This window comes from Streptomyces sp. NPDC039480, from assembly GCF_055597165.1.
In genome coordinates, this window is the sequence record NZ_JBVITX010000011.1 from 113615 (window position 1) to 169165 (window position 55551).

Genomic DNA, 55551 nt, shown 5'->3' on the forward strand with positions numbered 1-55551 from the left:
GGCCTGCACCCGAACGGCCCAGCAGAGTGAGCCGCGCCCGGCGCTGATTCCTAGCGTGAGGACGTGGACGAGACTCGCGCGGCCAAGCCATCCGGTTCCTCCGCGGCCGGCCCCTCCGGCCCCTCCGCCGCCCAGCCCTCCGACGCCCTCGGGGCCAAACCCTCCGGCGCCGCCTACCGCAATCTCGCCGTGGCGACCATCGGCTTCACGCTCACCTTCTGGGCCTGGGACCTGGTGGCGCCGCTCGGCAGCGACTTCAAGGACCGCCTTGGCCTGAGCTCCTTCGAGCAGTCCCTCCTGGTCGCCGTGCCGGTGATCGTCGGCTCGCTGGGCCGGGTGCCGGTCGGCGCCCTGACCGACCGGTACGGCGCCCGGCTGATGTTCCCGCTCGTCTCGGCGCTCACCATCGTCCCGGTGCTGCTGATCATTCCGGCGAGGAACAGCTTCGGCGCGATGCTCGCGGTCGGCTTCCTGCTCGGCCTCGGCGGTACGACGTTCGCCATCGGCATTCCGCTGGTCAACTCCTGGTTCCCGCCCGCCCGCAGGGGCTTCGCGCTCGGCGTCTTCGGCATGGGCATGGGCGGCGTGGCGCTCTCCGGCTACTTCACGCCGCGCATCGCCGAGCACGGCGACAACCTGCCGTACATCATCGTGGCGATCGCGCTCGCCGCCTTCGCGGTGCTCGCCGCGTTCCTCATCAGCGACCGCCCCGACCGGCCCGTGCCCACCAGCTCCCTCGGCACCCGCCTGGGGCGGGCGGGCCGGCTCCGGGTCACCTGGGAGCTGTCCGCGCTCTACGCGATCGGCTTCGGCGGGATCGTCGCCTTCGGCGTGTACCTGCCCACGTATCTGAAGACCTGGTACGACCTCTCGCCCACCGACGCCGGGACCAAGGCCGCCGGCTTCGCCCTCGTCACCGTCGTCTTCCGGCCCGTCGGCGGCTGGCTCTCGGACCGGCTCCACCCGGCCACGGTCACCACCGCCGCCCTCGCGGTGGTCGCCCTCTTCGCCGTCGTACAGGCCTTCGATCCGGCCCTGTATCCGATGGGAACGATCTGCTTCCTGGCCATGGCGGCGGGCCTCGGCACCGCGAGCGGCAGCGTCTTCGCGCTCGTCTCCCAGGTGACCCCGCAGCCGCAGGTCGGCTCCGTCACCGGCATCGTGGGCGCGGTGGGTGGCCTCGGCGGGTTCGTGCCGCCGCTGGTCATGGGCGCCATCTACAGCGCCAAGGACTCGTACTCGATCGGCTTCATGCTCCTCTCCGACCTGGCGCTCGCGGGCTGCGTGTACGCGTACGGGCGGATGCGAAACGCCCGTGCGGAGTGACGAGGGCAGCACCTAGGCTGCCCCGATGGGCCTCTATCCGGACATCGAACCCCACGACAGCGGCATGCTCGACGTCGGTGACGGCAACCGCGTGCACTGGGAGGTCTGCGGCAACCCGCACGGCAAGCCGGCCGTCGTCCTGCACGGCGGCCCCGGCTCCGGCTGCACGCCCTTCTTCCGCCGGTACTTCGACCCCGACGCGTACCGGATCGTCCTGCTCGACCAGCGCGGCGCGGGCCGGTCCACGCCGCCCGCGAGCGACCCGGCCACCGACATGGGCGTCAACACGATCAACCACCTGATCGGCGACCTGGAGCTGCTGCGGCGCCACCTGCGCGTCGAGCGGTGGCTCGTCTGGGGCGTCTCGTTCGGATGTGTGCTCGGCCTGCGGTACGCGCAGAGGCACCCGGACCGGGTCTCGGAACTGGTCCTCACCGGCATCGCCACGGGCAGCCGCGCCGAGGTGGAGCTCCTGACGCGGGGGCTCGGCCGGATCTTCCCCGAGGCGTGGCGGGCGTTCCGCGACGCGGTGCCGGAGAAGGACCGGGACGGCGATCTGGCCGCCGCCTACAACCGGCTCCTGGAATCACCCGACCCGGCCGTGCGGGCGACCGCCGCGCGGGCCTGGACGGACTGGGAGACGGCGTTCGTGCCCGCGCCGCCGAGGTCCGTCCCCCGCTACGAGGACCCGGACTTCCGGGCCCGCTTCGCGCGCACCGTCACGCACTACTTCGCCCACGACCACTGGCTGGGCGGCGACGAGGTCGTCCTGCGCGACGCGCCCTCCCTGGCGGGCATCCCGGGCGTACTGGTCCAGGGCAGCCTGGACTTCGGCAACCTCCTGGGCATCCCGTGGCGGCTCCACCAGGCGTGGCCCGGCAGCGAACTCGTCCTGGTGGACGACGCGGGGCACAACGCGGGGGCGCGCGGAATCGCGGAGGAGCTGACGACGGCGACGGACCGGTTCCGTTAACCCTGGCCCGGGTGGTCCCCGGCGAAGTGCTCACCGGTCCCGTCGACCCTGGCCCGGTGGCCCCCGCCGAAGCGCTCTTCCGGGTGAACTGCCCGGGACGGGGCCCGGCCGCGGCGCTCCGATCGCCCACACTCCGGGGAAAGCGCCGACCACCGCCGGCGCCGGATCAGCCCGAACGACTGGAGCCGCCCGGTGTCCCAGCAGCCCTTCCGCCGTTCCCGCCCGCGGCCCCGACGCACCCTGACCCGAGCGGTCCTCGCCGCCGCCCTGCTCCTCGGCGTGGCGGCGACCGGCGGCGTCGCGGCCCACGGAGCGGGGTCCGCGGGGCCGGCCGACCCTGTCCCGGCCGAGCCCGTTCCGGCCGACCCTGTCCCGGCCGACCCCGTCCCGGCCGACCCCGTCTTCTGGGTCGACCCGCACAGCGCCGCCGTTCGCCAAGTCGGGGAGTGGCAGGCGGCGGGCCGCACCGAGGACGCCCGTCTCATCGAACGCATCGCGGGGCGCCCCCAGGCCGTCTGGCTCAGCGACGAGGATCCCGGCGCGGTCGTCCGCACCCATGTCGAGGCGGCGGCGATGGCGGAGCGCACCGCGGTCCTCGTCGCCTACTTCGTCCCGCACCGCGACTGCGGCGCGCACTCCGCGGGCGGCGCCCGCGACGCCGCGCACTACCGCCGCTGGATCGACGACTTCGCCTCCGGACTCGGCACCCGGGGCGCGTACGTGATCCTGGAACCGGACGCCGTCGCCCAGCTGGTCGCGGGCTGCCCGCAGGCCGACGCCGACGAGCGGTACGAATTGCTCGCCCACGCGGTCCAGCGCCTCAAGCGCCAGCCGAACACCAAGGTGTACGTCGACGCGGGCAACGCCGCCTGGATCCCCGACGAGCAGCGCCTGGTCGCCCCGCTGCGCCGCGCCGGAATCGCCGAGGCCGACGGCTTCGCTCTGAACGTGTCCAACCACCAGACGGACCAGGTGAGTGCGGACTACGGCCACCGGCTCGCCGCGGCGCTCGGCGGCGACAAGCACTTCGTCATCGACAGCAGCCGCAACGGCAACGGCCCCTACGCGGGCAGCCAGCCGTGGTGCAACCCACCGGGCCGCGCCCTCGGCACGCCGCCCACCGCCCGCACCGGCGTGCCCCTGCTCGACGCCTACCTGTGGGTCAAGCGCCCCGGCGAGTCCGACGGCACGTGCCGGGGCGGGCCGCGGGCCGGCCAGTGGTGGCCGGAGTACGCGCTGGACCTGGCGCGCAGGTCGCGTGGCTAGCCCTGGTCACCGGGGCCGCCGGGGCCGTCGGGGACGACCGCGGTGGCGGTGATCTCGACGAGCTGGCCGCGGTAGCCGAGACAGGACGTGCCGAGCAGCGTCGAGGTGTGCGGGCCCGCGTGCAGGTCGCTGCCGCGGACGACGTCCCACGCTGTGCTGAGCGCCGCGGGTTCGTCGGCGACCACGTACACGGTGCTCGCCACCACCTGCGACAGGTCGCTGCCCACCGCGCGCAGGGCCTCGTCGAGGTTGGCGATGACCTGCTCGGTCTGGCGGGCGATGTCGCCCTCCCCGACGAGGTTCCCCTCGGGGTCCAGCGGGACGGAGCCCGCCATGAAGGCGAGCCGGGTGCCGGCTTCGACGACGGCGGCGTGGGCGTATCCGGGAGGCGGGAAGAGGGTGGGGACGACGGTGCGGGTGGGTGTGGTGGTGCGTTCCGGGGTGGTCATGCCGCGATCGTGCGGGACGTGGGTCGCGTACGCATCCGAATTTCCCCACCCCCGCCCCCCTGGCCTCAGCGCACCGCCGCCGGTGAACTCCCGCCCCGTACAAGGAGCGTGGGCTTGCCCGAGCCGTCCGCCGGGGTCGACCAGATGTCCTGCTTGCGGCCGTCCTCGCCCGGCAGGGCATACGCGAGGGTGCCGTCGTCCAGCCAGGCTGCCTGGTCGTCGACGTTGCGCCGCTCGGCGAGGGGGCGTTCGCGCATCGTCCGGAGGTCGAGGACGTACAGCCGCCAGGGGTCCCGGGTCCCCTTCCGCACCCGCTTCTTGAAGGCGACGCGGGTGTTGTCGGGGGAGAGCGAGGGGCATTCGACGTTCGAACGCAGGGCGGTCGCCGCCCACTTCTTCATGTCGCCGCGCACGAGGTACGTCCTGCCCTTGGTCGAGACGGTCGCGTAGAAGATGTTGTCGTCCCTGGTGAAGGTGACGCCCCAGTAGTTGACGTCGGGGGAGTGGTAGCGGCGGCCGTCGAGGGTGAGGGGGATCTCCTCCATGTTCTTGATCAGATAGCCGGTGCGGGTGTCCAGGATCGAGGTGCGGGTCGAGAAGGACGAGCCCGCGTAGGAGTCGCCGGTGGCGAACATCGTCCAGGACAGCATGCGGCCCGACGCCGAGACGCGGGCCCGGTTGGGTATCCCGGTGAGTGCGATACGGCGCTTCTCGCGGAGCTCGGCGTCGAGGACGACGGCGTACGACTTGGGCGGGATCCCGGCGCGGCGCTGGAGGCACAGGCCGGTGCCCGCTGCGGCGTAGAAGCGCTCGCAGGAGGGGCCGCCGGTGGTGCGGGCGGCGTCCGGAACGGCCTTGTCTGGCACGGGGATCCGGGCGACCCGGCCCGCGCCCGCCTCCGTACTGCGGAAGTAGAGGTTCCCCCGGTCGAGGCCGAACTCCGACGTGGCGTCGGCCGACTGGGCGTCCTGCGCCGCGTGCACGGTGTAGGAGACAGCGACACCCGCGAGCACGGCGGCGGCCGCGGTGACGGCCACGACGCGGGAGCGGAAGGAACGGAACGCACCGGTGGCGCCGGTGGCTCGGGCGGCTTGGGTGGCGTCGGTGTCAGGAGGCGAGGTCATGGGAGCCTTTCGGAGGGCGGAGCAGGGCGGCCGCCCCGGCGAGCGCCCCGGTCAGTGCGAGTGCCGCGCAGGTCAGCGCGGTCCCCACGCCCCACAGCGTCCACGCCGCGCCGAAGCCGGCCGCGGCGACGAGCCGGGCCAGCGCCTGCCCGGTCTGGAGGACGGCCATGCCGCTGGCCCGCCGCTCCTGGGCGACGACGGGTGCGACGAGGGCCATCAGGACGCCGTCGGTGGCCGCGTAGAAGACACCGATCAGCAGCAGTACGCCGATGAGCAGGGGCCGGCCGTCGGTGGGGGAGAGCAGCAGGACGTAGCCGCCGAGCAGCGCCACGTGCCCCGCGAGGAACGGCACGCGGCGCCCGGTGCGGTCGGCGAGCCGCCCGGCCGGCACGGCGAGCAGCAGGTACACGGCGGCGGAGCCCAGCGGCAGGAGCGGGAACCACGAGACCGCGAAGTCCAGCCGCCGCTGGAGGAGGAGGTAGAGGAACGCGTCGCCGATGGTGGCCGCGCCGAGCAGCGCGGCGGCGAGGAGGACGCGCCGGAAGGCGGGCACGCGGAGCAGGTCCAGCGCTTTGGCGCGCCGCACGCGGGAACCGGCCGCGGGCTTCCCCGGCACCGGCTTCACCGGCACCGGCCTCACCGGCACCGGCCTCACCGGTACTGGCTTCATCGCGGTCTGCGCTTGGTGGCCCGGCACGAACGCGATCAGCATCAGCACCCCGAGCAGCCCGAAGCAGAAGCTGACCACGAACACGGCGTCGTACGCGTCCGCGGTCGCCCACAGCAGCGCGAACGCGGCGAGCGGCCCGAGCAGCGCGCCCGTCGTGTCCATCGCCCGGTGCACGCCGAAGGCGCGGCCCAATGTGTCGGGCGGGCTGCTCAGCGAGATGAGCGCGTCGCGCGGCGCGGTGCGCACGCCCTTGCCGATGCGGTCGGCGGCGAGCGCCGCGCCGATCCCGGCGGTGGCGCCGCCCGCGAGCAGCAGCCCGAGCCGGGACAGCGCGGAGAGTGCGTAGCCGCCGCCCGCCACCAGCTTGTGGCGCCCGCCGCGGTCGGCGGCGTATCCGCCGGCCAGCCGCACGAGGGCCGTGACTCCGTTGTAGAGCCCGTCGAGGAAACCGAACTGGAGAGGCGAGAGGCCGAGTTGGAGGACGAAGTAGAGCGGCAGGACGGCGGTGACCATCTCCGAGGAGATGTCCGTGACCAGGCTGACCGCGCCGAGCGCGAGGACGGGGCCGGCGACGCGGCCGCGCCGGGCCCCGGACTTCTCCGAGGCCTTGGCGACCGCGTCGGTGGAGGCGAGGTACATGGCGCTCGTCTCAGCGGCAGGTGTAGGACGGGCTGGTGTCCTTCGTCGAGCCGTCCGTGGCGACGAGGTTCCAGGAGAACCCGTTGTCGGTGAAGTTCAGCTTGACGACGCCGAAGGTCTTGGTGATCCGCTTCTGGCTGTTGGGCTGGACCTCCTCGATGTCGTACGGGTTGGCGCCGCCCATGCCGCCGAGCAGTTCGACGATGCCGTTGGCGTCCGCCTTGCCGTCGGCGTTCTGCGGGGCGAACCGCTCGTAGTGGTGGTCGTGGCCGTTCATGACGAGCTCGGCCTTGTTCTCCTGGAGCAGCTTCCAGACCGGGCGGCTCACCGGGTCGTTGCCGTGCCCTCCGGAGGAGAAGAGGGGGTGGTGCCAGTACGCGGCCACACACTTCTTGGAGTTGGCGGCGAGGTCGTCCTTGAGCCAGTCGATCTGCTCGTCGTTGTCGAAACTGTTGGAGTCGAGGGCGATGAAGTGCCAGTTGCCCTGGTCGAAGCTGTAGTAGCTCTTGCCGTCGGGGTAGGCGACGGAACCGAAGTAGGACTTGTAGCCGGCGAGCGCGCCCGCCGGGTCGTAGGTCTCGTGGTTGCCGGGGACGGGGCGGGTCTTGCTCTTGAAGGCGCCCCAGGACTTGTCGTAGTAGTTCTTGAAGTCCTTCAGACGCGCGTCGTCGTACTGGTTGTCGCCCATGGTCATGACGAAGGCCGGGTTGATCTGCTTGACCAGGGCCGCGGTCTTGGGGTGCTTGCAGCTGCTGCTGCTCGCGGTGCACTGTTCGGCGATGTCACCCGCGGCGACCGCCGTGAAGGCGCCCGCCCTCGGTGCGGCGGCGGGGGAGGCGCCGGCCTCTTCGGCGGGCGACCAGAGCAGCACGCCGCCGACGAGGGCGAGCGAGGCGCCGGCGGCGATGGGAATGCCCCAACGGGCCGTCTGTGTCCGGGTGTTGGGCGTGCGGGGGTTCTTGACGCGGGGGGTGGGCGGCATGTCCGTCTCCTCGGTTGGCGTGGGGGTGCCGGGCCGTCCCGGGGAATCCTGGCGATGCGGCATGTGCGCGTCAATGACTCCGGTCGATAATTGTTAGGAAAGTTTCCTTCCAGCGGGGAGGGGTGCGTTGTCAGTGGCCTCGCCTAGGGTGGCGAGCACGGGTGACAGGTGGCGTGAGCAGGGGCTGAGTGAGGCGGCGGTGGCGATGACGGCGGAGGCGGTGTCGGCGGAGGGCCACGCCTTGCGGCGCGCCCTTCTCGCGCGCTCCTGCGCCGCCGTCTTCCTGCCGGCCGAGGTGCCCCGGGAGGGCCGGCTCGCCTTCTGGCGACCGGACGGGGGTGAGCTTCCGGGCGAGGTGGCGTCAGTCGCCGCCGGGGCCGGGGGAGGCCTGAGGGGTGAGGCCGCTGGGTCCGGGGGAGGACCGTCGGGCGTGGCGGCCAGGCTCGGGGCGGAGCTGCCCGCCGGCGAGGCCGCGGGGGCCGTGGGAGAGCTGACGGGCGGGGCCGCCGTGCCCGAAGACGTATGGGAGGACGGGCTGTGCGGCGTCACGCGGGGGGAGCTTGTCGTCGCGCGTAAGCACGGCAAGGGGGCCCGTGCCCGTACCGTCCCCGCCCTGTTCCTGCCCGTCGCCGACGCCGTCTCGCTGCTGCTGCGCGCCGAGCGCCCGCACCCCGCCGCGGCCTGCTGGGCCACCGCCGCACGGCACGCGCTGCACCTGGCCGCGCGGGGCAGGCTGCTGCCCGGCCTGACCGCCGGGGACATGGACGCGTGGCGGGCGGGCCCGATGGACGAGGCCGACGTCGCGCACCTGCGCGCCATCGCCGCGGCGCTGCCCGCCGAGGCGCACGCGGCGCCGCTCGCGGGACCCGGGCCGCTGCGGCTGCCGCAGCCGTTCGCCCTGGTCAGAGCCTTCGTGGACGCGGTGGTCGACGCCCTGCCGCGCACCCCCGCGGCTCCGCACGCGGTCGGTGCGCCCTTCGCTGCGCGCGAGCCGCAGCGCCTGTCGGGCGCGCGGGAGTGGGCCGCCGAGGTCGCCGCGGGCATGGACGCCGGGGTGCGGGTCTCGCTCCGCCTCGACCTGCGGGCGCACGAGGTGTTCGACGGGGGCGAGTACTCCAGGGACGGGACGGAAGACACCGAGGACGGGTCGGGCGGCTCCCCGGCCGCCGCCGTCGTCCAGGTCCACAGCCTCGCCGACCCGGCGCTCGTGACGGACGTCCCCGGTCTCTGGGCGGGCACCGACCACTTCGGCCCGCGCGCCCGCGTCGACACCCTGCTCGCGCTGCGCCGCGCGGCCCGCGTATGGCCGCCGCTCGGCAGACTCCTGGAGCGGCCGCGCCCCGACGTGCTCCCGCTGAGCGACGAGGAGTTGTACGACCTCCTGGGCGCGGCCGCCGGCCGGCTCGCCGCGGCCGGCGTGGCCGTCCACTGGCCGAGGGAGCTCACCCGCGGCCTCACCGCCACCGCCGTGGTCCGCCCGGCCCCCGGCACCGCCGCAGACAACTTCGACTTCTTCAAGACCGAGAAGCTCCTCGAATTCCGCTGGCAGGTGGCGTTCGGCGACCAGGAGGAGCCGCTGACCGACGCGGAGCTCGACGTACTGGCGGAGGCGCACCGCCCCGTCGTCCGCCTCCGCGACCAGTGGGTCCTCGTCGACCCCGACATGGTCCGCAAGGCGCGCAAGCGGGACCTCGGCCTGCTCGACCCGGTCGACGCCCTGTCCGTCGCGCTCACCGGCACGGCCGAAGTGGACGGCGAGCGCGTGCCCGCCGTGCCCCTCGGCGCGCTGGCCCGGCTGCGCGAGCGCGTGACGGGCGACCTCGACGCGCTCGCCCAGCCCCCGGGCCTGCACGCCACCCTCCGGGACTACCAACTCCGCGGTCTGGCCTGGCTCGACCGCATGACCTCCCTGGGCCTCGGCGGCTGCCTCGCCGACGACATGGGCCTCGGCAAGACGATCACGCTCATCGCCCTGCACCTGCACCGAAGGCACCCCGCGCCGACCCTCGTCGTCTGCCCCGCGTCGCTGCTCGGCAACTGGCAGCGGGAGATCGAGCGGTTCGCGCCCGGCGTGCCGGTGCGCCGCTTCCACGGGACGGGCCGCACCCTCGCCGGCCTGGACACCGACGGCGGCTTCGTCCTCACCACGTACGGGACGATGCGCACGAGCGCGCCCGAGCTGGCCGAGCAGGCCTGGGGCCTGGTCGTCGCGGACGAGGCGCAGCACGTCAAGAACCCGCACGCGGCGACGGCGAAGGCCCTGCGCACGATCCCCGCACAGGCCAGGGTCGCGCTCACCGGCACCCCCGTGGAGAACAACCTCTCCGAGCTCTGGGCGCTCCTCGACTGGACGACACCGGGGCTGCTCGGCCCCCTGAAGGCGTTCCGCGCCCGCCACGCGCGCCTCGTGGAGGGCGGCGACCCCTCCGGGACCGGTGCGAACGACGAGGCACTGGAGCGCCTGGCCCGGCTGGTCCGCCCCTTCCTCCTGCGCCGCAAGAAGTCCGACCCGGGCATCGCCCCGGAGCTGCCCCCGAAGACGGAGACCGACCACCCGGTCACCCTCACCCGTGAGCAGACCTCGCTGTACGAGGCGGTGGTTCGCGAGACCATGGCCCGCATCGAGGCGTCGGACGGCATGGCGCGCCGCGGCCTGGTCATGAAGCTGCTGATGGCGCTCAAGCAGATCTGCAACCACCCCGCGCAGTATCTGAAGGACGGCATGCTCACGACGCGCACCGGCCGCCCCCGCTCGGGCAAGCTGGAGTTGCTCGACGAGCTCCTCGACACGATCCTCGCCGAGTCGGAGAGCGCGGGCGCGGTCCTGATCTTCACGCAGTACGTCCAGATGGCCCGCCTCCTCGAAGCACACCTGACCGCCCGCGGCGTCCCCACCCAACTCCTGCACGGCGGCACCCCGGTCGCGCGCCGCGAGGAGATGGTGGACCGCTTCCAGTCCGGCGAGGTCCCCGTCTTCCTGCTCTCCCTGAAGGCGGCGGGCACGGGCCTCAACCTCACCCGGGCGGGCCACGTGATCCACTACGACCGCTGGTGGAACCCGGCGGTGGAGGAGCAGGCCACCGACCGCGCGTACCGCATCGGCCAGACCCAGCCGGTCCAGGTCCACCGCCTGGTCACCGAGGGCACGGTCGAGGACCGCATCGCCGAACTCCTCGCGGCGAAGCAGGCGTTGGCGGACGCGGTGCTCGGCGACGGCGGCGAGGCGGCCCTCACGGAACTGTCCGACGCGGACCTCGCGGACCTCGTGGCGCTGAGGAGGACGGCATGAAGCCGCGCAGCGGGCCGGCAGGACACGGCGGCGGTCTGGGCAGGGCCAGCGGAATGAGCGAGACGAGCCGCATGGGCAGCGGCCGCGTCTTCCCCGCCCTGCCCCCGAACCCCGACCCCGGCGCCCCCTTCGCCACCTCCTGGTGGGGCAACGCGTGGCTCGACGCATTGGAGGGCAGCGCCCTGGACCAGGCCCGCCTGACCCGCGGCCGGGCGTACGCACGGGAGGGCGCGGTCGACACCATCACCGTCGCCCCGGGCCGCATCGTCGCGTACGTCCACGGCAGCCGCCCCCGCCCGTACCGCGCGGAGATCCGCCTGCGGACGATGCTGCCCGAGCACTGGGACCGCTTCCTCGACGCCGTGGCGACCGACCCCGCGCGCATCGCGGCGCTGCTCGACAAGGAGATGCCGCACGCCCTGGCCGACGCGGCGGTCCGCTCGGACGTCCCCCTGCTCCCCGGCGCCCGCGAGCTGGCCCCCTCCTGCACCTGCCCGGACCGGGGCCACCCCTGCAAGCACGCGGCCGCCCTCGCCTACCAGACGGCCCGCCTCCTGGACGCGGACCCCTTCGTGCTCCTGCTCCTGCGCGGCGGCGAGGAACAGGACCTCCTGGACGAACTGTCGCGCAGGAACAAGCGGTTGTCAGCGTCGGAACAACACGAGCCGGCCCCCCACCAGCATCCCGAACCCCACACACCCGCGCCTACCCCGGGCCAGCCCTCCCCGAGCCAGCCCACCCCCGGCCAGCCCACCCCGGGCAAGACCACCCCCGACCCCACCCTCCCCACTCTCCCCACCGTCCCCAACCGCCCCGCCCTCCCCAGCCGCTCCACGCCCCCGAGCGTCCTGGCGCGAGAGGCCCTGGCCACGGAGTACCGCTCTCCGCTCCCGGCCCCGCTCGCACCACCGGTACACGCGGGCGACCCCCCGGTCCTCCCGTCCCTGCCCGGCGCGCCGGACCCGACGGCGCTGGAGTTCCTGGTGACGGACGCGGCGGCCCGCGCCCACGCGTTCCTCACGACGGGCAAGGACCCCTTCGCGGCCGTCTCCCCCTGGCACGACGCGGTCCGCCTGGCCGCCTCGCACCCCGGCCTCACCGGCCGCCGCACCTTCAGCCGCCAATTCGCCGAACTGGCCAGGTCGGTGGGGCGCACCCCCGCGGAGCTCTCCCGGGCGGCGGCGGCCTGGCGCCAGGGCGGCGAGGAGGGCCTGACGGTCCTCGAATCCCCCTGGGACCCCCCGGCGGGCCCCTTCGACCGCGCCCGCGGCGCGCTGACCGCGGCGGATCTCCCCCGCATGACGATCCACCACAACCACCTCACGAACCCCGAGGGCACCCTCCAGCTCCGCTACGGCCACGACGGCCGCTGGTACCCCTACCGAAGCGAGCCGGGCGCGGACGACTGGTGGCCGGAGGGGGAGGCGGACGTGGATCCGGTGGGCGCGGTGGCGGGAGTGGTGGGGGACTGACGGTCCCGCTCGGCCCTGAGGACCAGGACCAGGCCCCTACGCCGACTCAACGCGGGAGTTGCCTCACGGTGCCGGAGCCGACGGCACGACCGTGGTGACGGAGTGCGAAGGACTGGCCTTCCTCCAGCGCGACCGGTTCTTCGAGCACCACTGTCACCTCGGCTCCGTGAAGCGGCCGGACCACGTCGGCGCCTTCGGGCAGTGTGACGGTGCCCCATACGGCGGCAGTGCGGAGGTGGAAACGGAGACGATCACCCGAGACGACATCCGCAGCGCCCTGTTCCTCGGACAGCAGGTTGATGTCGGCGGTGAAGCCGGTATGGGCGCTGACCGTCCCTGGTGCCGCGAGCACCTGCCCCCGCTCGACGGCGTCCGCAGCAATGCCACGCAGCAGCACCCCCACGTTCATCTCTGCCCTCGCTTCCCCGATGGACATGTGGTGCTGCTCGATGTCGACGACATGAGCGGTCGCGCTACCACCCAGGCCGATAACTTCCACCGCGCAGCCCGTGCGCACCCGACCGCGTTCGACCCGGCCCGTCACCATGACCACCCGACCCTGTTGCCGGCAAAAGACGTCTTCCACGGACATCAGGAACGGCTTCTCCACGACCACGCCCGTCACTGACTCACCTGAAGATCCGCTCATGAGTACCCATACTCCCTTGTGACCGCGTGCGGTAGCCACGAACGGGCTTCCAGAGGCCGACAACGCGCTGGCCGGCCACAGGCTTTGACCGGAGCGGGGTCATGGGAAAGTCGTCTGTCGATCAAAGGAGGCCATATGGTGCGGGTTCTGATCTCTCCGTCGTACGGGAGCACTGAGACACGGCGCCACTGGGCGGACACCGTTGACCGGGAAGTGGACTTCACGGCAGCGCGATATGAGCAGTCGCTCGCCCCGGTGCAGCAGGAGCAGTTGCAGATTCTCCACTCCGACGGCAAGGCTCGATTCTGGGGCGCGACGCCCGCCCACGACCGGAAGATGGCCGATGTCGCCACAGGTGATGTGGTGCTGTTCACCGGGCAGAACAGAGTGCGTGCGATCGGAGAAGTGGGGGTGATCTTCCGCAATCGAGCGTTCGCCGATCTCTTGTGGCCGCCCCAGAACGGTGGAAAGAGCTGGCACACCGTCTACACGCTGATGGACCTGGTCCCCGCGGACATCCCGTACGTGCAGTTGAACGCGTCCATCGGTTACAAGGCGGCGCACAGTTTTCCAGGGCAGATGGTTCTGCGAGGCGACAAAGCGCAGGCGGTTCTCGAAGACTTCATGATCACTCCAGGAGCGGCATGGGAAGGCGGCTCTCCCCTCGCTCCCGCACCACCACCGCAGACGCCCCCGATACGGGACGGTGTGCGCATCGCGGCCATGGAGGAACTGCGTACACGTCGTGCGGGCTATGAGCGTGCCAGGCGGCTGGTCGTCGTCGATCGCCGCGAGGCCGAACTCGTCCGTGCATTCCGCCGGCACCTCGCCGCTGAGGGCCGGTCCGCCAAGCGCTTCTTCTGCCCTTCAGGGATCAGCGACATATACATCGAGGACGGTGCGGACACTGAAGTCATAGAGGCAAAGAGCGCATCGGGCCATCGCCATGTGCGCCAGGCGCTGGCACAACTCCTGGACTACGGGCCGCACAGCCCCATCCCTGCGCAGCGTCTGGCCGCGTTGTTTCCTGATGAGCCGGCAAGCCAGGATGTCGAGTTGCTGCACAGGTACGGCATCGACGTCATCCACCAGGTGGCTCATGAGGGCTTCCGGCGGTTGCCGGCGCCGAGTGAGCGGAGGTCTCTCATGCGGGAGATCTGGTCCGATGGGCGGACTTGAGGGTTCGGTGGCGCGACTTCGTGTTGAGCTCTGACGATCAGCCAGGACAGGGAGGTTCCTCCTCGACGTGGCCGGGTGCCGTCGGCCGCCGGCGTCGGTCGGCCGCGCCCTCAGGTGCGGAGATGTGACAGCAGGTCGTCCGCGGTCGGGTAGGGGCGTTCGGGTGGGAGGAGGGTCTCTGCCGTCGGCAGGTTTCCTTCGCGTACGTGGGTGTGGATTTCGTGGGCCAGGTCTGTGACGTCCGCGATTGAGACCGTCCACTCGTCCGCGTAGCGGCGGGATGCCTCGCCGGAGAGGCCCAGTTGGAGGGAGCGGTGGGGGAGGGGGTTGAGGTGGAGGTCGCGTTCCGGGTCCCATTGGACTCGGGCGGGGGCCTGGCGCAGGGCGCGTTTCCAGGTGGCCTGGTCGGGGTGGAGGCCACGGGCATAGTGGGACAGGCACGCGTTGCGCAACGCCCAGTCGAAGCCGTCGCGGGTGATCTCGATCGCCAGGACCGTCTCCTGGCCTTCCTTCGTGGCCCAGCCGCAGCGGTACATCATCCAGAGGAAGGACGGCTTGATCCACGTCATACGGTCCCGCTTCCAGGCGGCGGGAAAGCGTCCGGTGCGAGCCGCAGGGAGGCCGAGCTCCGGGGTGTACGCCTGGTAGACGGTGATGGTCGATTCGGTGTGCAGGGCGCGGATCTGGTGTTTCATGATCGACCAGCGTGCCCTCGGCGGCGGCGGACCGCCAGTGAATTGTCGGTGCCGCGCGCTACCGTAAAAGCTCGTGTAGCTCGTGTATCTCGTGTACGGAGGAGGGGGTCCGGTGGACGCTGAGTTGACGGCGCTGGCGGCGGCGGGGGCGACGGCGCTCGTGCAGCAGATGGTGACCGAGGGCTGGGCCCAGGCGCGGGGCCGGGTCGCCCGGTTCTTCGCGCGGGGCAGCGGTGACGAGGACGCCCTAGCGGGGGAGCTGGAAGAGGCGCGGATCGAAGTCGTCGCCGCGCGGGGCGCGGAGGACGAGGAGACCGCGGCCGACGTGCAGGCGGAGTGGCGTTCCCGGCTCCGCCGCAGGCTCGCGGCGGACCCCGAGGCCGCCGCCGAACTGCGTGCCCTGCTCGCGGAGTTGACCCCGGATGCCGACGCGCGGGCACAGCCCGTCAGTATCACGAACAACACCATCAGCGGCGGCGTGCTGTATGGCACGGCGATCCAGGCGGGGACCATCGGTACGCAGAACATCCACGGCGGCAATCAGTGATGCGGTGGCAACATCCGGGGCGGCCATTGGGGCTGATGCGGCGGCGATAGCGGTAGCGGTAGCGGTAGCGGTAGTGGTAGCGGTTCTCGTCCGACCGTCCGCCACCGCCGCCCGTGCTCCGGCTAGAAGTCGACCCGCGTCCGCTCGTCGAGCCGCGCCACCGAGTCCTGCGCGAACGCCTTCTCGTAGTCGCTGCGGATCTCTTCGATCTGGGTGTCCCGCTTGCGCGCCTCGGTCGTCGGGTACAGCAGGATCAGTTCGTACGAACGCTCCCGCTCGATCCTGCCGTTGGAGTCGCGCCACTGCCCGCGCCCGTCCTGGATGGTCAGTCCGTCGGGGAAGCCCGGCGTGACCTCCTTGTCGATGAAGGCCATGAACTGCTTGTCGGTCACCGCGGGTCCGCCGTCGGGCCGTTCCGTGCCGAAGAAGAGCCGCGTCTCGGTGAACGGCTTGCCGCGGGCGACGGTCGACGTGGCGGCCGGGCCTGCGGAGCCCGCCGGGCTGTCGTCCTCCAGCGAGGCGTACGCGGCGGGAGCGCCGACGGCCAGCACGGTGGTGGCAGCGGCGGCCACGGCGAGCCGGGTGCCGGAGACGCGGGGGAAGGTGAGGGCCACAGGGCGTTCCTTTTCAGAGGAGTTCCGCGGAGGGGCGGTCCGTAACGGCGGCAAACCGTAGCGGACCTCCGTGCCTCCGGTGCCCTTGGAGCCGGGGACATCCGGCGATATGGCCTGATTGGCTCCCACCGATTTCATGCTCGCGTGGCACGCCCGTCACAGAGCCCCGACTTCGCCCCCGCCCAGCCGGTACGTCGTGAGGTCCCGCCAGCCCTTGCCCGGCCCGTCCGTCACGATCAGGTGGACGGTGTCCACGCGGCTGACGATCGGCAGCGCCGGGGCGAGGGTCGTCTCCAGGGCGTCGTAGGCCGCCTCGTAAGTGGCCGGGCCCTCGTGGTTCGCGAGGGTGAGGTGGGGGGCCAGGGGTGGGGTGAAGATGCCGCGGTAGGGGACGGCTTCGGGCCAGCGGGTCGTGAGGGAGCGGGTGAGAGCGCGGACCGGGGTGTCGGGGGTCGGGGGGAGGTAGAGGACGCCGGGGTAGCGGCCGAATTCGCGGAACGTGAGGGTGAAGGGGGCGTGGGCGGCGAAGACGTCCGCGAGGTCCCGGTGGGTGGACGCGGTGAAGCGGGACTCGTTGAGGAACGGGTAGAGCACCGTGACGTGCGCCGGGAAGCCGGCCCTCACGAGGGGGTTCGCCTCGGGGATGCGGATGGTCAGGGCGGTGTCACCGGGAAGGTCCGGCCAGCCGCCCCGCTCCACTGCCCCCTCCGCCGTCCCGGTTCCGGCCCCGGTCCTGGTCCCGGTCTCCGTCTCGGCCTCAGTCACGGTCCCTGTCCCTGTCCCTGTCCCTGTCCCGGTTCCGGTTCCGGTCTCCGTCCCGGCCCCGGCCCCAGCCTCGGTCCTGGCCTCGGCCCTGGTCCCGGTCTCCGTGCCGGCCTCGGCCCCCGTCTCGGCCCCGGCCCCGGTCCCCGTCTCCGCGGCCCCGGCCCCGGTCCCCGTCTCCGCGGCCCCGGTTCCGGTCACCGTCCCGGCCCGCGCCCCCGTCCCGGCCCGAGTCCCCGTCCCTCTTCCCGTCGTCGCCCGTGCCCCCGTCCCCGGCCCCGCCGCCCCCACCCGTTCCCGTGTCTCAGTGCTCACCGCGCGCGGTGCAGGCGGGCCGAGAGGTGGTGTTGCAACGGCTGGCCCACGGCCGCGAGGTCATGGGTGAACGTGAGGGTGTCCTCGTCTGTCAGCGCGTAGCGACGACGCGTGGCCGTGACCTCTTTGGCGGTGGGAGTGAGCGCCACCTCGTGGGTGGAGAGGTCGACCGTGCCGTCGGCCGCGTGGCCCACCGAGATCTCCGCGATGCCGGTCGGCTGGGTGACCAGCGCCTCCACCCGGCCGTCGGGCTGCAGCCGCCACCAGCCGCTCTCCCGGGCCGCGGGGCGCAGCGGGGCGTCGTCGGCGTCGAGCAGCCACGCCCGTGCCTCGTAACGGAGGAAGGGCCGGCCATCGTGGCTGAAGGTGACCTCCTGCGCGTACGTGAAGTCCGCGGGGAGCGTCGGATACTCGCCGCGGCCCCGCCCGTGCCACGTGCCGAGGAGCCCGAGCACGGGCCCGAGCAGCGCGTGCGGCGCGGGCGCCTCGTCCGGGCGGCGGCTGTCGGGGTACGGGTGCTCCGGTGCGGGCTCGAACACGGTGGGGACTCCTGGGGGTGGCGGGGCGGGTGAGTGGGTGGGTGCCGGAGGGAAGCTTAGGGGGCGTGCCCTCCGGGCCAGGCACGTGCCGCGCCTTCCGGGAGGCACGTGCTCCGCCGCCGTAACCTGCCGTCTTCCCCTGCGTCACCCAATTCCCGTACGTTGCCCCGGACTTGCCGGGGCGTGGCGGGAGAGGCCCGCCCTTGCCGAGGCGTGGCGGGAGAGGGCGATGGGCGTGATGGTGCGCAAGGGTGTGGGCGGGCTGCTGGTGGGGGCCCTCGTGGGGTGGGGCGTGCTCGGCGGAGCCGGAGCCGGAGCCGGGGCCGGGGCCTCCGCGGGCCCCCGCGGCGCCGACGACCCCGCGCCGGGAACCCCCTACTCCGCCACCACCGGCGTCGGCGTCCACAACGCCTACGAGAAGGCGAAGTACCCGTACTTCGCCGACGCCCTCGACTCCGGTGCCGCGATGCTCGAACTCGACGTGTGGACCAACGCGTTCGGCGGCGGATGGCGGGTGTCGCACAACAACCCCGTCGGCAACGACAACAACTGCGAGAACGCCCAGAGCCCGGCCGAACTGCGCACCAAAGCGCGCAACCAGAGCCTCACGGGGTGCCTGAGGGACATGCGCAGCTGGCACGACGCACACCCCGGGCACCGGCCAATCCTCGTGAAGGTCGAGCTGAAGGACGGGTTCCAGGGCAGACGGGGACGCGGCCCCGCCGACCTGGACGCGCTCCTCACCGGCGTGCTCGGCGACGCCGTCTACCGCCCCGGACAGCTCGCCGCCGGACACGCCACCCTCGACGACGCCGTACGGGACAAGGGCTGGCCCGGCCGCGCCGAGCTCGCCGGCAAGTTCGTGGTCGAGCTGATCCCCGGCACCGTCGAGCGCGGCAACCCCGCCGACACCCTCTGGACCGACCGCGAGTACGCCACCCACCTGCGCGACCTCGCCGCCGCGGGACGCCTCGGCGACGCCGCCGCCTTCCCCGCCGTACTCGGCGCGGAAGCGGGCGATCCGCGCGGGCGGTACCAGGACGCGTCGCTCCGGCCGTGGTTCGTGCTGTTCGACGGGGACGCCTCCGCGTACGTCGGCGGCGCCATCGACACCCGCTGGTACGCCGACCGGCGCTACCTCGTCGTTATGACCGACGCCCACAACGTCGCCCCCGCCATCGACGGGACACACCCGACCGAAACCCAGGCCAAGGACCGGGTCGCGCTGCTCGCAGGAAAGCACGCAAGCATCGTCTCCGCCGACTGGTACCCGCTGCCCGGCGTCCTCTCGACGGTCCTCCCACGCGGCTGACCCCACCCGGGGCCGGGGGCGCCTGCGGCCCCGGCCCGCCTCCCCCTCAGGGCTGGATCCGAGATCCACACCGGCGCGTGGTCCGACCCGTTGGCGTCACTCCGTACCACTGGCTCGCCATCCGCCACCGGCAGGATGCGGCCGACCGTGCTCCCGCGCGGCTGACCCCACCCGGGGCCCGGGGCCCGCAGCCCCGGCACGCCTTCCCTCAGGGTTGGATCCGGGATCCACACCGGCGCGTGGTCCGACCCGTTGGCATCACTCCGTGCCACTGGATCGCCATCCGCCACCGGCAGGACGCGGCCGACCGTCCTCCCACGCGGCTGACCCCACCCGGGGCCGGGGCGCCCGCAGCCCCGGCACGCCTTCCCTCAGGGTTGGATCCGGGATCCACACCGGCGCGTGGTCCGACCCGTTGGCATCACTCCGTGCCACTGGATCGCCATCCGCCACCGGCAGGATGCGGCCGACCGTCCTCCCACGCGGCTGACCCCACCCGGGGCCGGGGCGCTCGCAGCCTCGGCCCGCCGCCCCCTCAGGGCTGGATCCGTATCCACACCGGCGCATGGTCCGACCCGGCCGCGCCCCTCCGTATCGCCGGATCACCGTCCTCCACCGACGGCAGCGCGCCCGCCACGGCGCCCTGCGCGCCCGTGTCCGCCGTCCGTACCTGGTCCAGTAGGGCGCGGCTCACCAGGACGTGGTCGATGAGCTCGCGGCGGCCGGCGTGGATGCGGGAGAAGCGCCGGTCGGGCGGGATCAGCGGGGCCACGTTCCACAGCCGCGCCGCGTCGCCCTTGTCCGGGCGGTCGAAGCCCGGCGTGCCGATCTCGGAGCCGGGCGGCCCGAGCAGGATCTGCGTCGTCGCAGCACCGACCTCGTCGTTGAGGTCCCCGAGCACGGCGACCCCGTGCTCGCGGCCGTCGCCATGCAGCAGCCGGTCGGCGAGCGCGCGCACCGCGGTCGCCTCGGCGGCGCGGCGGTGCAGGGCGTACGCCGCGTACCGCGCGCGCTCCCCCTCGTCCAGCGGCTGGAAGCGGCCCCCGGGATAGGACAGCAGCTTCGACTTGAGGTGGCACACCACCACGTCGAAGAAGAACGCGCGCGTCGACACCGTCACCGCGAGGAACCCGCGCCCGGCGCGCGACATCGTCCGGCCCGCATCATCGGTCTGCACCGGCCGCACCGGTTCCGGAAAGGCGTCCTCGTCGGCGACGACGGAGACCGGGAGGCTGCTGAGGAAGCCCACCCGGATGCCCCGGTCGTCCGCGCGCCGGGAGAGCGTGACGTGCCAGGTGCCCTCCAGCAGGCCCGCCAGATCCTCCAGGGCGGCCCGGTCGCCGACCTCCTGCACACCGAGGACGCTCGGCCCCAGCGCGGTGACCGTCGCCGCGAGCGACGCCAGCTTCGCCTCGTATGTCACCTTGTCCCTGGGGCCGAACCGGCCGAACTTCCCACCGGGACGGTAGAGGTTCTCCAGGTTCCACGTGCCGACGATCATGTCCGCCTCCCGTGCGGTCGGACTCGGTCCCCTCGGCCGGTCGGCGGGTGAAGCCAGCGTGCCCGCGAAACCGTCCCCGCGACAGGGCCGCCGGATGCGCACTCGCACTACCGTGAAGAGATGACGCCGCCTCCCGCGCCAGGCCCCGCCGACCTCACCCCCCACGGCCCCGCCGGACCCACCGGACCCGTCCCCCACGGCCCCGCCGGACCCACCGGATCCGCTCCCCACGGCCCCGCCGGCCCCGCTCCCCACACCCCCGCAGACCTCGTCATCACCGGCTGCACCGCACTGACCCACGACCCGCGCGGCGAGATCGTCTTCGTCGACGACGCCACCCTCGTCGTACGCGACGGACTCATCGCCTCCGTCACGGCGGGCGCCCCCGAGGCCGGTGTTCCCGCGGCGGCCGAGCACATCGACGGCCGCGGCGCCGTCGCCCTCCCCGGCCTCGTCAACTGCCACACGCACACACCGATGGTGGCCCTGCGCGGCCTCGCCGAGGACCTGCCGGCCCACGCGTGGTTCAACGACTGGATCTGGCCCGTCGAGTCCAACCTGACCGAGCGCGTCGTCGGGCTCGGCGCGCGGCTCGCCTGCGCCGAGCTGATCCGCGGTGGCGTCACCACCTTCGCCGACCACTACTTCGCGATGGACGAGGTGGCCGCCGCCACCGAGGAGAGCGGCCTGCGCGCCGTCCTCGGCCAGGCCTACTTCAGCTCGCAGGGTCCCGCGGGCCGCGCCGCCTCCCTCGACTTCGCGCTGCGGCAGCGCGGCGCCGCCGAAGGACGCATCACCACCTGCCTCGCCCCGCACGCCCCCTACACCGTCGAGGAACCCGACCTCGCCGCGACCGCCGAACTCGCCGCGGAACACGGCCTCCTCGTCCACATCCACGCCGCCGAGAACCGCGAGCAGACCGACAACAGCCTGGCCCGCCACGGCCGCACCCCCATCGAGGTCCTGGAGCGCGCCGGACTCCTCGACGTCGACCTCCTCCTCGCCCACGCCACCGGCCTCGACACCACCCGCGACCTGCCCGTCCTGCGCCGCGCCGCGGAACGCTCCGGCGGCCGCGTCGCCGTCGCCTCCGCGCCGCGCGGCTATCTCAAGTTCGGCTGGGACACCACGCCCGTACGGGCCCTGCGCGAGGCGGGCGTCCCGGTCGGCCTGGCCACGGACGGCGCCGCGTCCAACAACACCCTCGACGTGTGGGAGTCCATGACGCTGACCGCGCTCGTCCAGAAGTACGTGACACGGGACCCCGCCTGGCTCACCGCCCGCCAGGCCCTGGACCACGCGACCTTGCAGAGCGCGCGGGCCGTCGGGCTCGGCGACGAGATCGGCAGCCTCGGCGCGGGGCGGCGCGCCGACCTCGTCCTCGTCGACATGACCGGACCGCACACCCAGCCCGTGCACGACCTCGCGGCCACGCTCGTGCACAGCGCGCGCTCCGGCGACGTACTCACCACGATCGTGGCCGGCCGGGTCCTGATGCGCGACCGCGAGCTGCTGACCCTCGATGTGCCGCATTTGGTGGGGGAGTTGAGCGGCCTGCTGCCGGAACTCGTCGACCGGAGCCACGGAAAGCGGATCCAGGAGTACGAGGGATGACTCCTCGGAACTTCTTCGCCCGCGAGCGATGAGTTCCGCGAACCCCGCGGGTCCACCCTTCGCAGACGTACGCCCGAAGGGTGGAGGAGACACACCATGGGACTTCCGGACATCGTCACGCGCGAGGAGTGGCTCGCCGCGCGTGAGGAGCTGCTGGCCAAGGAGAAGGCGGCCACCCGCGCGCGAGACGCGCTCAACGCCGAGCGGCGCCGGCTGCCGATGGTCGAGGTCGACAAGGAGTACTACTTCGACGGCTCCGACGGGAAGGCGACACTGCTCGACCTCTTCGACGGCAAGGACCAGCTGATCGTCTACCACTTCATGTTCGACCCCGAGTGGGACGCCGGCTGCCGCAGCTGCTCCGGCTTCCTCGACCAGCTCGGACACCTCGCGCACCTGCGGGCCCGCTCCACGAACTTCGTCGCGGTGTCGCGCGCGCCGTTCACCAAACTCCTCACCTTCAAGGCCCGGATGGGCTGGACAGTGCCCTGGTTCTCGACGAACGGCGGCGACTTCAACCACGACTTCCAGGCGTGGTCCCCGGAGGAGCCGCACGACATCCCGGCCATCAACTGCTTCCTGCGGTACGGCGACCGCGTCTTCCACACGTACGCGACGTTCGCCCGTGGCCTGGACGGCCTCGGCTCCACCAGCAGCCTTCTGGACCTCACCGCGCTCGGCCGGCAGGAGGAGTGGGAGGAGCCCGCGGGGCGGGCCACGGTGTTCGGAGCCCCCGCGGGCAGCGCCCGGGTGCGGTACCACGACGAGTACGAGGACTGAGCCTCCCCGGGAGAAACCCGGGAGAACCCGGACGCGGACCCCGGGAGAACCCTGGAATCGCCCCCATTCCGTCTCAGTTGCGTCACGCCGCGCATCCGCGGGGCCGCCCCACGCGTTCTCCTCAGTACTGAGGTGCTGAAGTACAGAGTTCGCGGACGTGACGGAACGGCACGGGGGACAGGGATCATGATGAACGGACCAGTGGTGTTGGAGCGGTTCCCCGCGGGCGGACCGCGCGGATCGTGGCCCGCGGAGGAGTTCGCGCGGGCCCGCCGGCAGGAAGGAAAGCCCGCGGAGGTCGTGATGGACCTCGCGTCGGACGCCTTCCTGGTGATCGTGCGCGCGCCCGAGGAGGCCGGGGAGCTCGCCGCCGTGTGACCCGGGCCGGTGCAACCTCGGGACACCCGAAGTCCCCCGCGCGCACGGCCTCGACGGCCTGCGGGCCGCGCTGCGGCATGGCCGCCGACATCTCCGCGCTCGTCGCGCGCGAGGCGTTCGGCGCGCTGCGGGCCCCGCTCGGCACGGTCACCCCGCCGCACACACCGGTGCCCTTCAGCCCGCCCCTGGAAGACCTCTACACACCCGACGCGGCCCGCGTCACCGCCGCCGTCAAGTCCGCCCTGGAGTGGAAACCGGCGCTCAGGCGCTGAGCGCCCGCGACCAGCCCGGCGTGGTCCCCGTGACCCGGCACAGCGCCAGATACAGCGGGATCGGCGGGGTGTAGGGGACGTCGCCCGCGGGACGGTTGATCAGGACCGGCCGGCAGTCGGCGTCCCGCACCACCGCGCCCGCCGAGTAGGCGACCGGTGAGGGCCACTCCATGGCGACATCGGAGTCCGCGGGCACGATCCACCACCAGCGAGCCCCGTCCTCGTACACACATCCCACGCGGGGCAGCCTGGACATCAGCCGGGGCCCGAACACCGCGGGCACCGCCACCGCGTCGCAGCCGAGCGGCTCGGTCATCCCCTCGGGCAGATCGAGCCGCAGGGGTGGTGGTGTCGGTCTCCCGGTGCGCTGCCGCCGTCGCGACAGACGGACCAAGGTGTTCAGATCCAACGGCCGCACCGTACCCGCGCTCACATGCCCCCCGCCCGTGTCACTGCCACGCTCGTTCGATTCCCTCTTCGCGTGCGCCGGTCCGCGCACCCGCCGTTCTCCGTGCGCGCCGGTCCGCGCCCACGCCGTTCTCAGCGCGCGCCGTCACCGGCGCGCGCGGTCCTCACTCACACGTCGGCACCGGCGAGGCCGCCGACCGCCGCAACTCCGCCCACACCGTGAGCCCGAAACCGGGCCCCGCGTCGTGGACGCCCCACGCGCTGCTCACCGCGTCGACAAGGAGCAGTCCCCTCCCGTGCTCCTCGTCGGCCCCCCTGTGCGCGGGGCGCGGCATCCCTGAACCGCACCCCTCGTCACGCACGGCTATTCGCAGCTTCTCCGGATCCGCGCAGAGCTCGCAGATGATCCGCCGGCTCGCGGTGTGCACCACGGCATTGGTGACCAGTTCGGAGAGAACGAGTGCCGCCGCGTCGCAGGCGTCGTCGTCACGCACCGCCCACCGGTCCAGCTGCGTGCGCATCAGGCGTCTCGCCTGTGCGACGGAGCCCGGACGCGGTGCGAGGGCGAAACTGACGCAGACCTCGGCGGCCTCGGGCCACGCCTCGGCGAGATCGCCAAGTCGGCCTTCAGCGGCGTCGGTTCGTAACGGCGCGGGCGGAGTCACGCTCTCCACTATCGCCCCGCCCAGAACACCTTGGCAAGACCCACTCTGAAAAGTGCACAGTGGCGTGTTCCTTCGTGACAGCGCATGGCACACTGCTCGCTACAGCTCGCGGTGCGGTGTGAGTTGAAGCAACGCGGAGTCAGGTGGAGGTAGGAGACGTGAGCGAACCGCGGTCAGCCCCGACCGTCGGCCAGGTCGTTCTCGGTCGTCGCCTGCAGGATCTGCGCGAGAGCGCGGGCCTGAAACGCGAGGAGGCGGCGAAGATCCTCCGCGTCGCCCCCGCCACCGTCCGGCGCATGGAGACGGCCGAGGTCGCGCTGAAGATCCCGTATCTCCAGCTGCTCCTGAAGTCCTACGGCGTCGCGGACGACGAGGCCGACGCCTTCGTCACGCTCGCCGAAGAGGCCAACAAACCCGGCTGGTGGCAGCGGTTCCACGACATCCTGCCTGGCTGGTTCAGCATGTACGTCAGCCTGGAGGGGGCCGCCAGCCTCATCAGGTCGTACGAACCCCACTTCGTGCCCGGCCTCCTGCAGACCGAGGAGTACGCGCGCGGCGTGATGCGGTCCGGCGCCATCGGCCAGACCCGGCCCGCGGACATCGAGCGGTACGTGGCGCTGCGCATGGAACGCCAGTCGCTGCTCGCCCGTGAGGACGCACCCCGGCTGTGGGTGGTCATGGACGAGACCGCGCTGCGCAGGCCCGTGGGCGGCGCCGACGTGATGCGGGAGCAGCTCGACCGCCTCCTCGAAGCCGCAGAGCTGCCCCATGTCACCCTGCAGGTCGCCACTTTCGCGGCGGGCCCGCACCCCGGAACGTACGGACCGTTCGTGCTCTTCCGCTTCGCCATGGCGGAGCTGCCGGACATGGTCTACAGCGAGTACCTGACCGGCGCCGTCTACCTGGACGCGCGCAAAGAGGTGGCCACCCACCTGGAGGTCATGGACCGCATGGCGGCGCAGGCCGCCACCGCACAACGCACGAAGGAGATCCTCCGGGACCTCCGCAAGGAGCTGTGACATGGACCGACATCGAGCCGGAACGCGCCCTGCCGGTCCGCGTTCACCCGGAGCCCGCGACGACTCGCGCAGCGAGGTCCGGGAGTCCCGGATATACAACGGCATGCCCGCCCGCGACCTGGGCACGGAGGGCTGGCACAAGCCCTGGAGCGGCGGCAACGGCGGCAACTGCCTGGAGGCCATGAAGCTGGCCGACGGGCGCGTCGCCGTGCGCCAGTCCGCCGACCCGGACGGCCCCGCGCTCATCTACACGCACGGGGAGATCACCGCGTTCATCGAGGGTGCGAAGGCGGGCGAAGCGGACTTCCTGCTGTCGTGACCGCCGCCCGCCGCCCGTTATCCGTCGCTCACCGCCCGTCACTCTTCGCCCGCCGCCCAGCCGTTCGCTGCCCAGCCGTTCGCCGTCGACGCTTGGAGTCCGCATGACCGACCCGTCGTACATCGACACCAGCAAGCCGCACCCCGCACGGATGTACGACTGGTTCCTCGGCGGCAAGGACAACTACCCGGTGGACGAGGAGATGGGCCGGCAGCTCGTCGCCATGGACGGGCGGGTCCTGACGACGGCACGGGCCAACCGGGCGTTCATGCAGCGCGCCACGCGCTGGCTCGCCTCCCAGGGCGTACGGCAGTTCCTGGACGTCGGCACCGGCATACCGACCGAACCGAACCTCCATCAGATCGCCCAGGCGATCGTCCCGGACGCCCGCGTCGTCTACTGCGACAACGACCCCATCGTCCTCGCCCACGCCGAGGCGCTCCTGCGCTCGACGCCGGAGGGCGTCACCGAGTACATCCAGGCGGACTTCCGCGAGCCGGCGAAGATCCTCGAAGAGGCCGGGCGCGTCCTCGACCTCGACCGGCCCGTCGCCCTGTCGCTCGTCGCGCTGCTGCACTTCATCGCGGACGAGGACGGCGCGTACGACCTGGTGGACCGGATGATGAGCGCCCTGCCGGCCGGCAGCCACCTGGTCCTCTCGCACGGCACGGCCGACTTCACCCCGGCCACCGCGAAGCAGGCCACGGAGCTCTACAAGGCGCGCGGCATGACCCTGGCGCTGCGCACGCGCGCGGAGGTGGAACGCTTCTTCGAGGGGTACGAACTGGTGGACCCCGGCGTGGAGATCCTCGACCGGTGGAAGCCGGAGCCGGGCGAGCCGGGGCCGGATCCCGAGGAGGGGCCGACACCGGGGTACGGCGGGGTGGCGCGCAAGCACTGAGCCTCCCTCCGGGGCCCGGGTCGCATCCCGGGCGACGTCAGGTCAGGCCCAGGACGAAGCACGCCGTCGCGGCGAGCGACGCGACACCGCGGACGTGATTCCACACGGTCCACTCTCTGACGTACGTACGCCAGTACGCGGCGCCCTCCGCGCTGTCCGGGTCGACCTTCGCGAGGGCGTCGTTGCGGGGGACGTTCGCCACGACGGTCACCCCGAACGAGCCGACCAGGTACAGCGCGCTGCCGAGCAGCAGCTCCACCGTGCCGTCGTCCGGCCAGAGCACGAACGTCACGACGGCGAGCACCGCGCAGAGCCCCGTCGCGCCCAGGAACAGGGCCATGAAGGCCGGGGTGACCGCGGTGACGTTGATCCGGTTCATCGCGGCGATGCCCTGGGCCGGGGGCAGCGCCGCGAGACCCTTCATCACGAACGTGGAGAACGCGGCGAAGACCCCGGCGACGAGGCCGCAGGCGAGAGCCCCGAGCACGGTGAGCACGAAGTACGGTCCGTCGATCATGACAACTCCCGTGATGGCTGGGGTGGTTACGTCGGAGGAGGAGGCTACGTCGGGCGGCGGGCGCGAGTGATCCTGCAGTGCTGCCTCGATCCACCACAAGTCAATTCCCGTCGGCGCGCGCCCGCCATACGTGACGCTCGCGGCCGCATACGCCACCGTCTCGGGGGCCGTTACGTGCCTGCCAGGTGGCCGTCACGTGCCTGCCCGGCGACCGTTACATGCCTGCCAGGCGCAGCTCGTCCTCGTCTTCGTCCCGCGGTTCGCGCCACTTCCGCAGCGTCGCCTGCACCGCGGCGCCGATCCGCCGCCGCGCCTCCCCGCGCGGCACCCCGCTCATGAGCAGCCGGTCGTACGGCGTGGCCGTGTGCCGCACCGCCGCCACGACCGCCGCCGTCACCGCACCCTCCGAGAGCGCCCGCCCCGCCGCGCTCCGCCCCACCCGGCCGCTGCCCCGCACCGACGCGTGGGCGGCGACGGCGCGGGCCCGGTCCTGCGGGCAGCCGGGAAAGATCCGCCGTATCTCCGCGGCGAACGCCTCCGTGAACCGCACGTCCTCCACGGCCCGCCGCGCCGCGTCGCGCGCCCGGCGCCGCGCCCGCGCCTCCGCGTCGGCCAGACACCGCTCCTCTGCGCGCGCGAGCGCGGCCTCCTCGACGAGCACCCCCTGCCGTTCGTAGCGGCCACGGCGGCGGTGGAAGCGGACGACCACGGCCGAGAGGCCGCTGTCCTCGCGGGCCCGTCGCGTGAGCGCCGTGTCGCCGCGCGGCAGATACACGAGGTGCCCGAGGTCGGCGCAGTCCAGACAGCGCGGCTCGCCGCCCTCCACGACGAGCAGCGGGAGCGGCCCGGAACGGCACTCCGCACAGTGCCTTCGCCGCAGCGGCTGGAAGACCAGGAGTCCGGCGCGGGCGGACGGAACGGCGGACGGAACGGCGGACGGAACGGCGGACGGAATGACCGGAGAGCTCGTCATGCCCCTTTCATCCCCGCGACCGTTCTCCGTGAAGCGGCGCCTCCGGTACCTGTGCCGGTGCCGGTGCCGGTGGGTTTCGGTGCCGGGCATCATGGGCCCGTGCGACTCGAACCGATCACCTGGGAACGCCTGGCCGACACCCTCGCCGACCGTCTGCTCGACCTGAAGACGGCCGACGGCGGCCCGTGGACGCGGGTGGCCGTCGACGGGGCACCGGCCGCAGGCGCCGGTGAGCTGGCACGCCTGGTGGGCGACGCGCTGCGCCCGCGGGGGCGGAGCGCGCTGGTCATCGGTACGGAGGGCTTCCTGCGGCCCGCGTCGCTCCGCTTCGAGTACGGCCACGAGGACGTGGAGGCGTACTACAGCGGGTGGTTCGACATCGGCGCGCTGTGGCGTGAGGTCTTCGGGCCGCTCGACCCCGGCGGCACCGGGCGGGTCCTGCCCGATCTGTGGGACCCGGCGACCGACCGCGCGACCCGCAGCCCGTACGTCGAACTCCCGCCCGGCGGCCTGCTGTTGCTGCACGGCCCCCTGCTCCTCGGCCGCTGGTTCCCGTTCGACCTGACCGTGCACGTGCGGCTGTCGCCGGGTGCCCTGAAGCGGCGCACGCCGGAGAGCGAGCGGTGGACGCTGCCGGCCTTCGAGCGGTACGAGGCGGAGGTGGACCCCGCGGCCGCGGCCGATGTTGTGGTGCGGGCGGATGACCCCCGGCATCCGGCGTGGAGCGGCTGATTGGAGTGGCTGGCTGGCGTGGCCGACTGGAGCGGCTGACCTGCTCGGAACGTGATCGCCCCGAACTCTTTATATGCACGTGCATCTAGTCTAGAGTGCGGGCATGACGACGAACTCGCACGTCCGACCGATTTCCATCGACGACTCCGTCCGTGCCCTCCTGGACGGAAAGAACTTCGCCAGTGTCGCGACCCTGGGTCCCGGCGGTGCGCCCCACAACTCGGTGGTGTGGGTCAAGCGGGACGGCGACGCCGTGCTCTTCTCCGCCACCGCGGGCCGGCAGAAGGTCCGCAACCTCGAACGCGACCCGCGCATCAGCCTCTCGATCTACGACCTCGCGAACCCGTACGCCTCGGCCGAGATCCGCGGTGTCGCCGAGATCCTCCCGGACGAGGGCAAGCGGCTGCCGTACGAGCTCTCCCACAAGTACCTCGGCATCGACCCGCCCGCGGAGAAGGACGACGAGGTCCGGGTCATCGTCCGGGTGACCCCGCGCAAGATCGTCACGTTCGCGCCCTGACCGGCCCGGTCCTGCGGGCTCCGGATGCGGGCCGGCGCGGGCGCCGCGAGAATGAGGAGCGCCGGGCCCAGCCGCGCCTCCGCGCCGCTCCGGACACCGCCCGGCGACGGGAGGCAGTGATGACCACCGCCGGAGACATCATGCACCGGGGTGCCCAGTGGATCCCCAGTCACGAGACCCTGGACCGCGCGGCCCAGTTGATGCGTCAACTCGACGTGGGCGCGCTGCCCATCAGCGACGAGAACGAACGGCTCTGCGGCATCCTCACCGACCGCGACATCGTCGTCGGCTGTGTGGCCATGGGGCACGACCCCGCCCAGGTCACGGCGGGCGACATGGCCAAGGGCACCCCGCGCTGGATCGACGCGGGCGCCGATGTCGGCGAGGTCCTGCGGGAGATGCAGGGCCACCAGATCCGCCGACTGCCGGTGATCGAGAACAAGCGGCTCGTCGGCATGATCAGCGAGGCCGACCTCGCCACCCACCTCACCGACGACCAGCTCGCCGGCTGGGTCGAGAGCGTGTACGCCAAGGGGTGACGCGTGTACGCCCTGGGGTGACCCGGGTATGCCAAAGGGTGACCCGGGTGGTGTGCCGCCTCACAGCCAGCCGTTCCGCCGGAATCCCCGGTACAGCAGCACACAGGCCGTCACGATCACTGACATGACGAGCGGATAGCCGAACCGCCAGCGCAGCTCCGGCATGTGATCGAAGTTCATGCCGTACATGCCGCAGACCATCGTCGGCACCGCGATGACCGCCGCCCATGCGGTGATCTTCCGCATGTCCTCGTTCTGCGCGACCGTCACCTGTGCGAGGTGGGCCTGCAGAATCGAGTTCAGCAACTCGTCGAACGCGGCGATCTGTTCGGTGGCCCGCTTCAAGTGGTCGTCGACATCCCGGAAGTACGCCTGTATCTCCGGGGCGATGATCCGCATCGGCTGGGTGGCGAGCACCTGGAGCGGACGGCCGAGCGGCACCACCGCCCGCTTCAGCTCGAGCAGTTCGCGCTTGAGCTGGTAGATCCGGCCCGGGTCGGCCCGCGCGCCGTCCGGGGCGAACACATCCGTCTCGACCTGGTCGATGTCCGACTGCACCGCGTCGGTCGACGCGAGATAGTCGTCCACGACCTGGTCGGCGATGGCGTGCAGCACCGCGGCCGGGCCCTGGGCGAGCTGCTCGGGCGAGGCCTCGAGCTCCTCGCGCAGCGGCCCGAGCGAACCATGCCTGCCGTGCCGGACCGTGATGACGAAATCCTGGCCCACGAAGACCATGATCTCGCCGGTGTCCACCACCTCGCTGGTCGCGGTCAGCTCGCCGTGTTCCACATAGCAGACGGTTTTGAACACGGCGAACAGCGTCTGGTCGTACCGCTCCACCTTGGGCCGCTGGTGCGCGTGCACCGCGTCCTCCACCGCGAGCGGGTGCAGCCCGAAGAGGTCGGCGATGTCGGCGAACTCGTCCTCCGTCGGCTCGTGCAGTCCCAGCCAGACGAAGCCGTCCCCCGACTTGCGGATCCGCTCCACCGACTCGACCAGATCACGGCCCTGCGGCTCGCGCACCCCTTCCCGGTACGTCACGCAGTTCACCACCGACGAGCCCAGCGGGGAGCGGGCCGGGTGGCTCAGGTCGACGCGGGTCCCGCGGCGGGCCAGGCGCGCGACCTTCCGCAGGCCGCCTACTCTGCGCAGGCCACCGACCTTGCGCAGGTTCCCGACCTTTCGCAGATTGCCTGCCATCGACATAGGGGCTCCTCGCAGTGACGACTTGGCGTGCCAGTCTGACAGCACCGTCCGGCCGCCCGCCAAGGCCTGTGGGAACGGAGTGCTCCGTTCCGGATTGACCGGTTCTGCCTCCCGGGAGCAAGCGGGACAACTGGGATGATCAGGGCATGACGCAAATCGACGGTCATCTTCTCGACCCCCGGCAGTACGCCGGCCCCCGGCAACTCGCCGAGCACCGGCAGCTCTCCGCCGCCCGGCAGTCCGAGGCCCGGTCGCGCTCCGATGCCTTCGCCGCCCTCTTCGACCCCACCACCTTCGGGCACATCGAGCGCCTCGGCATCGGCCCGGGCTGGCGCTGCTGGGAGGTCGGGGCGGGCGGCACCTCCGTGATCTCCTGGCTCGCCCGGCGCGTCGGCCCCACCGGCCGGGTCCTCGCGACCGACATCGACACGTCGTGGCAGACGCGGGCGGCGCGGGCGCCCCTCGAAGTGCGGATCCACGACGTCGCCGCCGACCCGCCGCCCGCCGGAGGCTTCGACCTCGTCCACGCCCGGCTAGTCCTGGCCGACGTCGCCGACCGGGAGCAGGCTCTGGCGTCGATGCACAAGGCGCTGCGGCCCGGCGGCAGACTCCTCATCGAGGAGCCGGACCCGGCGCTCCAGCCACTGGCCTGCCCCGACGAGCACGGCCCCGCCCAGGAGTCGGCGAACCGGCTGCGCCGCGCGGTGTGCGCACTGCTCGCGGAGCGCGGCGCCGACATGGCGTACGGGCGCGGGCTGCCCCGGCTGCTGCGCGACGCGGGTCTGCGCGGGGTGGAGGCCGACGCGTACTTCCCGCTCGCCTCACCGGCCTCGGCAGCCCTGGAGACCGCCACGCTCCAGCAACTCCGCCCCGAACTGACCGCCGCGGGCCTGGCCACGCCCGAGGACATCGACCAGCACCTGGCCGACCTCGCGACAGGCACCCTGGACCTGGCGGCCCCGCCCCTGATCTCGACGTGGGGGAGGAAGGCGTAACCGGCGCGCGGCCGGAACGGCGCGTGTGGAGGGCGCGGCGGCTGTGTGTCAGCACCCTGGCTGGAGCGGCGGGCGTGCCGGGCGGCGACCACCCGATCGGGGTTGGGGCACGGCCGGGGTTGTGGCACACGGGAGGAAGGCGTAACCGGCGCGCGGCCGGAACGAGCGCGTGCGGAGGGCGCGGTGGCTGTGTGTCAGCACTCCGGCCGGAGCGGCGGGCCTGCCGGGCGGCGACCACCCGGCCGGGGTTGGGGCACGGCCGGGGCTGTGGCACACGGGAGGAAGGCGTAACCGGCGCGCGGCCGGAACGCGCGTGTGGAGGGCGTGGCGGCTGTGTGTCATCACTCCGGCCGGAGCGGTCGGCGGTGGGCCGGCGACCATCCGATCGGGGTTGGGGCGCAGCCGGGGTTGTGGCACACGGGAGGTAGGCGTAACCGGCGCGCGGGCCAGAACGGTGCGTGTGGGGGGCGTGGCGGCTGTGTGTCAGCACCCTGGCCGGAGCAGCGGGCGTGCCGGGCGGCGACCACCCGGCCGGGGTTGGGGTACGGCCGGGGTTGGGGCTCAGCCGGGCTTGTGGCACAGCCGGGGTGTGGCGCCGGGATGTCACTTTGTCGATGTCGGGTCCGGTGGTCTGCCGCCGACCCGTTCCACGGCCCGCGCCCCCGCCCGGCACCCCTCCGCCGCCGCCTCGCCCAGCTCCGCCCCGGCGAGCCGCGCGGCGAGGAACGCGGCGGTGAACGCGTCGCCGGCCCCCGTCGAGTCGCACACGTGCGCGGGCACCGCGGGGACGCGGACCAGCACCCGTCGGTCCCGCGCCACCAGCGCCCCTTCGGCGCCCAGCTTGACCACCACGGCCGGAAACCGGTGGCTCAGCTTTGACGCCGCGTCCGCAGGGTCGGGGAGCCCCGTGAGCAGCTCGGCCTCGTCCCGGCTCGGCAGCAGCACGGCCACCCCCTCCACCGCCGAGAGGAACCGCTCCACACCCGACTCCGCGAGGAACCCCGCCGACGCGGGGTCCACGGTCACCGGCACCCCGCGCGCGTGGGCCGCGGCAAGGGCCGCGCGGGCCGCCGCCCGGCCGGGTTCGGCGAAGAACAGGTAACCGGAAAGGTGCAGCAGGGCCACGCCGTCGAGGAGGTCCGGGGACCAGTCGGCGGGGGAGAGCCGCAGCGCGGCACCGCTGTCCGTGAGGAACGTCCGCTCGGCCGCGGCGGCGCCGTCCACCAGACAGATGACCGTCCCCGTAGCCGCCTCCGGATCGACGACGAGCCGAGGCCGCACCCCCGCGCGCGTGAGCGCGGCCTCGTGCCACGCCGCCGCGTCGGCACCGACCCGCCCGAGGAGTCGTACGTCCGGGCAGCCCTGGTGCGCCGCCCAACAGGCCACGTTGGCGCCCGCGCCGCCGGGCACGGTACGGATTGCGGCGGCCGTGTCGGTGCCGGGGGCTAACGCCGTACGGTGCCGGGCCACGATGTCCGTGACAACGTCTCCGACGACCAGCAGGCCACCGGAGCCCGAGGGCACGGTCGCCCGCTCCCTCACCGGCTCCGCCCGCTTCGTCACCGGCCCTGCCCGCTTTCTCACCGGTCCCGCCCGGCCCAGGCCGTCGCGATCCGCCCCGCGAGCCGGACGTTGCCGCGGACGGCCGCGAGGTTGGCCTCCAGCGACGCGCCCCCGGTGCGCCGCACCAACTCGCCCAGCAGGAACGGCGTGACCGCCTGCCCCGTGATGCCCCGCTCCTCGCACGCCTCCAGTGCCTCGGTGAGCACGCGCGCGTGGAGCAACGGATCGAGCTGCTCGTCGCGCGGCACCGGGTTGGCCACGATCAGCGCCGACTCAGGTCCACCGAGCGCGTCCTGAGCCCGCATCACCTCGGCGACCTCCCCGGGTGTGTGCAGCGTCCAGTCCACCGGGTGCCCGGAGTCGGCGAGATAGAAGCCGGGAAAGCGGTCGGTCCCGAACCCCGCCACCGCGACGCCCAGCGTCTCCAGGCGCTCCAGTGTCGCCGCCACGTCCAATATCGACTTCACGCCCGCGCACACCACCGTGAGCCGCGTGCGGGCGAGCAGCCCCAGGTCGGCCGACTCGTCCTGCGACTGCGTCCACTGCCGGTGCACACCGCCGAGCCCGCCCGTGGCGAACACCCGCAGGCCCGCCCGTGCGGCGAGCAGCGCCGTCGCCGACACCGTCGTCGCCCCGCTCGCGCCCGTCGCGACGGCGAGCGGCAGATCGCGGTGGCCCAGCTTGCGGATGCCGTCCTCGTTCGCGACCCGGTCCAACTGCCCCTTGTCCAGGCCGACCCGGGGCGTCCCGTCCAGTACGGCGATCGTCGCGGGGACGGCGCCCTCGTCCCGTACGGCCGCTTCGAGTTCCTCGGCCACCTGGAGATTGCGCGGGCGTGGCAGGCCGTGCGCGATGATCGTGGACTCCAGGGCCACCACGGGGCGTCGCTCCGCGACAGCCGTCTGCACCTCGTCGGACACCACCAGCACGGGCCTGCCTCCTGCCTGTCGGGTCTCCCCTCATCCCTGGCGGGCGGCGCGTCCCGGCAAACCCCCGCCCGCGAGCGGCCTCCCGGCCCCCGGCTAGGGTGACCGGCCATGACCACGAATGATCAGACTGTTGCGTCTTTTGCCGTGCACATTCCGGATGTCGAGCTGGAGGCCGAGCCGCTCGACCCGGCACAGATCGTCTCCGGCGACCCGGTGGTGACCGGCAAGGTGCTGTGGGAGTCCGCCGACGGCAAGCAGCTGCGCGGCATCTGGCAGATCACGCCCGGCGTGGTCACCGACACCGAGGCCAACGAGCTGTTCGTGGTCGTCAGCGGCCGCGCCACCGTCGAGGTCGAGGGCGGCAACACCCTGGAGATCGGCCCGGGCGACGCCGCCGTGCTGCGCGAGGGCGACCGCACCACCTGGACCGTGCACGAGACGCTGAGGAAGGCGTACCACATCACGCTCCCGTGACCACTGGGCACGCGGCACGCGGTCAGGCCTTCTTGACCGCCCTGCGGACGGCGAGCGCGGCCATCGGCAGCAGTATGCAGACGCCGACGAGGTTGAGCCAGCCGTAGCTCGCCCGCGCCACGATGAGACCGGCGGCGGCGCCACCGATGCCCGCCGCCGCGTTCATCGTCAGGTCCGACAGACCCTGCACGGCGGCCCGGGCGGGCTGCGGCACCGAGTCGGTGAGCAGCGCGGAGCCGGAGACCAGCCCCGCGGACCAGCCGAGGCCCAGCAGGAAGAGCCCGGCGGCGGTCTGGCCGTGGCTGGGCCCCGCCGTGCCGGCGAGCAGCGCGGCACAGCACAGCAGCCCCACCGCGAGCCCGATCACGGAGAGCCTGCCGAACCGGTCCGCGAGCCAGCCCATCACCGGCGAGAACGCGTACATGCCCGCGATGTGGCCGCTGATGACCAGGCCGACCAGTTGCAGGCTCGCGCCGTGGTGCCCCAGATCGACCGGGGTCATCACCATGATCGAGACCATCACCGTGTGCGACGCGGCCACCGTCACCAGGGCGAGCCGCGCCATCGGAGACGCGGCCACCGCGGCGATGCCGGCCTTCAGCGAGCGGCTCTGCGCGGTCCCGCTGTCCTGCGGGGCCAGCGCGCGTGCGGTGAGCAGCGGGTCGGGACGCAGCAGCACCGCCACCACCAGCGCGGCGGCCGCGAAGATCCCGGCGGCGAAGAGGAAGGGTCCTGCCGCCTCGGGAATGGCCGTGTCGGTGAAGAACCGGCTCGTGGGCGCGGAGATGTTCGGGCCGAGCACGGAGCCGATCGTGGTGGCCCAGATGACATGGGAGATCGCCCGGCCGCGCCGGTCGGGCTCGGCGAGGTCGGCCGCGGCGAACCGCGCCTGCAGGGTGGCCAGCGAACCCGCCCCGAAGGCCGCCATGCCGAGCAGCAGCAGGGCGAAGCTCTCGACGACCGAGGCGAGCACGACGATCCCGGCGCCCAGCGCGCCGATCACATAGGCGAGGACGAGCCCGGCCCGCCGCCCGCGCGAGTTCATCAGCGCGGCGAGCGGCAGCGACAGCAGGGCCGTGCCCGCCACGGAAGCGGTCGGCGCGAGACCGGACAGCGCCTCCGTGCCGCTCACGTCGGTGGCCAGCATCGGAGCCAGCGCGATGCCGATCGGCACCCCGAGTCCGCCCAGTATCTGACTGGCGATCAGTACCGCGTTCGTACGGCGGCGGAGGGCGGGCAGCGCCTCCGGCCCGGGTATGTCAGGGGCGTCGAGGGTCGAAGTCACTGACGCAGTGTGCCAGGGCGTTTCCCCGCACGGAACGGGCAGTTCTCAGAACAGCGGCTGCGGCAGCACACCTTCCAGGGCCAGCAGCTGCCGCTTGGTCTCCAGGCCGCCGCCGAAACCGCCGATGCCGCCGTCGCTCTCCACCACGCGATGGCAGGGCACCACGACCGGCAGCGGGTTGGCGCCCATCGCGAGGCCCACGGCCTGGGCCGCACCCGGGCTGCCGACCCGGCGGGCGAGGTCCCCGTACCCCACCACCGTGCCGTACGGCACGCCGGAGGCGAGCTCGCGCAGCACCTGGCGGTTGAAGCCGGATATCAGCGACCAGTCGAGCGGCAGGTCGAAGTCGCGCGGCTCGCCGGCGAAGTAGGCCGCGAGCCGGCGGATCGGCTCGGCGAGCAGGGGAGAGTCCGGCGCGTGGACCGGCTCGGCGCCCAGGCGGGAGCCGAGCCGGTCCAGGGTCGTGCCGCGCACCGCCTCGGTGGCGTGGAAGGCCACGGTGACGAGCCCTTCGCCGGTCGCGGCGAGCAGCAGCGGACCGATGTCACTGTCCACGACGGCCCACACGGCCGCACGCTGGTCCTGCGCAGAGGCGTTCATGCGGACCACCGTACGACCGGCCACTGACAACGCGGCCGGACGGCGGCGGCAGGGGTACCTGTCAGTCGTCGCGCAGCGCCTTGCGTACGACGTCGGGCTTGTTGGTGATGATGCCGTCCACGCCGAAGCCCGCCACGCGCACCGCACCGGGCGCGTCGTTGACGGTCCATGTGAAGATCTCCAGCGGCTTGCCGTGCGGGCCCTTGAGATCGTGGATCGCGGCGACGTAGTCGGCCGAGATGGACGTGTGCGTCGAGTTGATCTGGTCGGCGAACCGCGCGTAGGCGGGCAGGTCGGCGACCGCGGGGGTGCCGAGGAAGCCGGTCTTCACATCGGGCCGCAGCTTGTGGACCGTCTTCACGCTGTCCGCGCTGAAGCTCTGGATGACCAGCCTGCTCTTGACGTGGCGCCGGTCGAGCCAGCCCTCGTTGCGCAGCACCTGAAGGCCCTGCTTCTCGATCCCCGGGTACAGCTCGGGCTTCTTGAACTCGAAGACCAGCTTCTGGTGGTTGTGCGACACCCGCCGCATGTACTGCTTCAGGGTCGGCACACGCTCACCGGCGAACTCCGGGCCGAACCAGCTGCCCGCGTCGAGTTTCGCTATCTCCGCCGCCGTGAAGTCCGCGACCTTCCACGGAGCGCGGTCGGGGAAGAGCTCCTCGACGTTCGTCGTCCGCTTCAGGGTGTCGTCGTGCATGATCACCAGCTCGCCGTCCTTGGTCCGCTGGACGTCGTTCTCGACCCAGCGGAACCCCATGGCGCGGGCCTTGTCGATGGCCGCGAGGGTGTTCTCCGGAGCGTACGCGGAGGCACCCCGGTGGGCGACGACCAGCGGCCTGTCGTGCCGGGCGGAGCTCGATGCCGTGGGGGCCGTGTGGGGCTGCGCGGTGGCGCTGGCGGTGGGGAGGACGAGTGCACCGGCTCCCAGGAGGGCGACGGTGGTGGCGGCAGCACGTGCGTACACGGGTACTCCTCGCGTCGTGTGATCGCGGACCGGTCGAGAGTGACAGTCCACTGCCAACGGGAAACAGGTGCAGGATGGCCACAGGTTGAACGGAGTCATCAAAGACGAGGACCCCGCGCGTGGGGAAAGCGATTCTTTGCCGGAAAATCGTTCGAACGTCCCGGCGTGAGCTTTACTCTCTGCGTCAGCCGACGGTCTTTCATATGACCGACGGTAGGGGGTATATGGCACGTTTCATGGCATTTGGGCACGAAAAGCGGAAGGGCTACCGCGCATGCAGGGCACGGTCGACGGGTTCAGCTACGGAGTCGTCACACCGGTGGTGGCCTATCTCATGGCCTGCCTCGGGGGCGCGCTCGGCCTGCGCTGCACGACCAGATCGCTGCTCGTCGCGCACTCCTGGCGGCCCGGCTGGCTCGCGCTCGGCTCGGCCGCGATCGGGTCCGGCATCTGGACCATGCACTTCGTGGCGATGATGGGCTTCACGGTGGAGGAGGCCCCGATCCACTACGACAAGGCGCTGACCTTCGCGAGTCTCGCCGTCGCCATCGTGATGGTCGGCATCGGTATCTTCATCGTCGGCTACCGCGGCGCCACGGGCACCGCCCTCTTCACCGGCGGCACGATCACGGGCCTCGGCATCGCCTCGATGCACTACCTCGGAATGGCCGGTATGCGTCTTCGCGGGACGCTGGAGTACGACACCCTGACCGTCGCCGCCTCCGTGGTGATCGCCATGGCCGCCGCGACCGCCGCGCTCTGGGCGGCGGGACAGGTCAGGGGAATCCTGTGGAGCCTCGGCGCCAGCCTCGTCATGGGCCTGGCCGTGAGCGGCATGCACTACATGGGAATGGCGGGGCTCAGCGTCCATCTGCACGAGTCGGGCGCCACGCCGCCGGGCGACTCGCCCGCCGAGATCCTCGCGCCCATGATGATCGGGCCGCTCGCCTTCCTGCTCCTCGCGGGCGTGATCGTGATGTTCGATCCGCTCATGATCATGGGCGGCCAGGCGGACGTCAGGAAACCCCCGCACGGCGGCCGCGCCCGGCAGTCCTACCCCGTCCCGCGCTCCGGCGACCGGCACGTGCCCGCCCGCCGCAGGACCCGGCCCAGGCCCCGCACCCGCCCCGGCTCCCGCTCCCCGCAGAACTGGTGAGCGGGCCGCGCCACCGGTGACCCGGACGGCGCCGGACGGCCGATCCTGCCCGGTTGTCAGTGCGGGGTCGTACGGTTGATTCCATGCGGCCCGTATCCAAGATCGAACGCACGGTGGCACCTTTCGAGGTCGTCAGTCCGTACCAGCCCAGCGGTGACCAGCCGGCGGCCATCGCCGAGCTGGACCGACGCATCCGCGCAGGTGAGAAGGATGTCGTCCTCCTCGGCGCGACCGGCACCGGCAAGTCGGCCACCACCGCGTGGATGATCGAGAAGCTCCAGCGCCCCACCCTCGTCATGGCGCCGAACAAAACACTGGCCGCCCAGCTGGCGAACGAATTCCGCGAGCTCCTGCCGAACAACGCGGTGGAGTACTTCGTCTCGTACTACGACTACTACCAGCCCGAGGCGTACGTCCCGCAGTCCGACACCTACATCGAAAAGGACTCCTCGATCAACGAGGAGGTCGAGCGCCTGCGCCACTCCGCGACGAACTCGCTCCTGACCCGCCGCGACGTGATCGTGGTCGCCTCGGTCTCCTGCATCTACGGCCTCGGCACCCCGCAGGAGTACGTGGACCGGATGGTCCCGCTCAAGGTCGGCGACGAGATCGACCGCGACCAGCTCCTGCGCCGCTTCGTCGACATCCAGTACACGCGCAACGACCTGGCGTTCACCCGCGGCACCTTCCGCGTCCGCGGCGACACCATCGAGATCTTCCCGGTCTATGAGGAACTGGCCGTCCGCATCGAGATGTTCGGCGACGAGATCGAGGCGCTCTCCACCCTCCATCCGCTCACCGGCGAGGTCATCAGCGACGACGACCACCTGTACGTCTTCCCGGCGTCGCACTACGTAGCGGGACCCGAGCGCCTGGAGAAGGCGGTCAACGGCATCGAGAAGGAGCTCACCGAGCGCCTCGCCGAGCTGGAGAAGCAGGGCAAGATGCTGGAGGCCCAGCGCCTGCGCATGCGCACCACGTACGACCTGGAGATGCTCCGCCAGATCGGCTCCTGCTCCGGCGTCGAGAACTACTCCATGCACTTCGACGACCGCGCCCCCGGCACCGCCCCCAACACCCTCCTGGACTACTTCCCCGAGGACTTCCTCCTCGTCCTGGACGAGTCGCACGTCACGGTCCCGCAGATCGGCGCGATGTACGAGGGCGACGCCTCCCGCAAGCGCACCCTCGTCGACCACGGCTTCCGGCTGCCCTCCGCGCTGGACAACCGCCCCCTGAAGTGGGAGGAATTCCTCGGCCGCATCGGCCAGACGGTCTACCTCTCGGCCACCCCCGGGAAGTACGAGCTCTCGCGCGGCGACGGCTTCGTCGAGCAGATCATCCGCCCCACCGGCCTCGTCGACCCCGAGGTCGTCGTCAAGCCCACCGAGGGCCAGATCGACGATCTGGTGCACGAGATCCGCCTGCGCACCGAGAAGGACGAGCGCGTCCTCGTCACCACGCTCACCAAGAAGATGGCCGAGGACCTCACCGACTACTTCCTCGAGCTGGGCATCCAGGTCCGCTATCTCCACAGCGACGTCGACACGCTGCGCCGCGTCGAGCTCCTGCGCGAGCTCCGCGCCGGTGAGTACGACGTCCTGGTCGGCATCAACCTCCTGCGTGAAGGCCTCGACCTGCCCGAGGTCTCCCTGGTGGCGATCCTCGACGCCGACAAGGAGGGCTTTCTGCGCTCCGGGACCTCCCTGATCCAGACCATCGGCCGCGCCGCGCGCAACGTCTCCGGCCAGGTCCACATGTACGCCGACAAGATCACCCCGGCCATGGAGAAGGCCATCGACGAGACCAACCGTCGCCGGGAGAAGCAGATCGCGTACAACACGGAGCGGGGCATCGACCCGCAGCCCCTCCGCAAGAAGATCAACGACATCGTGTCGGCGATCGCGCGCGAAGAGGTCGACACCGAGCAGCTCCTCGGCTCCGACTACCGCAAGCCCAAGGCGGGCAAGGGCGCCAAGGCCCCCGTGCCCTCGCTCGGCGGCGAGGCGGCCACGTCCGCCAAGGCGAAGGCCAAGGGCAAGAAGGGCGCGGAGACCGTCCCGACCGACCGCCCCGCGGCCGAGCTGGCCGCGCAGATCGAGGAGATGACCGAGCGCATGCGCGCGGCCGCCGCCGACCTCCAGTTCGAGATCGCCGCCCGGCTGCGCGACGAGGTGTCCGAGATGAAGAAGGAACTGCGCCAGATGAGGGAGGCGGGACAGGCCTAGAAGGCCTCTTGGGGGAGGGGATTCGGCGTACTGCCCGGTCTGTTGCAAGACCGCCACAAAGTGCGGCCCGCGGTGCTGCTCCGCAGGTCGCACTGCATAGGGTGCTGGGCAACCGCAAGAGGCGGTTGCCCAGGCAGTTCGAGAGGGGACAGCGCGTGACGGTCAATATGACCAAGGGTCAGGCCATCAGCCTGCAGAAGGACGACGGGGGCGCCCTGTCCGCGGTGCGCATGGGACTCGGGTGGCAGGCGGCCCCGCGCCGCGGCCTGTTCGGCTCGCGCACCCGCGAGGTCGACCTGGACGCCTCGGCGGTGCTGTTCGCGGACAAGCAGCCGGTGGATGTCGTGTTCTTCCGTCATCTGGTCAGCGACGACGGCTCGGTGCGGCACACCGGGGACAACCTCGTGGGCGGCGTCGGCCAGGGCGGGGACGACGAGGCGATCCTCGTCGACCTCCAGCGGGTCCCCGTCCACATCGACCAGATCGTCTTCACGGTGAACTCCTTCACCGGGCAGACCTTCCAGGAGGTGCAGAACGCTTTCTGCCGCCTGGTCGACGAGACCAACGGCCAGGAGCTCGCGCGCTACACCCTCGACGGCGGCGGTCAGTACACCGCGCAGATCATGGCGAAGGTGCACCGCGCGGGCACGGGCTGGCAGATGACGGCCATCGGCAACCCGGCCAACGGCCGCACCTTCCAGGACCTGATGCCGTCGATTCTGCCGCACCTGTAAGCACCATCCGCATGTGAGCACCATCCGCATGTGAGCACCATCCGTACGTACAAGGGGGAACGAACGCGATGACGGCCGAGCTGGTGCGGGGGCAGAACCACCCGCTTCCCGCGATCCGCCTGGAGATCCGCGTATCGGCCGGCCGGCCGATCGTGGCGGGCGCCACGCTCGGCGACGACCGGGGCAGGGTCCGTGGCGTGGAGTGGGTGGCCCACCCGGGATCGCCCACCCTGCCGGGCCTCGAGGTGTCCAAGCAGGCGGCGGCCGACCACCGCCTCGCCGTGGACCTCGACGCGCTGCCGGACACCGTGCACCGGGTCAGCGTCCTGCTGGCGCTGCCCGTCGGCGCCGGCGCCCCCGGCAGTTTCCGCGCCCTCGCCGCCCCCTTCGTGGCGGTCACCGGGCTCGACGGCACCGAGATCGCCAGCTACACCATCACCGACCTGGACGCCGAGTCCGCCGTCGTCGCCCTGGAGCTCTACCGCCGCCAGGCCGCCTGGAAGGTCCGCGCCGTCGGCCAGGGGTACGCGGCAGGCCTCGTGGAGATGCTCACCGACCAGGGCCTGCCCCAGGCCCACGAGCTGACAGCCGCAATCAACGCCGCCGTGTCCCAGGGCCTGTCCCGCTCCGTGGCACAGCCGCCACCCCGCCCCACCGACGACACCCGTGCCCGCACCGGGCCCCAGGCCCGGACGGCCACCGATCCGACCCCGGCCCCCCAGAGCCAGGCGACCACGGACCGGGCTTCCGGGCCGCAAGGTCCGGCGGCCCCTGCCACCACACCACCCACCCCGCCGGGCACCGGCGGCCCCGTCGACTACACCCACCCGGGACGACGCTCGGCCACCGCGCCCCCGTCGCCCCCTCCCGCCGTGCCCCCGGGCCAGCCCGGGCAGCAGGCCCAGCCCGTTGCCGGGGATGCCACCGGATGGTCACCGGAGGAGCGGCTCTACAACCAGGTGTGGGGGATGTTCGAGGACCTGGCCCGCACCACGGCGGCGTACCGCAGTGCCGTCGACTTCGCCGACTCCCGCATGGAGCAGGAGCTCGACAAGGTGCTCTCCGACCCGCGCAGCCGCATCGGCGGCGCGGCCGACCCCGCCCGGGAGGCCGCCCGCGCCAAGCACGCCGACCTCGTCGACCGGGCCAGGGCCGCCCTCGACCGCGACCTCGCCCAGCTCGCCGCCGAGGCCGACGTCGTCGAGCCCGCCCTGCCTCCGGCGTACGCGGCGTGGCACAGCCCCGTCTGGCACGCCTACCGCGCGCCCATGGAGATCCCGATGGCGCTGCGCCTCGGCGATCTCCACCTCCCCGAGCGCGTAGACCTGCGCATCCCGCTCCTCGTCCGGCTGCCCCTGGAGCGTGGCCTGTGGATCGACAGCGGCAAGGCCCTGACCAACCACGCCACCGACGCGACCGAGCTGCGGCGGCTGGCCGTCGACACCGCCGTCGCGCACGCGGCCCGGCTGCTCGCGGCCTATCCGGCGAACGAGTTCCAGGTGCACGTCATCGACGCGGCGGGAGCCGCCGCCCCCGCTCTCGCGCCGCTCGTGACGGCCGGTGTGCTCGCCGGGCCTCCGGCCTCCGGCGCGGCCGGCGTCTCCGAGGTGCTCGCCAAGCTCACCCAGCGCGTCGACCTGGTGCAGATGGCCATCCGCGGCGGTGCCGCCGACGCGCTGCCCCCGGACCTGGACACCGCCGAGCAGCTCCTGATCGTCAACGACTTCCCGCACGGCTTCGACGACCGCGCCGTGACCCAGCTGCGCTATCTCGCGGACGAGGGCCCGGCCGTCGGCGTGCACCTCATGATGGTCGCCGACCGCGAGGACGCCGCGGAGTACGGCCCGCTGCTCGACCCTCTGTGGCGCGCGCTCCTGCGGCTGACGCCGGTGCCCGACGACCACCTCGCCGACCCGTGGGTCGGTCACGCGTGGACGTACGAGCCCCCGGCCATCCCGCACGGCAGCCAGATCCTGCGGCGGCTCCTCGACCAGGTCGCCACGGCCCGGCGCAACGGCGGGCGTTGACGGTAAAGCGACTTTTGCACCGCCCTGACCAGGGCTTTTAGTTTTCCTTTGCCATCTCCTTTACCAATGCTTGGTGTTTCGCGTACTCTTCTATCAGCGGAGGGGAGTACTCCCGGCTGCGACGTACCCGTCAATACGGACCGCCATCGGTCCCGGGGCGTCGGCCCGATTCATGGCGGTGACCGCCTCGGGTGGAAGAGACCTCCGGCAGCGACGACGCTGATCAGTAGCCGTACGAAGCCGGAGGCGCAGTGGACGTTTCAATGACCATGTGGGTGACGACCGTTCTCGGTCTGTGTGCCCTGATCGCGGTCGACTTCTTCATCGGGCGCAAGCCCCATGACGTGTCGATCAAGGAAGCCGGAATCTGGACGATCGTCTGGATCGTCCTCGCCGCACTCTTCGGTGTCGGCCTGCTGGTCGCGGGCGAGAGCCAGGCGTCCGGCGAGTTCTTCGCGGGCTTCATCACCGAGAAGTCGCTCTCCGTCGACAACCTCTTCGTCTTCATCCTGATCATGGCGAAGTTCTCGGTGCCGAGCCATCTCCAGCAGCGCGTGCTGCTGTTCGGTGTGCTGATAGCGCTGGTCCTGCGAGCGATCTTCATCGCCGCCGGCGCCGCCGTCATCGCCAACTTCTCCTGGGTCTTCTACATCTTCGGCGCGTTCCTGATCTACACCGCCTGGAAGCTCATCCAGGAGGCGCGTGCCGACGAGGAGGAAGAGGACTGGGAGGAGAACCGCCTTCTGAAGTCCATCGAGAAGAAGTTCGGCGTCTCCGACCGGTATGAGGGCACCAAGCTGTTCATCCGGAAGAACGGCAAGAAGATCATGACGCCCCTCATGGTCGTCATGCTCGCCATCGGCACCACCGACGTGCTCTTCGCGATGGACTCCATCCCCGCGATCTTCGGCCTCACCCAGGACCCGTACATCGTCTTCACGGCCAACGCCTTCGCCCTGATGGGTCTGCGCCAGCTGTACTTCCTCATCGGCGGCCTGCTCAGGAAGCTGGTCCACCTCAGCTACGGCCTGTCGGTGATCCTCGGCTTCATCGGTGTGAAGCTCGTCCTGCACGCCCTCCACGAGAACGGCGTGCATGTCCCCGAGATCTCCATCCCGGTCTCGCTCGGCGTCATCTGCGGCGTCCTGGTGATCACGACGATCACCAGCCTCATCGCCTCCAAGAAGCAGGAGCGGCAGGCCGCGGCCGAGGCCGCGGACGACGCCCGGAAGGACAGCATCGAGGCCTGATCACGGCCTGACAGTCAGCTCTCCCGCCCGGCACCGGGCGGGAGACACCGAGTAGCGGCACCCAGGCGCCCGGGGCAGCATCGAGTCATGGTCACTCGGCTCCGGGCGCTCGGCATGCAGTGGACGGCCGTGGTGCCGGTCCTCGCGATCGTTCTTCTCGCGCTCACCTGGGGGCGGGACCTGCCGGGACCGGTCGTCGCCGTGGTCACGCTGGTCCTCGCCGGGGCGGTGCTCGCCGCCGTCCACCACGCCGAGGTGATCGCGCACCGCGTCGGCGAACCCTTCGGCTCACTCGTCCTCGCGGTCGCCGTGACGATCATCGAGGTGGCGCTCATCGTCACCCTCATGGCCGACGGTGGCGACAAGAGCTCCACCCTAGCCCGCGACACCGTCTTCGCCGCAGTGATGATCACCTGCAACGGCATCGTCGGCCTCTGTCTCCTGGTCGGCGCCCTGCGCCACCGCACCGCCGTCTTCAACCCGGAGGGCACCGGCGCCGCCCTCGCGACCGTCGCCACCCTGGCCACGCTCTGCCTGGTCCTGCCGACGTTCACCACCACCAAGCAGGGCCCCGAGTTCTCCACGGCCCAGCTGACCTTCGCCGCGATCGCCTCACTCGTCCTCTACGGCATCTTCGTCACCACCCAGACCGTGCGGCACCGCGAGTACTTCCTGCCCCTCACCAAACAGGGCGAGGTCATCGACACCGACGGCCACGGAGGGGGCCCCTCCTCCCGGACGGCGCTGCTGAGCCTCGGACTGCTCGCGCTCGCGCTGATCGGGGTGGTCGGCCTGGCCAAAGGCGTCTCCCCGACCATCGAGTCGGCCGTGGAGAGCGCCGGCATGCCGCACGCCGTCGTCGGCGTGATCATCGCGCTCCTCGTGCTGCTCCCGGAGACCATCGCGGCCGTGCGGGCCACCCGTCGCGACCGCGTGCAGACCAGCCTGAACCTCGCCCTCGGCTCCGCCATGGCCAGCATCGGGCTGACCATCCCGGCCGTCGCCGTCGCTTCCGTGTGGCTGTCGGGCCCGCTCGTGCTGGGGCTGAGCTCGACGCACATGGTGCTGCTCGCGCTCACCGTGATCGTCGGAACGCTCACGGTCGTGCCGGGGCGCGCCACGCCGCTCCAGGGCGGTGTCCACCTGGTGCTGTTCGCGGCGTTCCTGGAGCTCGCAGTCACCCCGTAGCGGCCGCCGGCTCGGGGCTCACGACCGGCCGTGTCTCCGGAAGCAGCGCGAAACAGCCGAGGCTCAGCAGCGCGATGCCCGACAGATACGCGGCCACACCCCACGGCTTCCCGTCCCCCTGCGCCGCCGCCGTCGCCACGATCGGGGTGAGCGCGCCGCCGAGCACCCCGCCGAGGTTGTAGCCGACCGCGGCGCCCGTGCAGCGCACCCGGGGCTCGTACAGCTCCGGCAGATACGCGCCGATCACCGCGAACATCGTGATGAACGAGAGCATCGCCACGAGGAATCCGGTGAACATCAGCAGCGGCTCCCCGGTCGAGAGCAGCGCGATCATCGGGAACATCCACAGGGCCGACGCGGCGCACCCGAGCAGGCACAGCGGCCGCCGCCCGTACCGGTCGCCGAGCACCGCCACCACCGGCGTCAGGGCGCCCTTCACCAGGACCGCCGCCATGACACAGGCCAGCATGACCGTGCGGCTGACGCCGAGCCGCTCCACGCCGTACGAGAGGGACCAGGTCGTCACGGCGTAGAACACCGCGTACCCGACGGCGAGCGCGCCGGCCGTCAGGAGCACGAGCCGCCAGTGTCCGCGCACCACTTCGGCGAGCGGCACGCGCGCGTGCTCCCGCAGGCGCAGGAAGTCCGGGCTCTCCGCGAGCGAGGAGCGCAGCGCGAGGCCCGCCACCACGAGCAGCCCCGCCGCCCAGAACGGCACACGCCACCCCCAGGCCGCGAACTGCGCGTCGGTGAGGGTCGCCGACAGGACGAGCATGACGCCGTTGGCCAGCAGGAATCCGATCGCCGGGCCGACCTGCGGGAAGCTCGCCCACAGGCCGCGCCGCTCCGGAGGCGCGTGCTCCGCGGTCAGCAGCACGGCACCGCCCCACTCGCCCCCGAGTCCGAGCCCCTGAACGAACCGCAGCACAAGGAGCAGCAGGGGAGCGGCGACCCCGATCGACCCGTACGTCGGTACGCAGCCGACCGCGACCGTGGCGACTCCGGTGAGCAGCAGCGACACGATGAGCACGGGCCGCCGTCCGTGCCGGTCGCCGATGTGCCCGAAGAGGACGGAGCCCAGGGGCCGCGCGATGAAGCCCACTCCGAAGGTCGCGAAGGCGGCGAGCGTGCCGGCGAGCGGTGAGAAGGTGGGGAAGAACAGCGGGCCGAGGACCAGTGCGGCGGCCGTTCCGTAGATGAAGAAGTCGTAGAACTCGATGGCGGTCCCGGCGAGCGAGGCGGCCGCGAGGCGCGGCAGTGACGGTGGTGCGGTCGGGCGTGGGGGCTTCGTGGTGCGCATGCCGGATCAACTACCCACAGTCACTGCCCGTAACGCATGGCAACTGCCTTGCCTCGACCGCCAATGTGACCGGCTAATAGGTCACGGTGATGCGGCGTGCCCGGCCGTCGACCCGCACGTTTCCCCCGTAGGGGATGACGACTTGCGGATCGGTGTGGCCGAGGTCCACGTCGAAGACCGCCATGGTGTCGGGCGCGTAGGTGGCGAGCGCCTTCAGGACGGCCTCGCGCTGCTCGCGGGCGTACGCCGCCTTCTCGTCGGCGTCCGAGGGGCGTTGGAAGGACCAGGCCTTGGCGCGGCCCATCAGGAGCGCGGGGAAGCGGTGAAGCAGCCCGCGCTCGCCCATGCTGCGGAGGATGCGGAACACCTCGTCGGCGCCGGGCAGTTCCTCCGACGTCTCCAGGAACAGGACGCAGCCGTCGTACGCGGACAGGTCACGCTGGATCTCGCGGTCCGCCATCAGGAGCCAGGAGAGTATCTCCAGGTTGCCGCCCCAGGAGCGGCCCTCCACGACCCGCTCGGGCCCGTGCCAGAGCCAGCCGCCGCCCGGCTCCGTGGGCGGTTCCTCCAGGAGGAGCGCGGGGTCCTCCCAGGGCATGTCGACGTCGCGGTAGCGCTCGGCGGGGCGCAGTTCGTAGGGGCCCGGGGTGAAGAGCGCGGCGCGCAGCGAGTCCGCGGTCTGCGGTGCCATGGCGCCGGGGCGGCCGAGCTCGCACATGACGGACGCGCCGTGGTAGCCGACGATGCCGCACTGCCACAAGTACGCGAGCAGATTGGTGTTGTCGCTCCAGCCGAAGAACGGCTTCGGGTGCGCGCGGATCAACTCCCGGTCCAGGTACGGAAGGACGGTGATCTGGTCGTCGCCGCCGATGCTCGCGATGACGGCCTTGACGGTCGGATCGGCGAACGCCGCGTGGAGGTCGTCGGCCCGCTCCTGCGGCGTCGAGCCCATTTTCCGGGTCGTCGGATACTCGACGGGTTCCAGGCCGAACTCCTCGCGGAGGCGCTTCAGGCCCAGTTCGTAGGGGAGCGGGAAGAGTCCGGGCAGTCCGCTGGAAGGGGAGAGCACGGCCACGCGGTCGCCCGGCGAGGGCTTCGGCGGGTACACAGGTTCGACGATCATGACGGGAGCGTAGGCGGGCACTACGGAGAGCGCATCCGACTTCGGGCCCCTCCCGCGCGCGGGAGGCGTGATAGACCTCCCTTATGACGCGCAGCCTCGCCACCGCCCCGATCATGGTCCTGAACGGCCCGAACCTGAACCTCCTCGGCCTCCGCCAGCCCGAGATCTACGGCACGGACACCCTCGCCGACGTCGAGACCCTCTGTGCCAAGGCGGCGGCCGCGCACGGCGGGACCGTGGACCTGCGACAGAGCAACCACGAGGGCGAGTTGGTCGACTGGATCCACGAGGCGCGCGAGCACCACGTGGGCATCGTCATCAACCCCGCGGCCTACTCCCACACGTCCGTCGCGATCCTGGACGCGCTCAACACCTGTGACGGGATGCCGGTGTTGGAGGTGCACATCTCCAACATCCATCAGCGCGAGGCGTTCCGGCACCACAGTTACGTCTCGCAGCGTGCCGACGGAGTCATCGCGGGCTGCGGTGTGCAGGGGTACGCGTTCGCGGTGGAGCGGGTGGCGGCACTGGTCGCCGCCCGCTCCTGACGCGTCCCCCTCCGGGTCACCAGCCCCGCGCGCGCCACTCGGCGAGATGCGGCCGCTCGGCGCCGAGCGTCGTGTCGCCGCCGTGGCCGGGATAGACCCACGTCTCGTCCGAGAGCGTCCCGAAGATCTTCGTCTCGACGTCGTCGATGAGGCTCGCGAAGGCCTTCGGGTCCTTCCAGGTGTTGCCGACGCCGCCCGGGAAGAGGCAGTCGCCGGTGAACACGTGCGCGTGGCCGTGCGGGTCGTCGTAGACGAGCGCGATCGAGCCCGGGGTGTGGCCCACCAGGTGGCGCGCGGTCAGCGTGACCCGGCCGACCGTGATGGTGTCGCCGTCGTCGACCAGGACGTCCGTCGGGACGGGGATGCCCGCGGCGTCCTCGCGGCCCGCGTACGTCCGCGCGCGGGTCGCCGAGACGACGGCGGCGAGGGCCTGCCAGTGGTCGCCGTGCTGATGCGTGGTGACGACGGACGCGATGCCGTCGTCACCGATCAGCGTCAGCAGTGTCTCGGCGTCGTTCGCCGCGTCGATCAGCAGCTGCTCGCCGGTGGTCCGGCAGCGCAGCAGGTAGGCGTTGTTGTCCATCGGCCCGACCGCGACCTTCGAAATCATCAGGTCCGGCAGCTCGTGCACATCCGCGGGCCCGCCGACCTTCACCGCTCCGCTGTACGTCATGTCCGTCAGCCTATAGCGGGGGCAGGGCGGGCAGGAGGCCGCCTTCGGCCGTCAGCGCGGAGCCGTCGCGACGGCCGGCGAGCCAGCCGACCAGGTCGGGCGCGGACCCGGAGACGGTGACCTCGGCGTCGCCGGGGCGGCCGGTGCTCCAGGTGTGCGTGCCGTTCGTGATCCAGGTCGGCGGCACGTCGGGGTTCCCCGAGAAGCGTGCCGTCAGGAACGTGATCTCCCGCTGCACGAACTCCTCCGGCAGGTCCTCCAGCTCGTAGCCGATGCCGAGGTCGACGTGGTGCAGCTCGACCTCCACCCACCGCCGGAACGGCACACGCGACGCGGAATCGGTCACTCCGTTGCGCATGGTGATCGTCCGGGACCAGTCGGCGGGGACGGCGGCCTGCGCCTCGAAGCGGCCCGCGCTCTCCCGCACGTCGTCGAGCTGTGCGCCCAGCGGCCGCGGGGCGTCGCGGGCGATGTCCGCGTCCCGCGCCTCCGCGCTGACGTACATCGGTCGTCCCGCCAGGACGTTCACCAGAGCGTCCGCGTTCCGTGCGAGGTGGGCGAGGACGTGGCCGCGGGTCCAGCCCGGAAGCCGTGACGGTTCGGCGGTCGAATCTTCGTTCAATTTCGCCGCTGCGGTGAGCAGTCGTTCGGTCGCGTCACGTACAGACGCCAGGTCGCGCACATGATCAATCATGCGGTCGACGATAGCCGCGTCACACGGACGGGTGAAGGGCTCGGGATCCGGCCGGAAATCGAATACACGTGCTATATGGTCGAGAGCGGCATCGGGCATTCTTGAAGGTCCGGGTTTGTTGTGTACGTGGAACCAGGGAAGCAGCCCGGCGTTGTCAGTGGCTCGCCCTAGTCTGTGAACGACCGGGGTTCTGCCCCTGTCACCACTCTCAAGAAAGGTGCGGACCGGCGTGGCCGACCGTCTCATCGTCCGTGGCGCGCGCGAGCACAATCTCAAGAACGTCTCGCTCGACCTCCCGCGTGACTCCCTCATCGTCTTCACCGGACTCTCCGGGTCGGGCAAGTCCTCGCTCGCGTTCGACACGATCTTCGCCGAGGGCCAGCGGCGGTACGTGGAGTCCCTCTCCTCGTACGCCCGGCAGTTCCTCGGTCAGATGGACAAGCCAGACGTCGACTTCATCGAGGGTCTCTCCCCGGCGGTCTCCATCGACCAGAAGTCGACCTCGCGCAACCCGCGCTCGACGGTCGGCACGATCACCGAGGTCTATGACTATCTGCGCCTGCTCTTCGCGCGCATCGGCAAGCCGCACTGTCCCGAGTGCGGCCGCCCCATCTCCCGCCAGTCGCCGCAGGCCATCGTCGACAAGGTCCTGGAGCTGCCCGAGGGCAGCCGTTTCCAGGTCCTTTCGCCGCTGGTCCGCGAGCGCAAGGGCGAGTTCGTCGACCTCTTCGCCGACCTCCAGACGAAGGGGTACTCCCGCGCGCGGGTCGACGGGCAGACCATCCAGCTCTCCGAGCCGCCCACGCTCAAGAAGCAGGAGAAGCACACCATCGAGGTGGTCGTCGACCGCCTCACGGTGAAGGACTCCGCCAAGCGCCGCCTGACCGACTCCGTGGAGACCGCCCTCGGCCTCTCCGGAGGCATGGTCGTGCTCGACTTCGTCGACCTCCCCGAGGACGACCCCGAGCGCGAGCGCATGTACTCGGAGCACCTCTACTGTCCGTACGACGACCTGTCCTTCGAAGAGCTCGAGCCCCGCTCCTTCTCCTTCAACTCGCCCTTCGGCGCCTGCCCCGACTGCACCGGCATCGGCACGCGCATGGAGGTCGACCCCGAGCTGATCGTCCCGGACGAGGACAAGTCGCTCGACGAGGGCGCCATCCACCCCTGGTCGCACGGCCACACCAAGGAGTACTTCGGCCGGCTCGTCGGAGCCCTCGCCGACGCCCTCGGCTTCTCCACCGACATGCCGTGGGCCGGACTCCCGCAGCGCGCCAAGAAGGCCCTCCTCAACGGCCACAAGACCCAGATCGAGGTCCGCTACCGCAACCGGTACGGCCGCGAGCGGGTCTACACCACCGCCTTCGAAGGCGCCGTCCCCTTCGTCAAGCGCCGCCACAGCGAGGCCGAGAGCGACGCCAGCCGCGAGCGCTTCGAGGGCTACATGCGCGAGGTGCCCTGCCCCACCTGTGAGGGCACCCGCCTCAAGCCGATCGTCCTCGCAGTCACGGTCATGGGGAAGTCCATCGCCGAGGTCTCCGCGATGTCCATCAGCGACTGCGCGGACTTCCTCGCCGAGCTGCGCCTGGGCGCCCGGGACAAGAAGATCGCCGAGCGGGTCCTCAAGGAGGTCAACGAGCGGCTGCGCTTCCTCGTCGACGTCGGCCTGGACTACCTCTCGCTGAACCGCGCCGCGGGCACCCTCTCCGGAGGCGAGGCCCAGCGCATCCGCCTGGCCACCCAGATCGGCTCCGGCCTGGTCGGTGTGCTCTACGTCCTGGACGAGCCCTCCATCGGTCTCCACCAGCGCGACAACCACCGCCTGATCGAGACCCTCGTCCGCCTGCGCGACATGGGCAACACCCTCATCGTCGTCGAGCACGACGAGGACACGATCAAGGTCGCCGACTGGGTCGTCGACATCGGCCCCGGCGCGGGCGAGCACGGCGGCAAGGTCGTGCACAGCGGTTCCATGAAGGAGCTCCTGGCCAACGACAAGTCGATCACCGGTCAGTACCTGTCGGGCAAGAGGGCCATCCCGGTGCCGGACATGCGCCGCCCGGCCGACCCGTCCCGGCAGCTGACGGTGCACGGCGCCCGGGAGAACAACCTCCAGGACATCGACGTCTCCTTCCCGCTCGGCGTCCTCACGGCGGTCACCGGCGTCTCCGGCTCCGGCAAGTCGACGCTGGTCAACGACATCCTCTACACCCACCTGGCCCGCGAGCTGAACGGCGCGCGGACCGTCCCCGGCCGCCACACGCGCGTGGAGGGCGACGACCTCGTCGACAAGGTCGTCCACGTCGACCAGTCGCCCATCGGCCGCACCCCGCGGTCGAATCCGGCGACGTACACCGGAGTCTTCGACCACGTCCGCAAGCTCTTCGCGGAGACCATGGAGGCGAAGGTGCGGGGTTACCTCCCCGGGCGTTTCTCCTTCAACGTCAAGGGCGGCCGCTGCGAGAACTGCTCCGGTGACGGCACCATCAAGATCGAGATGAACTTCCTCCCGGACGTGTACGTCCCGTGCGAGGTCTGCCACGGCGCGCGGTACAACCGCGAGACGCTGGACGTGCACTACAAGGGCAAGTCCATCGCCGAGGTCCTCGACATGCCGATCGAGGAGGCGCTCGACTTCTTCGAGGCCGTGCCCGCCATCGCCCGTCACCTGCGGACGCTCAACGACGTCGGCCTCGGTTACGTACGCCTCGGCCAGTCGGCGCCCACGCTCTCCGGAGGCGAGGCCCAGCGCGTGAAGCTGGCCTCCGAGCTCCAGAAGCGGTCCACGGGCCGGACCGTGTACGTGTTGGACGAGCCGACCACCGGTCTGCACTTCGAGGACATCAGCAAGCTGATCACGGTCCTCTCCGGGCTGGTCGACAAGGGCAACACGGTCATCGTCATCGAGCACAACCTCGACGTGATCAAGACCGCGGACTGGGTCGTCGACATGGGCCCCGAGGGGGGCAACGGCGGCGGTCTTGTCGTCGCCGAGGGCACCCCCGAGGAGGTCGCGGGAGTGCCGGCCAGCCACACCGGCAAGTTCCTGCGGGACATCATCTCGGCCGACCGGATCAGCGACGCGATGCCCTCGCAGGGGCGCGGGGCGGGCAAGGCCGCCGCGAAGAAGTCCCCCGCGAAGAAGGCCGTCAAGAAGACCGCGACCAAGACGGTGGCCGCGAGCGCCACGGCCACGAAGAAGACGGCCACGGCCAGGACGGACACCCCGGCCAAGAAGGCCGCCACCACCCGGAAGGCGGCCGCCGCGAAGAAGACGGCCGCTCCGAAGAAGGCGGCCGCCACCAAGAAGACGGCTGCGGCGAAGAAGACGACGCGGGCCCGCAAGGCCTGACCGGCTCCCGCAGGCTCGGGCTGCCTCCGCGGGTTGGGCCCGCGAGGGTCGGCCCGGCCGCAAGTTCTGGCTGAAGCGCCTCGTCCCCACCAGGGGCGGGGCGCTTCGTGCTGCCCTGTGCGGGGGCGGCCCCGCAAGGCGTGGCCGTGCCCGTCAGGGTTGGCCCGGGCCACCGGGTCTGGGTGAAGCGTCCCGTGCCCCGCAGGGGCGGGGGGCTTCGCGTTGCCCGGTGCGGGGGGCGGGTGGCGGCCCGGGTGCGTCTTGTCGGGCGGTGCGTTTCCGTGGTCGCTTGGTCCATGGCCGTACGCAGTGAACGCGCAGGTCCCGTCACCACCATCGTGCTGTCACGGCCCGCCGCGCGGAACGCCGTCGACGGGCCCACCGCCCGTGCTCTCGCCGACGCCTTCCGTGCCTTCGAAGCCGACCCGGACGCCTCCGTCGCAGTGTTGTGGGGCGAGGGCGGCACCTTCTGCGCCGGCGCGGATCTCAAGGCCATCGGAACCCCCGACGGCAACGAGGTGTCCGAGGACGGTGACGGACCCATGGGGCCCACCCGGATGCGCCTGTCGAAGCCTGTGATCGCGGCGATCTCCGGTCACGCCGTCGCGGGAGGCCTCGAACTCGCCCTCTGGTGCGACCTGCGCGTCGCCGAGGAGGACGCCGTCCTCGGGGTGTTCTGCCGCCGCTGGGGCGTCCCGCTCATCGACGGCGGGACGGTACGGCTGCCCCGCCTCATCGGGGAGGGCCGCGCCCTGGACCTCGTCCTGACCGGCCGCCCCGTCGGCGCCGAGGAGGCGCTCGGCATGGGGCTGGTGAACCGGACCGTCCCCGTCGGCACCTCGCGCGCCGCGGCCGAGCGCCTCGCCGCCGAGATCGCCGCGTTCCCGCAGACCTGCCTGCGGCACGACCGGCTCTCCCTGCTCGAACAGGGCGGCCTGCCCGAACGGGAGGCGATGGCCGGCGAGCTGCGCCACGGCCTGCACTCCCTGGCCGAGGCGGCCGAGGGAGCGGCACGCTTCGCCGCGGGAGCGGGCCGACACGGGGCGTTCACGGACCACGCGGACACAGACGGCTGAGGGCTCCCCGCACGACTGCACGACTGCACGACTGCACGACTCGGAAGTCAGGTCAGTTCCGCCGCGTACGGCGGCTCCGCCCCCGCTCGTGAGCAGGTCAGGGCCGCCGCGCGGGCCGCGAACCGCAGGACGTCGGTCCAGCCCTCGGCGCCGAGACTGTCCAGCGCCTGTGCCGACAGCGCGTCCCGGGTCGAAAGGCCGTGCAGCAGCGCGGCGTTGACGGTGTCGCCCGCGCCGATCGTGTCG

Annotated in this window: 55 protein-coding genes (2 of these 55 only partly in view); 30 read left to right on the plus strand and 25 right to left on the minus strand. The window is 72.0% G+C overall.

Annotated elements, in window-relative coordinates; translation table 11 throughout:
• The 4 genes from ACZ56E_RS30335 to ACZ56E_RS30350 all read left to right on the plus strand — a co-directional run.
• On the plus strand, window positions 1–30 hold the end of the coding sequence (locus tag ACZ56E_RS30335; protein WP_468610055.1) for a uracil-DNA glycosylase. 693 nt of this gene lie to the left of the window's left edge; 30 of the gene's 723 nt are visible here — the last part of the coding sequence; the start codon falls outside the window, past its left edge; it ends in the stop codon at window positions 28–30.
• Between the two features lie 159 nt (window positions 31–189).
• Window positions 190–1326, plus strand: coding sequence for an MFS transporter (locus ACZ56E_RS30340; protein ID WP_471219338.1), 1137 nt, complete (start codon window positions 190–192; stop codon window positions 1324–1326).
• A 25-nt stretch (window positions 1327–1351) separates the two neighbouring features.
• The gene (pip, locus tag ACZ56E_RS30345) at window positions 1352–2299 is read left to right on the plus strand and encodes a prolyl aminopeptidase (protein ID WP_471218986.1); all 948 of its coding nucleotides are present in this window, start codon (window positions 1352–1354) and stop codon (window positions 2297–2299) included.
• A 192-nt stretch (window positions 2300–2491) separates the two neighbouring features.
• Entirely contained in the window at window positions 2492–3565 is a 1074-nt protein-coding gene (locus ACZ56E_RS30350; RefSeq protein WP_471218988.1) for a glycoside hydrolase family 6 protein, read from the plus strand.
• Here ACZ56E_RS30350 and ACZ56E_RS30355 read toward each other — a convergent pair.
• The 4 genes from ACZ56E_RS30355 to ACZ56E_RS30370 all read right to left on the minus strand — a co-directional run bounded on the left by ACZ56E_RS30355 (window position 3562) and on the right by ACZ56E_RS30370 (window position 7429).
• The gene (locus ACZ56E_RS30355; protein WP_471218990.1) at window positions 3562–4014 is read right to left on the minus strand and encodes a RidA family protein; all 453 of its coding nucleotides are present in this window, start codon (window positions 4012–4014) and stop codon (window positions 3562–3564) included. The genes ACZ56E_RS30350 and ACZ56E_RS30355 overlap by 4 nt on opposite strands.
• A 65-nt stretch (window positions 4015–4079) precedes the next feature.
• Entirely contained in the window at window positions 4080–5138 is a 1059-nt protein-coding gene (locus ACZ56E_RS30360; RefSeq protein ID WP_471218992.1) for a TolB family protein, read from the minus strand.
• Window positions 5122–6447: an MFS transporter gene (locus ACZ56E_RS30365; RefSeq protein ID WP_471218994.1), complete on the minus strand. Its 1326-nt coding sequence runs from the start codon at window positions 6445–6447 to the stop codon at window positions 5122–5124. The genes ACZ56E_RS30360 and ACZ56E_RS30365 overlap by 17 nt, the downstream gene beginning before the upstream one ends.
• A gap of 10 nt (window positions 6448–6457) precedes the next feature.
• Entirely contained in the window at window positions 6458–7429 is a 972-nt protein-coding gene (locus ACZ56E_RS30370; RefSeq protein ID WP_471218996.1) for a metallophosphoesterase family protein, read from the minus strand.
• Window positions 7430–7634: 205 nt separating this feature from the next.
• Between ACZ56E_RS30370 and ACZ56E_RS30375 the strand changes: the two genes are divergently transcribed.
• On the plus strand, window positions 7635–10718 hold the full coding sequence (locus tag ACZ56E_RS30375; protein WP_471219341.1) for a DEAD/DEAH box helicase: 3084 nt from the start codon (window positions 7635–7637) through the stop codon (window positions 10716–10718).
• Complete coding sequence (locus ACZ56E_RS30380; protein ID WP_471218998.1) at window positions 10715–12190, plus strand: SWIM zinc finger family protein; 1476 nt, start codon at window positions 10715–10717, stop codon at window positions 12188–12190. The genes ACZ56E_RS30375 and ACZ56E_RS30380 overlap by 4 nt, the downstream gene beginning before the upstream one ends.
• 46 nt (window positions 12191–12236) lie before the next feature.
• Here the strand turns inward: ACZ56E_RS30380 and ACZ56E_RS30385 are convergent, their stop codons facing one another.
• Entirely contained in the window at window positions 12237–12839 is a 603-nt protein-coding gene (locus tag ACZ56E_RS30385) for an EF-Tu C-terminal domain-related protein (protein ID WP_471219000.1), read from the minus strand.
• Between the two features lie 135 nt (window positions 12840–12974).
• On the opposite strand from ACZ56E_RS30385, the gene ACZ56E_RS30390 reads away from it, so the two are divergent.
• Complete coding sequence (locus ACZ56E_RS30390; protein WP_471219002.1) at window positions 12975–14018, plus strand: hypothetical protein; 1044 nt, start codon at window positions 12975–12977, stop codon at window positions 14016–14018.
• Between the two features lie 110 nt (window positions 14019–14128).
• Here the strand turns inward: ACZ56E_RS30390 and ACZ56E_RS30395 are convergent, their stop codons facing one another.
• On the minus strand, window positions 14129–14713 hold the full coding sequence (locus tag ACZ56E_RS30395) for a DUF4291 domain-containing protein (RefSeq protein ID WP_471219003.1): 585 nt from the start codon (window positions 14711–14713) through the stop codon (window positions 14129–14131).
• 112 nt (window positions 14714–14825) lie between these two features.
• On the opposite strand from ACZ56E_RS30395, the gene ACZ56E_RS30400 reads away from it, so the two are divergent.
• On the plus strand, window positions 14826–15260 hold the full coding sequence (locus ACZ56E_RS30400; protein WP_471219005.1) for a hypothetical protein: 435 nt from the start codon (window positions 14826–14828) through the stop codon (window positions 15258–15260).
• Window positions 15261–15382: 122 nt separating this feature from the next.
• Here the strand turns inward: ACZ56E_RS30400 and ACZ56E_RS30405 are convergent, their stop codons facing one another.
• The 3 genes from ACZ56E_RS30405 to ACZ56E_RS30415 form a co-directional block, all read right to left on the minus strand.
• A complete protein-coding gene (locus ACZ56E_RS30405; RefSeq protein WP_471219007.1) occupies window positions 15383–15874 on the minus strand; it encodes a DUF3574 domain-containing protein in 492 nt (163 codons plus the stop codon).
• Between the two features lie 156 nt (window positions 15875–16030).
• On the minus strand, window positions 16031–16639 hold the full coding sequence (locus ACZ56E_RS30410) for a 2'-5' RNA ligase family protein (RefSeq protein WP_471219009.1): 609 nt from the start codon (window positions 16637–16639) through the stop codon (window positions 16031–16033).
• A gap of 308 nt (window positions 16640–16947) precedes the next feature.
• Complete coding sequence (locus ACZ56E_RS30415) at window positions 16948–17490, minus strand: nitrobindin family protein (RefSeq protein WP_471219011.1); 543 nt, start codon at window positions 17488–17490, stop codon at window positions 16948–16950.
• 229 nt (window positions 17491–17719) lie between these two features.
• On the opposite strand from ACZ56E_RS30415, the gene ACZ56E_RS30420 reads away from it, so the two are divergent.
• Window positions 17720–18802 carry a phosphatidylinositol-specific phospholipase C domain-containing protein gene (locus ACZ56E_RS30420; RefSeq protein ID WP_471219015.1) on the plus strand — a complete coding sequence of 361 codons (1083 nt, stop codon included), beginning with the start codon at window positions 17720–17722 and terminating at the stop codon, window positions 18800–18802.
• A gap of 535 nt (window positions 18803–19337) precedes the next feature.
• On the opposite strand, the gene ACZ56E_RS30425 is transcribed toward ACZ56E_RS30420, so the two are convergent.
• Window positions 19338–20303, minus strand: coding sequence for an endonuclease/exonuclease/phosphatase family protein (locus ACZ56E_RS30425; RefSeq protein WP_471219017.1), 966 nt, complete (start codon window positions 20301–20303; stop codon window positions 19338–19340).
• A gap of 120 nt (window positions 20304–20423) precedes the next feature.
• Between ACZ56E_RS30425 and ACZ56E_RS30430 the strand changes: the two genes are divergently transcribed.
• The 4 genes from ACZ56E_RS30430 to ACZ56E_RS30445 all read left to right on the plus strand — a co-directional run bounded on the left by ACZ56E_RS30430 (window position 20424) and on the right by ACZ56E_RS30445 (window position 23347).
• Window positions 20424–21917: an amidohydrolase gene (locus ACZ56E_RS30430; protein WP_471219019.1), complete on the plus strand. Its 1494-nt coding sequence runs from the start codon at window positions 20424–20426 to the stop codon at window positions 21915–21917.
• A gap of 96 nt (window positions 21918–22013) precedes the next feature.
• Entirely contained in the window at window positions 22014–22697 is a 684-nt protein-coding gene (locus ACZ56E_RS30435) for a DUF899 domain-containing protein (RefSeq protein ID WP_471219021.1), read from the plus strand.
• A 189-nt stretch (window positions 22698–22886) separates the two neighbouring features.
• Window positions 22887–23075, plus strand: coding sequence for a hypothetical protein (locus tag ACZ56E_RS30440; protein WP_471219344.1), 189 nt, complete (start codon window positions 22887–22889; stop codon window positions 23073–23075).
• Window positions 23072–23347, plus strand: a complete 276-nt coding sequence (locus ACZ56E_RS30445; RefSeq protein WP_471219023.1) for a transketolase C-terminal domain-containing protein — start codon at window positions 23072–23074, stop codon at window positions 23345–23347. The genes ACZ56E_RS30440 and ACZ56E_RS30445 overlap by 4 nt, the downstream gene beginning before the upstream one ends.
• Here ACZ56E_RS30445 and ACZ56E_RS30450 read toward each other — a convergent pair.
• Both ACZ56E_RS30450 and ACZ56E_RS30455 read right to left on the minus strand, forming a co-directional pair.
• Window positions 23337–23765 carry a hypothetical protein gene (locus tag ACZ56E_RS30450; RefSeq protein WP_468610047.1) on the minus strand — a complete coding sequence of 143 codons (429 nt, stop codon included), beginning with the start codon at window positions 23763–23765 and terminating at the stop codon, window positions 23337–23339. The genes ACZ56E_RS30445 and ACZ56E_RS30450 overlap by 11 nt on opposite strands.
• 154 nt (window positions 23766–23919) lie before the next feature.
• Entirely contained in the window at window positions 23920–24420 is a 501-nt protein-coding gene (locus tag ACZ56E_RS30455) for an ATP-binding protein (protein ID WP_468609672.1), read from the minus strand.
• Window positions 24421–24578: 158 nt separating this feature from the next.
• Here ACZ56E_RS30455 and ACZ56E_RS30460 point away from each other — a divergent pair, with 158 nt between their 5' ends.
• The 3 genes from ACZ56E_RS30460 to ACZ56E_RS30470 all read left to right on the plus strand — a co-directional run bounded on the left by ACZ56E_RS30460 (window position 24579) and on the right by ACZ56E_RS30470 (window position 26659).
• Window positions 24579–25439: a helix-turn-helix domain-containing protein gene (locus ACZ56E_RS30460; protein ID WP_468609670.1), complete on the plus strand. Its 861-nt coding sequence runs from the start codon at window positions 24579–24581 to the stop codon at window positions 25437–25439.
• A 103-nt stretch (window positions 25440–25542) separates the two neighbouring features.
• Complete coding sequence (locus ACZ56E_RS30465; protein ID WP_362995613.1) at window positions 25543–25758, plus strand: DUF397 domain-containing protein; 216 nt, start codon at window positions 25543–25545, stop codon at window positions 25756–25758.
• Window positions 25759–25861: 103 nt separating this feature from the next.
• Entirely contained in the window at window positions 25862–26659 is a 798-nt protein-coding gene (locus ACZ56E_RS30470) for an SAM-dependent methyltransferase (protein WP_471219026.1), read from the plus strand.
• Window positions 26660–26696: 37 nt separating this feature from the next.
• On the opposite strand, the gene ACZ56E_RS30475 is transcribed toward ACZ56E_RS30470, so the two are convergent.
• Window positions 26697–27176: an anthrone oxygenase family protein gene (locus ACZ56E_RS30475; protein WP_471219028.1), complete on the minus strand. Its 480-nt coding sequence runs from the start codon at window positions 27174–27176 to the stop codon at window positions 26697–26699.
• 214 nt (window positions 27177–27390) lie between these two features.
• Window positions 27391–28149: a DUF2293 domain-containing protein gene (locus ACZ56E_RS30480; RefSeq protein WP_471219030.1), complete on the minus strand. Its 759-nt coding sequence runs from the start codon at window positions 28147–28149 to the stop codon at window positions 27391–27393.
• A gap of 99 nt (window positions 28150–28248) precedes the next feature.
• Here ACZ56E_RS30480 and ACZ56E_RS30485 point away from each other — a divergent pair, with 99 nt between their 5' ends.
• From ACZ56E_RS30485 to ACZ56E_RS30495, 3 genes are all read left to right on the plus strand, one after another.
• On the plus strand, window positions 28249–28881 hold the full coding sequence (locus tag ACZ56E_RS30485; RefSeq protein WP_471219033.1) for a nucleoside/nucleotide kinase family protein: 633 nt from the start codon (window positions 28249–28251) through the stop codon (window positions 28879–28881).
• 103 nt (window positions 28882–28984) lie between these two features.
• Entirely contained in the window at window positions 28985–29401 is a 417-nt protein-coding gene (locus ACZ56E_RS30490) for a PPOX class F420-dependent oxidoreductase (RefSeq protein WP_468609660.1), read from the plus strand.
• 119 nt (window positions 29402–29520) lie between these two features.
• Window positions 29521–29940, plus strand: coding sequence for a CBS domain-containing protein (locus ACZ56E_RS30495; protein ID WP_471219035.1), 420 nt, complete (start codon window positions 29521–29523; stop codon window positions 29938–29940).
• 60 nt (window positions 29941–30000) lie between these two features.
• On the opposite strand, the gene ACZ56E_RS30500 is transcribed toward ACZ56E_RS30495, so the two are convergent.
• Window positions 30001–31128: a magnesium and cobalt transport protein CorA gene (locus tag ACZ56E_RS30500; RefSeq protein ID WP_468610045.1), complete on the minus strand. Its 1128-nt coding sequence runs from the start codon at window positions 31126–31128 to the stop codon at window positions 30001–30003.
• A gap of 164 nt (window positions 31129–31292) precedes the next feature.
• Here ACZ56E_RS30500 and ACZ56E_RS30505 point away from each other — a divergent pair, with 164 nt between their 5' ends.
• Complete coding sequence (locus ACZ56E_RS30505; RefSeq protein WP_471219037.1) at window positions 31293–32141, plus strand: methyltransferase domain-containing protein; 849 nt, start codon at window positions 31293–31295, stop codon at window positions 32139–32141.
• Between the two features lie 603 nt (window positions 32142–32744).
• Here the strand turns inward: ACZ56E_RS30505 and ACZ56E_RS30510 are convergent.
• Together ACZ56E_RS30510 and ACZ56E_RS30515 are read right to left on the minus strand one after the other, a co-directional pair.
• Window positions 32745–33704, minus strand: a complete 960-nt coding sequence (locus ACZ56E_RS30510; protein WP_471219039.1) for a carbohydrate kinase family protein — start codon at window positions 33702–33704, stop codon at window positions 32745–32747.
• Between the two features lie 17 nt (window positions 33705–33721).
• Window positions 33722–34633, minus strand: a complete 912-nt coding sequence (locus tag ACZ56E_RS30515) for a pseudouridine-5'-phosphate glycosidase (protein WP_471219041.1) — start codon at window positions 34631–34633, stop codon at window positions 33722–33724.
• A gap of 108 nt (window positions 34634–34741) precedes the next feature.
• On the opposite strand from ACZ56E_RS30515, the gene ACZ56E_RS30520 reads away from it, so the two are divergent.
• On the plus strand, window positions 34742–35107 hold the full coding sequence (locus ACZ56E_RS30520) for a cupin domain-containing protein (RefSeq protein WP_471219043.1): 366 nt from the start codon (window positions 34742–34744) through the stop codon (window positions 35105–35107).
• Between the two features lie 22 nt (window positions 35108–35129).
• Here the strand turns inward: ACZ56E_RS30520 and ACZ56E_RS30525 are convergent, their stop codons facing one another.
• The 3 genes from ACZ56E_RS30525 to ACZ56E_RS30535 all read right to left on the minus strand — a co-directional run bounded on the left by ACZ56E_RS30525 (window position 35130) and on the right by ACZ56E_RS30535 (window position 37956).
• On the minus strand, window positions 35130–36392 hold the full coding sequence (locus ACZ56E_RS30525) for an MFS transporter (RefSeq protein WP_471219045.1): 1263 nt from the start codon (window positions 36390–36392) through the stop codon (window positions 35130–35132).
• Between the two features lie 45 nt (window positions 36393–36437).
• On the minus strand, window positions 36438–36992 hold the full coding sequence (locus tag ACZ56E_RS30530; protein WP_468609647.1) for a methylated-DNA--[protein]-cysteine S-methyltransferase: 555 nt from the start codon (window positions 36990–36992) through the stop codon (window positions 36438–36440).
• 61 nt (window positions 36993–37053) lie between these two features.
• Window positions 37054–37956 (minus strand): glycerophosphodiester phosphodiesterase, encoded by a 903-nt coding sequence (locus ACZ56E_RS30535; RefSeq protein ID WP_471219047.1) that lies wholly within the window; start codon window positions 37954–37956, stop codon window positions 37054–37056.
• A 274-nt stretch (window positions 37957–38230) separates the two neighbouring features.
• On the opposite strand from ACZ56E_RS30535, the gene ACZ56E_RS30540 reads away from it, so the two are divergent.
• From ACZ56E_RS30540 to ACZ56E_RS30565, 6 genes are all read left to right on the plus strand, one after another.
• Window positions 38231–39112, plus strand: coding sequence for an MHYT domain-containing protein (locus ACZ56E_RS30540; protein WP_471219049.1), 882 nt, complete (start codon window positions 38231–38233; stop codon window positions 39110–39112).
• Window positions 39113–39195: 83 nt separating this feature from the next.
• A complete protein-coding gene (gene uvrB, locus ACZ56E_RS30545; protein ID WP_468609641.1) occupies window positions 39196–41340 on the plus strand; it encodes an excinuclease ABC subunit UvrB in 2145 nt (714 codons plus the stop codon).
• Window positions 41341–41495: 155 nt separating this feature from the next.
• Window positions 41496–42074: a TerD family protein gene (locus ACZ56E_RS30550; protein WP_219692232.1), complete on the plus strand. Its 579-nt coding sequence runs from the start codon at window positions 41496–41498 to the stop codon at window positions 42072–42074.
• A gap of 68 nt (window positions 42075–42142) precedes the next feature.
• Window positions 42143–44101 carry a TerD family protein gene (locus tag ACZ56E_RS30555; RefSeq protein ID WP_471219052.1) on the plus strand — a complete coding sequence of 653 codons (1959 nt, stop codon included), beginning with the start codon at window positions 42143–42145 and terminating at the stop codon, window positions 44099–44101.
• Between the two features lie 251 nt (window positions 44102–44352).
• Window positions 44353–45351 carry a TerC family protein gene (locus ACZ56E_RS30560; RefSeq protein WP_471219054.1) on the plus strand — a complete coding sequence of 333 codons (999 nt, stop codon included), beginning with the start codon at window positions 44353–44355 and terminating at the stop codon, window positions 45349–45351.
• Window positions 45352–45438: 87 nt separating this feature from the next.
• Complete coding sequence (locus tag ACZ56E_RS30565; RefSeq protein ID WP_471219056.1) at window positions 45439–46539, plus strand: calcium:cation antiporter; 1101 nt, start codon at window positions 45439–45441, stop codon at window positions 46537–46539.
• Here ACZ56E_RS30565 and ACZ56E_RS30570 read toward each other — a convergent pair.
• Both ACZ56E_RS30570 and ACZ56E_RS30575 read right to left on the minus strand, forming a co-directional pair.
• Window positions 46529–47839, minus strand: a complete 1311-nt coding sequence (locus tag ACZ56E_RS30570) for an MFS transporter (RefSeq protein WP_471219058.1) — start codon at window positions 47837–47839, stop codon at window positions 46529–46531. The genes ACZ56E_RS30565 and ACZ56E_RS30570 overlap by 11 nt on opposite strands.
• Window positions 47840–47912: 73 nt before the next feature.
• Window positions 47913–48962, minus strand: a complete 1050-nt coding sequence (locus ACZ56E_RS30575; protein ID WP_471219060.1) for a S66 family peptidase — start codon at window positions 48960–48962, stop codon at window positions 47913–47915.
• Between the two features lie 83 nt (window positions 48963–49045).
• Here ACZ56E_RS30575 and aroQ point away from each other — a divergent pair, with 83 nt between their 5' ends.
• Window positions 49046–49510 (plus strand): type II 3-dehydroquinate dehydratase, encoded by a 465-nt coding sequence (gene aroQ / locus ACZ56E_RS30580; protein WP_471219062.1) that lies wholly within the window; start codon window positions 49046–49048, stop codon window positions 49508–49510.
• A 16-nt stretch (window positions 49511–49526) separates the two neighbouring features.
• On the opposite strand, the gene ACZ56E_RS30585 is transcribed toward aroQ, so the two are convergent.
• Window positions 49527–50183 carry an MBL fold metallo-hydrolase gene (locus tag ACZ56E_RS30585; protein WP_471219064.1) on the minus strand — a complete coding sequence of 219 codons (657 nt, stop codon included), beginning with the start codon at window positions 50181–50183 and terminating at the stop codon, window positions 49527–49529.
• 10 nt (window positions 50184–50193) lie between these two features.
• Window positions 50194–50877, minus strand: a complete 684-nt coding sequence (locus ACZ56E_RS30590) for a maleylpyruvate isomerase family mycothiol-dependent enzyme (protein WP_471219066.1) — start codon at window positions 50875–50877, stop codon at window positions 50194–50196.
• 229 nt (window positions 50878–51106) lie between these two features.
• On the opposite strand from ACZ56E_RS30590, the gene uvrA reads away from it, so the two are divergent.
• Entirely contained in the window at window positions 51107–54229 is a 3123-nt protein-coding gene (gene uvrA / locus ACZ56E_RS30595) for an excinuclease ABC subunit UvrA (protein WP_471219068.1), read from the plus strand.
• 296 nt (window positions 54230–54525) lie between these two features.
• Window positions 54526–55305 (plus strand): crotonase/enoyl-CoA hydratase family protein, encoded by a 780-nt coding sequence (locus tag ACZ56E_RS30600; protein WP_471219070.1) that lies wholly within the window; start codon window positions 54526–54528, stop codon window positions 55303–55305.
• A gap of 47 nt (window positions 55306–55352) precedes the next feature.
• Here the strand turns inward: ACZ56E_RS30600 and ACZ56E_RS30605 are convergent, their stop codons facing one another.
• A protein-coding gene (locus ACZ56E_RS30605; RefSeq protein WP_471219072.1) for a carbohydrate kinase family protein crosses the window boundary here: on the minus strand, window positions 55353–55551 show its 3' end. Its footprint extends 728 nt past the window's final position; only the last 199 of its 927 coding nucleotides appear in the window; its start codon lies beyond the right edge, outside the window — the gene reads right to left on this strand; it ends in the stop codon at window positions 55353–55355.

What these genes read in the sequence shown, in the direction of transcription:
- pip (WP_471218986.1), top strand. Translation starts at nt 1,352, where the DNA reads ATGGGCCTCTATCCGGACATCGAACCCCACGACAGCGGCATGCTCGAC.
- ACZ56E_RS30355 (WP_471218990.1), bottom strand. Translation starts at nt 4,014, where the DNA reads ATGACCACCCCGGAACGCACCACCACACCCACCCGCACCGTCGTCCCC.
- ACZ56E_RS30360 (WP_471218992.1), bottom strand. Translation starts at nt 5,138, where the DNA reads ATGACCTCGCCTCCTGACACCGACGCCACCCAAGCCGCCCGAGCCACC.
- ACZ56E_RS30365 (WP_471218994.1), bottom strand. Translation starts at nt 6,447, where the DNA reads ATGTACCTCGCCTCCACCGACGCGGTCGCCAAGGCCTCGGAGAAGTCC.
- ACZ56E_RS30370 (WP_471218996.1), bottom strand. Translation starts at nt 7,429, where the DNA reads ATGCCGCCCACCCCCCGCGTCAAGAACCCCCGCACGCCCAACACCCGG.
- ACZ56E_RS30375 (WP_471219341.1), top strand. Translation starts at nt 7,635, where the DNA reads ATGACGGCGGAGGCGGTGTCGGCGGAGGGCCACGCCTTGCGGCGCGCC.
- ACZ56E_RS30380 (WP_471218998.1), top strand. Translation starts at nt 10,715, where the DNA reads ATGAAGCCGCGCAGCGGGCCGGCAGGACACGGCGGCGGTCTGGGCAGG.
- ACZ56E_RS30385 (WP_471219000.1), bottom strand. Translation starts at nt 12,839, where the DNA reads ATGAGCGGATCTTCAGGTGAGTCAGTGACGGGCGTGGTCGTGGAGAAG.
- ACZ56E_RS30390 (WP_471219002.1), top strand. Translation starts at nt 12,975, where the DNA reads ATGGTGCGGGTTCTGATCTCTCCGTCGTACGGGAGCACTGAGACACGG.
- ACZ56E_RS30395 (WP_471219003.1), bottom strand. Translation starts at nt 14,713, where the DNA reads ATGAAACACCAGATCCGCGCCCTGCACACCGAATCGACCATCACCGTC.
- ACZ56E_RS30420 (WP_471219015.1), top strand. Translation starts at nt 17,720, where the DNA reads ATGGGCGTGATGGTGCGCAAGGGTGTGGGCGGGCTGCTGGTGGGGGCC.
- ACZ56E_RS30425 (WP_471219017.1), bottom strand. Translation starts at nt 20,303, where the DNA reads ATGATCGTCGGCACGTGGAACCTGGAGAACCTCTACCGTCCCGGTGGG.
- ACZ56E_RS30430 (WP_471219019.1), top strand. Translation starts at nt 20,424, where the DNA reads ATGACGCCGCCTCCCGCGCCAGGCCCCGCCGACCTCACCCCCCACGGC.
- ACZ56E_RS30435 (WP_471219021.1), top strand. Translation starts at nt 22,014, where the DNA reads ATGGGACTTCCGGACATCGTCACGCGCGAGGAGTGGCTCGCCGCGCGT.
- ACZ56E_RS30440 (WP_471219344.1), top strand. Translation starts at nt 22,887, where the DNA reads ATGAACGGACCAGTGGTGTTGGAGCGGTTCCCCGCGGGCGGACCGCGC.
- ACZ56E_RS30465 (WP_362995613.1), top strand. Translation starts at nt 25,543, where the DNA reads ATGCCCGCCCGCGACCTGGGCACGGAGGGCTGGCACAAGCCCTGGAGC.
- ACZ56E_RS30470 (WP_471219026.1), top strand. Translation starts at nt 25,862, where the DNA reads ATGACCGACCCGTCGTACATCGACACCAGCAAGCCGCACCCCGCACGG.
- ACZ56E_RS30475 (WP_471219028.1), bottom strand. Translation starts at nt 27,176, where the DNA reads ATGATCGACGGACCGTACTTCGTGCTCACCGTGCTCGGGGCTCTCGCC.
- ACZ56E_RS30480 (WP_471219030.1), bottom strand. Translation starts at nt 28,149, where the DNA reads ATGACGAGCTCTCCGGTCATTCCGTCCGCCGTTCCGTCCGCCGTTCCG.
- ACZ56E_RS30490 (WP_468609660.1), top strand. Translation starts at nt 28,985, where the DNA reads ATGACGACGAACTCGCACGTCCGACCGATTTCCATCGACGACTCCGTC.
- ACZ56E_RS30495 (WP_471219035.1), top strand. Translation starts at nt 29,521, where the DNA reads ATGACCACCGCCGGAGACATCATGCACCGGGGTGCCCAGTGGATCCCC.
- ACZ56E_RS30505 (WP_471219037.1), top strand. Translation starts at nt 31,293, where the DNA reads ATGACGCAAATCGACGGTCATCTTCTCGACCCCCGGCAGTACGCCGGC.
- ACZ56E_RS30520 (WP_471219043.1), top strand. Translation starts at nt 34,742, where the DNA reads ATGACCACGAATGATCAGACTGTTGCGTCTTTTGCCGTGCACATTCCG.
- ACZ56E_RS30530 (WP_468609647.1), bottom strand. Translation starts at nt 36,992, where the DNA reads ATGAACGCCTCTGCGCAGGACCAGCGTGCGGCCGTGTGGGCCGTCGTG.
- ACZ56E_RS30540 (WP_471219049.1), top strand. Translation starts at nt 38,231, where the DNA reads ATGCAGGGCACGGTCGACGGGTTCAGCTACGGAGTCGTCACACCGGTG.
- uvrB (WP_468609641.1), top strand. Translation starts at nt 39,196, where the DNA reads ATGCGGCCCGTATCCAAGATCGAACGCACGGTGGCACCTTTCGAGGTC.
- ACZ56E_RS30555 (WP_471219052.1), top strand. Translation starts at nt 42,143, where the DNA reads ATGACGGCCGAGCTGGTGCGGGGGCAGAACCACCCGCTTCCCGCGATC.
- ACZ56E_RS30565 (WP_471219056.1), top strand. Translation starts at nt 45,439, where the DNA reads ATGGTCACTCGGCTCCGGGCGCTCGGCATGCAGTGGACGGCCGTGGTG.
- ACZ56E_RS30570 (WP_471219058.1), bottom strand. Translation starts at nt 47,839, where the DNA reads ATGCGCACCACGAAGCCCCCACGCCCGACCGCACCACCGTCACTGCCG.
- ACZ56E_RS30575 (WP_471219060.1), bottom strand. Translation starts at nt 48,962, where the DNA reads ATGATCGTCGAACCTGTGTACCCGCCGAAGCCCTCGCCGGGCGACCGC.
- aroQ (WP_471219062.1), top strand. Translation starts at nt 49,046, where the DNA reads ATGACGCGCAGCCTCGCCACCGCCCCGATCATGGTCCTGAACGGCCCG.
- ACZ56E_RS30585 (WP_471219064.1), bottom strand. Translation starts at nt 50,183, where the DNA reads ATGACGTACAGCGGAGCGGTGAAGGTCGGCGGGCCCGCGGATGTGCAC.
- ACZ56E_RS30590 (WP_471219066.1), bottom strand. Translation starts at nt 50,877, where the DNA reads ATGATTGATCATGTGCGCGACCTGGCGTCTGTACGTGACGCGACCGAA.
- ACZ56E_RS30600 (WP_471219070.1), top strand. Translation starts at nt 54,526, where the DNA reads ATGGCCGTACGCAGTGAACGCGCAGGTCCCGTCACCACCATCGTGCTG.